This window comes from Burkholderia puraquae, assembly GCF_002099195.1.
Classification (GTDB): domain Bacteria; phylum Pseudomonadota; class Gammaproteobacteria; order Burkholderiales; family Burkholderiaceae; genus Burkholderia; species Burkholderia puraquae.
This window is the reverse complement of sequence record NZ_NBYX01000016.1, coordinates 114,263-166,413: the sequence shown is the minus strand read 5'-3', so window position 1 is coordinate 166,413 and position 52,151 is coordinate 114,263. Positions and strand designations below refer to the sequence as shown.

Below are 52,151 nucleotides of genomic sequence, written 5' to 3'. Positions count from 1 at the left end.
GGCCGTAGCTCACCACATTGAACCACTTGCCCGACATGTTCACCGGCGAGCCGTGCGTCAGGTGGCCGCCGTGCGCGAGGCTCATGCCCATGATCGTGTCGCCCGGCTTGAGCATCGCGAAGAACACGCCCTGGTTCGCCTGCGAACCCGAGTTCGGCTGCACGTTCGCGGCTTCCGCGCCGAACAGCTGCTTCACGCGGTCGATCGCCAGCTGCTCGACGACGTCCACGTATTCGCAGCCGCCGTAGTAGCGCTTGCCCGGATAGCCTTCCGCGTACTTGTTCGTGAGTTGCGAGCCCTGCGCGGCCATCACGGCCGGGCTCGTGTAGTTTTCCGACGCGATCAGCTCGATGTGATCTTCCTGGCGACGGTTTTCCTGCTCGATCGCTGCAAAGACTTCAGGATCGACGTTCGCGATGGTGCTTTGGGCTCTGTCAAACATACGGTTTCCGTTAAGTGTGTACAGGTTGACCGGAGCGGCCGAGTACGGTGCGCTGCTGGCGGGACCAGCTCGACGTGGCGGAAGAATCCGTATGACGCGAGGCAGGACAGCCACCGGCGATGCACGCGACGGCGCACAACGGCTGCCCAGGCGAACGGCAAAAACGGCGCCCCGCGCTTCACGGTGGGATGCTCCACCTTGAACCCGAAGGGTTCTATCGCCAGTCACGCGGGGGTGATGAGCGCGTTAGTGTATTGGATGCGTCATGAATAGGCAACCGCACGGCGGTGCGCCGGAAGCAATTGGGGCCAGACTCTACGCGCCCGTGCGGGAACGCTTTGCCGCCTTGCCGCGGTGCGGCAATCTCAGTAGGCTTGCGGGATACCACCCGCTATTTTGTCATCCACCAGGAGCAGCAATGATCGTGTTCGTCACAGGCGCGTCCGCCGGCTTCGGCGCCGCCATCGCCCGTGCCTTCGTCAAGGGAGGCCACCGCGTCGTCGCGACCGCGCGCCGCAAGGATCGTCTCGATGCGCTCGCCGCCGAACTCGGCGATTCCCTTCTGCCGCTAGAGCTCGACGTACGCGATCGCGCGGCCGTCGAAGCCATCCCGGCCGCCCTTCCCGCCGAATTCGCAGCACTCGACGTACTCGTCAACAACGCCGGCCTCGCGCTCGGCGTCGAGCCGGCCCAAAAGGCCAGCCTCGACGAATGGCACACGATGATCGACACGAACTGCACGGGCCTCGTCACGGTCACGCATGCGCTGTTGCCCGGCATGATCGCGCGTGGTCGCGGTCACATCTTCAATATCGGCTCGGTCGCGGGTTCATACCCTTATGCTGGCGGTAACGTCTACGGCGCGACCAAGGCTTTCGTCAGACAATTCAGCCTGAACCTGCGCGCCGACCTGCTCGGCACGCCGCTGCGCGTCACCGACATCGAGCCGGGCCTGTGCGGCGGCACCGAATTCTCGAACGTCCGCTATCGCGGCGACGATGCAAAAGCGGCGAACGTCTACAACAATGTCCAGCCGCTCATGCCCGAGGACATCGCCGACACGATCTACTGGATCGCGACGCGCCCGGCGCATGTCAATGTCAACACGATCGAGCTGATGCCGATCGCGCAAGCACCTGGCGGCCCGACCGTCCACCGCGGCTGAGGCCACGCGGGCCCGGCCCCCGGGCCGGTCCGCCGTGTGCTACCGCATACTACATTCCGTTACGAATCGGTTACGAATCAGGCCCCTGCCTTCCGGTAAAATGCGCGCCATGACCCAGCCTACCCGCTCCCCGGAAGCGCCGTCCGGCTTTACCTGGCCGGTGCGCGTGTACTACGAGGATACCGACGCAGGCGGCATCGTCTTCTATGCCAACTACCTGAAGTTCTTCGAACGCGCCCGCACCGAGTGGCTGCGCGCATGTGGCATCGACCAGCGTCAGCTCGCCGACGATACCGGCGCGATCTTCATCGTCCGCAGCACGTCGCTCGACTACCGCGCGCCGGCGCGACTCGACGACACACTGGCGATCACGAGCCGGCCCGGACGCATCGGCCGCGCCTCGGTGGAATTCACGCAGGAAGCCTGGTGCGGAGACACGCTGCTCGTGGCCGGACACATCCGTCTCGGCTGCGTCGACCGTACCGGGATCCGGCCCGCGGCCATCCCGCCAGCCGTGCTCGACGCGCTGCAGCGCGGGCCCGTCATCGACGACAGGCAGACTGCACTGTCAACGAAGCTCGCATGAGCGCCGTTAGACAAAGCCTATGAACTTGCCTTTCTGATTCGATACTAAGCAAGGTTCGGCGTCAGGCATGGCCGGCGCGCCGCGCCGCACGCATACCGGACGCCCTTGCCGGGCACCCCCGAAGGGACGTTACTCAAACCTCTATGAACACTTCTCAAGACCTGTCGATCATTTCCCTCGTCCTCAACGCGAGCGTGCTGGCCCAGGCCGTGATGGGGCTGCTGCTGCTGCTGTCGCTGATGTCGTGGACCTTCATCTTCCGCAAGTGGTTCGCGATCCGCCGCGCACGCGCGCAGACCGAACGCTTCGAGAAGGATTTCTGGTCGGGCGGCGACCTGCAGGCGCTGTACCAGAGCGCGGCCAACAACCGCCACACGATCGGCGCGCTCGAGCGGATCTTCGAATCGGGCATGCGCGAGTTCCTGAAGGCGAAGGAAAAGCGCATCAGCGATCCGGGCCTCGTGCTCGACGGTGCACGCCGCGCGATGCGCGCGTCGTTCCAGCGTGAAATGGACGTGCTCGAAGCGAACCTCGCGTTTCTCGCATCGGTCGGCTCGGTCAGCCCGTACATCGGCCTGTTCGGCACGGTCTGGGGGATCATGAACTCGTTCCGCGGTCTCGCGAACGTACAGCAGGCCACGCTCGCGAACGTCGCACCGGGTATCGCCGAGGCGCTCGTCGCCACCGCGATCGGCCTGTTCGCCGCGATTCCGGCCGTGGTCGCGTACAACCGCTACGCGCACGACATCGACCGCCTCGCGATCCGCTTCGAGACCTTCATCGAAGAGTTCTCGAACATCCTGCAGCGTCAGGCCCAGTAAAGGAGCGCGCCATGGCAGGAAGCCCCATCCGTTCCAGCATGCGCGGCGGCCGCTCGCGCCGCGCAATGGCCGACATCAATGTCGTGCCGTACATCGACGTGATGCTGGTGCTGCTCGTGATCTTCATGGTCACCGCACCGCTCGTCGCCCCGTCGATCATCAACCTGCCGACCGTCGGCAACGCCGCACCGCAGGAGCAGACGCCGCCCGTCGTCGTCAACATCAAGGCCGATCGCACGATGAGCGTCAAGTACAAGGGCGACTCGGGCGCGACCCAGGAAGACACGATGACGAAGGCCGAGCTCGACAGCTTCATCACGGCCCGGCAGGCCGATCATCCCGACCAGCCGGTCGTGATCGCGGCCGACAAGACCGTACAGTACGATGCAGTCATGACCGTGATGTCCGATCTGAAGGCGCGCGGCGTCAAGCGCGTCGGCCTCCTCGTCAAATCGCAATGAACCGGCAGCAATCCACGCGCAGCTCCGCCTACCCGCCTCAGCCTCCCCGCGAGCGCGGCACCTGGCGCGCATTCGCGCTCGCCGCGCTGATGCACGTGCTGCTCGCGCTGTTTCTCTATCATGGCGTGCAGTGGCAGAACAGCACGCCGGCCGGCGCCGAAGCCGAGCTGTGGACCGAAGTGCCCGACGTCGCCGCGCCGCGGCCCGTCGTCACACCCACGCCGCCTGCAAAGGTCGCGCCGCCCGCGCCCCCCGTGCGCGACGAGCAGGCCGACATCGCACTGCAGCAGAAGAAGCGGCAGCAGGAAGCGGCCGCGCGTGAAGCGCTGCTCGAGCAGCAGCGCCGCGCGCAGCAACTGAAGGCCCAGCAGGAAGAGGAAGCCCGGCGCGCGCAGCTCGCGGCGCAGCAGGCAGCCGCGCTCGCCGCGCAGAAGGCCGCGGAACGCGACAAGCAGAAGCAGGCCGACAAGCTCAAGCAACAGCAGCTCGCCGAGCAGCAGAAGCTCGAACAGCAGAAACTCCAGCAGCAGAAACAGGCGCAGCTCGAAGCGCAGCAGGCGGCGAAGGCGAAGGCCGACGCGGCCGCGAAGGCAAAGGCGGAAGCCCAGGCCAAGGCGAAGGCCGAAGCCACGGCACGCGCAAAGGCCAATGCGGCGGCGAACGCGAAACTCGACCGCGAGCGCAGCGCGCGTCTCGCGCAGATGCAGGGCCTGTCCGGCGCCGGTGAAGGCGGCGGCGAGGGCCTCGCGAAAAGTGGCACCGGCACGGGCTCCGGCGGCAATGCCGCGACGCCCGGCTATGCCGACAAGGTGCGCCGCCGCGTCAAACCGAACATCGTTTGGGGCGGCGAGCGAGCAGGCCTGACCACCGTCGTCAAGATTCGGTGCACGCCGTCCGGTGACGTATTGAGCGCATCGGTTTCCCGCTCCAGCGGGAATTCGGGGTGGGATCAAGCCGTGGTCAATGCGATCCACGCATCGGTCCCGTTGCCGCCCGATTCTAACGGTCGTACCCCGTCGGACATTACGATTACCTTCAAGGCGGCGGAGTGAAAGGAAATGCGCTTACACTCCGGGCGTCGCTGTCGGACGGGAACGAATCGGGTATTTTTACTGTCTCTGCCGTTGCGCAGCGATCCAAGCCATACGGGAAGCAAGAAGCATGAGTTTGATGACAAAGCTAGGTTTCAGGGCACTCGTGGCCTCGTGTCTGATTACGGCGGGCAGCGCCGCTAACGCCCAGGTCAACGTGCTGATCACCGGTGTCGGGTCGACCCAGTTCCCCATCGCCACGGCGAATTTCGCGAACGAGGCGAACCTGCCGCAGCAGGTCACGTCGATCGTCCGCGCCGACCTCGCCCGCAGCGGCAAATTCACCAACATCGACGCAGGCAGCACGCCCGTGCCGGAGTCCGCATCGGTCGATCTCGGCGCGTGGAAGGCCAAGGGCGCGAATGCGTTCGTCGCCGGCAGCGTGAATCGCGAGGCGAACGGCCAGTACAAGGTCAACTTCATCCTGTACGACACCGTGAAGCAGCAAAGCCTCGGCGGCCTGTCGCTGACGGCCACCGACACCACGCTGCGCACGGCCGGCCACAAGATCGCCGACTACATCTACCAGAAGCTGCTCGGCGTGCGCGGCGTGTTCGCCACGCGCCTGTCGTACGTGATCAAGACCGGTAACCGCTACCAACTGCAGATTTCGGATTCGGATGGCCAGAACGCGCGCATCGCGCTGTCGAGCACCGAGCCGATCATCTCGCCGTCCTGGTCGCCGAGCGGCACGAAGGTCGCGTACGTCTCGTTCGAGCGCAAGAAGCCGATCGTCTACATCCACGACCTGCCGACCGGCCGCCGCTACATCGTCTCCGACCAGAAGGGCAACAACAGCGCACCGGCATGGTCGCCGGACAGCAATACGCTGGCCGTCGCGCTGTCGCTGACGGGCAATACGCAAATCTATACGGTCAACTCGACGGGCGGCGGCCTGCGCCGCCTCACGCAGAGCAGCTCGATCGACACCGAGCCGTTCTACTCGCCGGACGGTCGCTGGATCTACTTCACGAGCGATCGCGGCGGTGCGCCGCAGATCTACCGGATGCCCGCACAGGGAGAAAGCGCCGGTGCCGCGCAGCGCGTGACCTTCACCGGCAGCTACAACACGAGTCCGCGTATCAGCCCGGACGGCAAGCTGCTCGCTTACATCTCCCGCACGGGTGGGGGCTTCAAGCTGTACGTTCAGGATCTGCAGTCCGGCGCGGCGAACGCCATCACGAATACGAATCGCGACGAATCGCCGAGCTTCGCGGCAAACGGCCAGTACCTTCTGTACGCTACCCAGTCGGGTGGTCGCAACGTGCTGGCTGCAGTGCCCTCCGACGGCAGCGCGCCGCCACAGATCCTGTCCGTCCAGGGCGGCTCCGTACGTGAGCCGTCGTGGGGGCCCTTCATGCAATGACCACAAGGAGAGTAACCATGATGTCGAACAAAGCTCGTCTGGCCCTGGCCGTGATGATGATCAGTGCGCTCGCCGCATGTAAGTCGGGCGTGAAGCTCGACGACAAGGCGAACAACGCGGGTGCAGTGAGCACGCAACCGAGCGCCGACAACGTCGCGCAAGTGAACGTCGATCCGCTGAACGACCCGAACAGCCCGCTCGCGAAGCGCAGCATCTACTTCGACTTCGACAGCTATTCGGTGAAGGACGAGTACCAGCCGCTGCTGCAACAGCACACGCAGTACCTGAAGAGCCACCCGCAGCGCCACGTGCTGATCCAGGGCAACACCGACGAACGCGGCACGAGCGAGTACAACCTCGCGCTGGGCCAGAAGCGCGCGGAAGCCGTCCGTCGTGCGATGGCACTGCTCGGCGTGAACGATTCGCAAATGGAAGCCGTGAGCCTCGGCAAGGAAAAGCCGCAGGCAGCGGGTCACGACGAAGCATCGTGGGCGCAGAACCGTCGCGCCGACCTCGTCTACCAACAGTAAGTAACGGAAGAATCGCCGTATGACGCACCGTGTAACCTGGCTGCGCGCAGCCGCAACCTTCTGCGTCGTCGGCGCGGCGTGGTCGGCCGCGCCGGCGCACGCCGGCGTGTTCGACGACAACGAAGCGCGCCGCGCCGTGCTCGACCTGCGCAGCAAGACCGACAACCTGGCCAGCCAGTTGTCGGCCGCCCAGCGTACGATCCTCGATCAATCCGGCCGTCTCGACCAGCTGAACCAGCAGGTCGCGACGCTGCGCGGCGAGAACGAGGACCTGACGAACCGGCTGACGACGCTTGAACGGCAGCAGAAGGAGTACTACCAGGATCTCGACACGCGGCTCAAGAAGTTCGAGCCGCAGCAGGCGACGATCGACGGTGTGGAAGGCACCGTGCAGCCGGGTGAAACGGATGCGCTCAGCGCGGCGCAGCAGCAGTTCCGCAACGGCAACTTCAAGGCGGCGGCGGCTTCGTTCCGCGCGTTCATCGCGAAGTATCCGCAGAGCCCCTACCAGCCGACCGCACAGTACTGGTACGGCAATGCGCAATACGCGCTGCGCGACTACCGCGGTTCGACTGCAACGTGGCAAGGGATCGTCAGCAAGTTCCCGCAGCACCCGCGCGCGGCCGACGCACTCGTGGCAATCGGCACGAACCAGCTCGAGCAAGGCCAGAAGGCGGCCGCGAAGAAGACGTTCGAGCAGGTCGTGTCGCAATACGCCGGGTCGAACGCTGCGCAGACGGCGCAGGGCAAGCTTGAGACGATCAAATAATTATCGCGGCGGGTTGTTGACAGCCTGACAATCCGTCGCTATAATCTTTTGCTCTTTGGGTCGCTGCACAAGTTGTTGAAGCAACGAACCAACAGGTTTCAAGAACGTGGGGTGGTAACTCAGTTGGTTAGAGTATCTGACTTTTAATCAGAGAGTCGAGGGTTCGAGTCCCTCCCACCCTACCAACTATCTTTGATAGTGCAAATTAAAGCCTCCCAAGCGGAGGCTTTTTTGCGTCTGTCGCATCCGTGTCGAGCGCGGCATCCCGATGATGCCCGCCACATACTCATCCGCGCCCTCCCCTTGGCTTCGGCAGAAGCGTCTCTCCCGTCAATCCCGCGTAAAGAAACGCGATCGTGAAAGCGATCGAGACGATCGACTCGAGCCAGGTGTTCGTGAACGTATCGACTTCTGCACTGGCTCGCGGCTTGGCCGGGTCATAGCGAACCGGAACCGTATCACCGGCCTCCACCGTCACGAAGCTCCCCGGAAACGAGATGCGCTCGCCGCTTTTCGTCACGAACTCGATCAGCGGGTGATGCTCGCCGTGGGTCAACCGGATAACCGTTCCCTGCACGGCAACGGACGACCCGATGAAAGCGAGACGTTCGTCGATCAATGTCACGCTCCACACCGCCAGGATCACGCCGATCGCCAGCGCCACGTAATTGAACCTCCCGGTCTTGTCGGCCATCCTGTTTTCCCGGTATCGATACGCTCACGACTCCCGCACCGGACGGGGCTGGCAATGCCCTGCCCGTGCGTCAACGCACACTCACGTCGCGCAGCACCGCACCATATCCCGCGTACAGATTGCCGTCAGGCAGCAACTGCCGCTGCGCGAGCTGCCGATGCACGACCGGCAGTTGATGGAACGGCATCCGCGTGAACAGGTGATGTTCGATATGAAAATGAATCGCGTGCGGGCCGAACAGAAACGTCTGCCATGAACGCCGGACGATCGTGCGCGCGTTGCGGCTCTGGTCGGCACATGCCGGTAGTCCCGCGTGCTCGAAGATCGCGCGCACCTGCCCGGCGAGCGGCAGCAGCGTGACGGATGGCACGATCCACAACGTGACGTACAGCAGCGGATGTCCGGCCAATGCGAGCGCACCGAACAGCGCACCATTGCCGGCCAGCATCGACGCGACTTCCCACGCGGCATACGCACGCGACTTCGCGACCTTCGGCAACGCATGTGCAAACTCGCCGCGTGCGAGCTTCACGACACTCGTCACGTAGCCAATCCCGCACGCGTACGCGAGCAGACGGCCGATCAGCCGCCCGCGCGTCACCGGATAGTCGTGCACGCCGAACAGCAGCGCGACGGGATCGTCCGACTGCATCGGTGCGCGATGGTGCTTCAGATGGCCGGCACGATACGTACGCAGCGACAGCCACAGCGGGCCGGCCGCGAACAGTTGGCCCAGCGCGTCGTTGACGCGCCGGTTCCGTGCCAGCAACCCGTGCGCGCCTTCGTGCATCATGACCGCGAGCGCAAGCTGGCTACGCGCGATCACGATCGCAGCCAACGCGTACACGAGCGGATGTGCAAACGCGATCGCAATCGCGAACGCAGCGGCAATCATCAGCCAGTCACCCGCCAGCGCCGCGCCGACGCGCGACGCGCTCACGCGAAATAGCGCGGGATCGGGCACGAACCGCGCAAGCTCGGCATTCGGCCCGGCATGGTGAACATGGGTATCCATCACGCGAGCCTCCTGCGCAGCGAACGCCGCTCGACCCACAGCGCACTGGCCATCGCAAGCGCCGCGCCGCCCAGCACATCGGCCACCGTATGCTGCTTGAGCGTCAGCGTCGACGTGCAGATCAGCAGGCCGATCGCCATTGTCACGTTCCGCCGCCGGTCCGCCAGCATCCGGCACGCAAGGCACGTCACCGCGACATGCAGGCTCGGAAAGCCGTTGGCCGCGAGATCGAGCTGCCACATGCGCGCGAGACGGTGGCGCACGAACGCGTTGCCGATCTCCGCGAGGTCGGGCCGCGGCACGGCTTCCGGAAACAGCAGGAAGCACACGACACCGAGCACGAACGCGATCAGCACGGCCTCCTTGAACGCGGCGAACGCGGGCGGTCGCGCATACGCGGCAAGCGCAATCACGAACGGAAAGAAGCCGACATAGACGAACCACGACCACGCGATGAACGGAATCCGCGCATCGATCGCCGTGGCAAACACGTAACGCGGCGTGACGCCGCGCTCCAGCAGAAAGAAGATCGCGAGGCCGGCTGCCATGCCGAACGTCGCGGCCAGCATCTGCCGGATATCGGGCCGGCGCTCGTCACGAAACGACAGCGAATTCATCGTGGCGCCCGTGCGTCGCATCGCGTATCCGCATCGGCCACCTGCACACTCGGACGCAGCGCGAGGACGCGCGACGTCCATGCGTCCAAGCGCGCACGCGCCTGCTCGCGGCCGGCAAGCGTTCCTGCCTGCGTGCCGGGATTGCGCATCAATTCGGCTGCGGCCTGCCCGACTTCCCGCCGGAACGCGGCCGCATCGCCGCGCCATGTGACGACGCGATGCACGAGCTGCAGCCGTGCGGCGCGCGCGGCGTTGCTCGCCTGCTCGGGCTGATCGGACTGCACGAGCAGGATCGGGCGGCGATACACGCGTGCGATCGACAGCGCGGCCATGCCGGGCGCCGACACGATCAGCGGCGCGTGGGCGGCGCGCGTCACCCAGTCGGCGTCGACACCGGTCCAGCCGTCGTGCCCGGCATAGCCCTCGCCCACGCGGTGTGTGACGAGCCCCGCATCGCGCATGCCGGCCGACAACGCATCGGCGAGCGCGATATCGCGGAAGTGCGGATTCAGATAGACGGCGGCGGCAGCCGGTTCCGAATCCGGCCATTCGGCCACGACTGGCACTGGCGTCGGCAACCGGCAATGCGTGCGCGATCGCGGGACGTCGGCGGCGGCGTCGTATGCGAAGTCGTGTTCGATGCAGCACCGCGCCGAATCGATCTGCCAGTCGACGATCCGCGCGAAAGCACGCGCCAGCACGCGCGGCAACCGCGCATCGAAATTCGCGGTCAACGCACGGCGCAGGCTGCCACCATACACATGGACGACGCGGCGGCGCCAGCCCGGCATCGCGCCCATGAACAGCAGCGCCGGATGAAACGAGTCGTTGATCACGAGATCGGCATCGCGGACGATCGTATGCAGCCGCGCGATGTCACACAGCATGCGCGTCGGCCTGAACACGTAATGCGCGACATTGCGATCGGTCGCATCGCGCAGCATGTTCTGCCGTTCGTCGAACTGTACCGCGTAGTGACGGGACAGCACCGCCGCGTCGATGCCGAACGCAGCGAGGAATGCCTGCCCCGCATCGGACGTCGTCAGCACATCGACGTGTGCGCCGGCCGCACGCAGCGCATGCACGAGCAGTTGTGCGCGCATCAGGTGGCCGCGCGCGTCGGCCGTCGCCAGGTAGACGATCCGCGGCATCATGCGCGCGGACGAAGCGACTGGAGCCAGCCGGCCGCGAACATCGCCAGCGCACCCGTCACGCCGAAACCGGCTTCGATCGCGCGAATCTCGTCCAGCAATGCGGCGAGATGCGCAGTCTCGGACGGTCCAACCAGACGGCGCAGCGTGTCCGAGCAGAGCCGGACATGCCGCGTCTCGTCGGCGAGCACGCGAGAGAGCAGCGGGTACAACGGGTGCGCGCCACCGATCGTCTCGCAGTGGCGCGCGAGCACGCGCATCGCCATCTGTTCCGCACACAGGCCCGTTGCATAGGCCGGCACGAGCACGCCTTGCGCGAAATGCGGCGCATGGCGCTGCGCGAGCCGGCGCCATCGCATGATCTTGCGCCGGCTCAGCCAGTCGGGCTCGTGCGGTGCGGTCGACGGTGCGACGCCGCGCACGCGCAGCGCATCGGCAAACGCGGCCGCGTGGCGGCGCTCGTCCGCGAGATGCTGCTCGATCCGCGGCGCAAGCCAGTCCGGCGGCTGTCCGGTCCAGTCCTCGTGCAACGCGCACTCGGTCGCTTCCTCGCCGATCAGGTACATGCGCAACACCCAGCGTTCGCCATGCGTGCTGCGATGAAGCTGCCGGATCGCCGCCCGCTTGATGCGATCGACGAGGTACGCGCGCACCCGCGCCGCACCGCGCGGCACGGGCGCCTCGAGACAGTCGAAGCGCGCGTCGTGCGCCGCTTGCGGCGACGCCGGCAGTTCACCCGCCGCGGTCATGCCGGCACACCCCGTACGGATGCGGATTTCGTCGCGGATGCCGCAGCGGCGGCCGGATCGCGACGCCACCCGAGAATCAGGCCGATGAAGCTTTCCTGCATGAACGCATGCGCGGACGCGGTCGCACCCGCGAATGCCTCCTCACGGCCGTTCACACGCAGATAGCCGTTGCCGTCACGTGCACCGAATTCGATCCGGTCGTTCTTCCTGAAGCCACGAGCACGCATGTCCTTCACGAGCGCACTGCCGTCGAGGCCGAACAGGAACAGCTCGCGCTGCGCGACCCACACCGGAATGTGGTTGCTCAACGCATCGAACCGAATCGCCCACGTGCCGGACGCGAGTGCGCGATCAACGTCGGCATCGTGCGGCGCGTTCGACGCAAAGCTCGCGCGCGCGACCGACTTCGTCAGGCCGCCGACGCCGAGCGCGATCGTGATGTCGTCCGCGGACGGTTGCTTCGGATCGGTCGCACTCACCTTCACGAAATGCCGCGCGAGCCGCGATGCAAGCGACGGATGCGCGAACAGCGCCAGCGTTTCGTCCGGCGTGAGCACGTCGCGCTCGCCATCGCCCTCCTTCACGCGTACGCGATACGGATCGATCCGGACATCGGTGAACGTGCCGTGCACGGGTGCATGGACGTACACGTCGCGGTCCCATTTCGCGCCGTCTCGACGCAGCAGCACGTGCACGCTCAACGGCACGCGCCGGCCCTCGCCGTCGACGCCCGTGCCCTGCAGCAGTACGTCGCCGAGCACGTCCTTCGTGCGGCGCGTCGCATCGCTCGAGAAGACGATCGCGTGCGCATCGGCATCGATGCTCGCGTGGACGTCGGGCGCATCGAGCGCGATGCGGTTGCAGTCCGTCTCGGCCGCGCTCGCAAACGGGCAGCCGCTTTGCGACGCGAAGTGGTAGATCCCGCGTCCCGCGTGATCGACCGGAGCGGCATGGGCGCCGGCGCTGGCGGCAAACAGGGCGAGGCAGGCAACACGGGTGGCGATCGAGGGCATGGTCGTGGTCGGAATGGATGCCGGATGTCGGCGTGTCGTGGCCGCGCGCGATGCGCGGCGCCGGTTCAATGACGGTGGTAGGACAGCGCTTCGAGGTCGCGCTGGGCCGATGCGCGCCCGGCGAGACCGAAACCGCGCGCAAGCGCGCCGAGCGTATCGACGCCGGACGCCGCGATCGTGACGCCAACGGCCGTGAGATAGCGGACGACACCCAGCGGCGGCAACTGCTGGCGATTGAGCGCGCGCAGGCTGTAGCCGAGCCGCATCGCCATCACGCAGAACGGGCCGAGCGGACCGCTGCGGCCGAGCCACCGCCATCCGCGCGGCAGGTACGCGTTCACGAGATACGGCGTCAGCCCGACGCTGTCCTCGCCGCGCATCCAGCGCAGCTTCAGCGATTCGCGATGCGTGTCCGGCAGCCGGTGTTCGGTGTGGGCAGCCGGCGCGAACTCGACGGCCACGCCGGCTGCCTGCATCCGCAGCCCCATCACCTGGCAATGCGCGCGATAGACGCCGTCGAGCGGCTCGTAGCGGAATTGCGCGAACACGTCGTGCCGGAACGCAACGTTGTTCGCATAGAAGTTACGCGTCGCGCCGTCGCGCAGCGGGCTCGGGAAATACATGAAATCGATCGACGTCAGCGCGATGCCGAGCACGTTCGGCGCATAGCTGGTGCGTCCCGCCACCGCGACGGGCGCATCACCGGCTTCGCGCGCGAACGGTGCGAGCAGGTGCTCGAGCCAGTCGTCGGCCGGCCGGCAATCGGCATCGCCGAACACGACGATATCGCAGCGGGCCGCGTCGACGCGATCGAACCCATCGTTCTTCGCATCGTAGTAGCCGGTGCTCGCGCCGATCTCGACGAAGTCGATCGGTCGGCCGGCCAGCGCGGCGATCTGCGCACATGCATCGGCCGGCAGCCCGTCGTGCGTGATGATCCATTGCGCGAGTGCCGCGGGCGGCACGGTTTGCTTCGACAGCGCCGATACGAGGCGCTTCAGGCTGTCGACGGCCTGCGCGAGGCCGGCGCCGCCGCGCAGGTTGTTCGTCTCCAGCACGAGCGCAGCCTTCGCCGCCACGGCACGGGCGGCCGCGCGCGTGCGCGGTGCGGTTTCTGTGATGTCTGGCATCCTGAATGTCTCCATCGTCATGCGCGATGGCATGGATGAAACGAATGGGCGGCAAGCCCGGCGCGCAACGGCGAATGCGGGTTGCTCGCGACCGTCGTCGCAAAACGGACGGCCCGGAAGGCGCCCGCTTCGCGTGCCGTCACTCCTGGACGGACGGCGCCGAATCGGTGTCGGTATAGCGCGGCTTCGCGTTCTGCAGGTCACGCGTGTTCTTCTGCACGGCCACCGAGCCGAACAGCGCGAGCACGAACGACATCGCGTAGAAGCCCTTTTCGCTCAGTTGCAGCGTCGCGTTGAAGAGGCCAACGACCAGCAGCGCGATCGACAGCAGCAGCGCGATCCAGCTGAGGCCGTAATAGATGCCGGTGACGGGAATGCCTTCCGCACGGTCGCGGACGCTTTTCTGCAGCGAGATCGCCGCATACAGGCCGAACACCAGCACGGTGAAGTAGTAGCCCTTCTCGTTGAGCTGCATGCCGGCGTTCCAGAGCCCGATCAGGAATGCCGCGAAACCGGCGAGCAGCGCGGCCCACGATGCGGCCACGAACGCGAACGACGGCTGCTGGATGGTGGTCTGGTTCATTGCTTTGCCCTCTCTTTCTTGTTGTTCGAAATCGTTTTCGTTGAACTGCGTTTCGCGCATGGTAGCAGCTTTGGCGCACGCCACGACAGCCGCGCTTGCAGTCTTACATGCCGCGCTGCTCGCGCCGCCAGCGCCCCGGCGTCGTGCCGAGCACCGCGCGAAACGCCTTGCCGAAGGCTGCCTCGGACTGGTAACCGACTGCCTGCCCGATCTCCGCCTGCCCGCGCTGCGTGTCCTGCAGCAGCGCGCACGCATGCATCATCCGGATCTGCGCGACGAACGCGCCGACACTCATCCCGGCCCGCTCGCGGAAATGCCGCGCGTACGTCGCGCGCGACATCGCGGATGCATCGCCGAGCGACTCGACCGTCCACGGTTTCTCCGGCGCCTGCAGCACGGCCTGGACCGACGGGCCGAGCCGCGCGTCGGCCGCAAGCGCGAGCCAGCCGGACGGCACGCGCGCACCGCGACCGTATGCGCGCAATGCATACGCGAGCAGCGCCTGGCCGAGTGCGTTCACGATCGCGCCGGCGCCCGGCTGCCCATTCGACGCCTCGGTGCGCAGCACGCTCGTCAGCAGTTGCAGCGGCGCGAACCCCGACGCCTCGCGCAACCCGACATGCAGCACATGCGGCAGCGAGCGCATCAGCAGTTCACCCGCACCGCGCGCATAGACGAACCGTCCGCACAGCAGGTCCACGCTCGCGCTGCCCGGTTCGGCCGGATTGAGATTCGACTTGACCGGCAGCACCGTGCCGCCGCCGGTGCCCAGATCGCGCAGCGCCGCAGCCGGCCGCGACCGGCCGGCCCCTGCGTCGAGCAGGTCGTGCGCGCCACCCGCGGGCAGCAGCACGAAATCGCCGTCGGCGAGCTGCAGCGTGCGGCCGTCCACGGTACGCATCCGGCACGTTCCGGCCAGCACCAGATGAAACGCCGCCTCGCCGGGCGGCAGCGGGTCGTGCGGCATCGCGAACGGCCCGTCGAGCAGGCAGCGCACGTCGAGCTCGACATGGCTGCGGCCCAGCGACAGCAGTTGACTCAGGGCATCCATGAGACGATTGCGCTAAAAATTGACACTCTAGCGTATCGAAACCCTCAGCGCGAACGATCAGAATAGCCCTGCATCGCCCGAGATCGCGGCGCCCGCCGCCCTCCTCACCTCTTCTCGAAAGGACGCATCATGCTGAACTGGAACGAATACCGGAAGGAACTCTCGACGCGCATCGGCGACATCGCCAAGCTGTCGCCCGATACGCTCGCCGGCTACAAGGCGTTGTCCGGCGCCGGTGCCAAGACGGGCCATCTCGACGCGAAGACGCGCGAACTGATCGCGCTCGCGGTCGCCGTCACGACGCGCTGCGACGGCTGTATCGCCGTGCATACCGCCGAAGCGGCCAAGCATGGCGCAACCAAGGAGGAAGTGGCGGAAGCGCTCGGCGTCGCGATTGCGCTGAACGCCGGTGCGGCGCTGGTCTATTCGGCGCGGGTGATGGACGCGCTCGGCGACTGAGCCTGACGGCCGCGGCGCCGCCGTCGTGTGGCGGCGCCCGGCTGCATGGCTGCATGGCTGCCTGGTTGCTCGTTGCGCATCCGGGCAAGCGATGTATGAAGATTGGCCTGCGTACCTGCCTGAATGCCCGGCCGGCCACGCACCGGCACGGACGCGCGGCGAAGTCGGCTACCATGCGCGAACGATCCATCGTGAAGGAGCGCTTCATGTGCCGCTGGCTCGCCTATACGGGTAGTCCGATTCATCTCGAGACCGTACTGTTCCGCGCGAAGCATTCGCTGATCGACCAGAGCCTGCATTCGGAGCTGGGGGCGACGACCACCAACGGCGACGGCTTCGGCATCGGCTGGTACGGGCACCCCGACGAACTCCCGTTCCGCTACCGCTCGGTGCATCCCGCATGGAACGACCGCAACCTGCGCGAAGCCGCGCGCGCGATCCGCTCGCGGATGTTCATCGCGCACATCCGCGCGGCCACCGACACGCCCGTACAGGAAACCAACTGCCACCCGTTCCGCCACGGCCGCTGGCTGTTCGCGCACAACGGACTGATCCGCGACTTCCACAAGTTGCGCCGCGACCTGACGTTGAAGGTCGATCCCGCGCTGTTCCCGACGCTCGAAGGCTCGACCGACTCCGAACTGATGTTCCGCCTCGCGCTGACCTACGGCCTCGAGCAAATGCCGCTGCCGGCGCTCGAGCGGATGGTCGGCGTGGTCGAAGAGAGCGCCACGCAGCATCGCGTGGCCGACCCGCTCAACATGACGATCTGCGCGACCGACGGCGAACGGATCATCGCGGTGCGCTACTCGAGCGAACGGCAGTCACGCTCGCTGTTCCACAGCACGTCGTTCAAGCACCTGCACGAGCTGTATCCGCACAACCCGCGCATCGCCGAAGCCGGCGACGACGCGTTCATGGTCGTGTCCGAGCCGCTCGTCGACCTGCGGGGCGCGTGGGAGGAAGTGCCGGAAAGCACGGCGATCATCGCGCAGGGCGCCGATGTGCAGCAGCGGCCGTTCAGCCCGCGGCACAAGTAGCGGCAGGCACCATACACACCCTCAGGCGCGGCGCGAAAACCCCATCCGGATCGAATCGAGTTCGGCCGGCAGCCGGCGCGAACGGGCGCGCGGCCGCGGCAGTGCGGCAAACCCGAGCCGTTCGTAAAGCGCGCGGGCCCGCCCGTTACGCGTCAGCACGTCGAGCACGACGTCACGGCTGCCGTCGGCGGGCAATGCGCCGGTGTCCAGCGCGTCGCGGAACAACGCGCTGAAGATCCCCGTGCCGCGCTGCCGCTCGTCGGTCGCGCAATGCGCGACGAGGATCTGCGAGCGCTTCGGCGCCGGAATTTCCGTTTCGAGGATCAGCCCGCACAACAACTGGCCAATCGTGCGGCGCACGCCGAAGAAGCGCGAGAGTGCCCACACGACATGCACGTCGTCGAACCTCGTCTGCTGCCCGTCGTGAATCGCCATCACGGCGAGCACGGCGCCATCGTCGGCGACCGCGACACGATGCCGGCGCCACGAGAAGCGCCCATGACGCGACCGGAACGCCTGCTGCAGGAAGGCGATGCAGCGCGCGTCGCTTTCACCGAGAAAGAACCCGAATTCGGCCACGCCGGACGCAAACACGAGCGGCGCGCACGCCGCCGCGTCACCCGCATCGGCCGCACGAAACCGCACGCGCTCGCCGGCGCGCGGAGCCGCTTGCGCGAACGCGCCGGCCAGCGTCATGCGCTGCGCCCCGCGAGACGCGACAACACAGCCACCGTCCGGCTGATCTGCTCCGGCTCGTGCGTCGAGCAGATGAAGAAGCGCAGGCGCGCCGCCTTTTCCTCGACGGCCGGATAGAAGATCGGCTGCACGTTGATCCCTTCGTCGAACATCGCATTGGCCCACTGCGCAGCCTTCAGCGAGCTCCCCGTGATCACCGGCACGACCGCGAACCCGGCGCTCGTGCCCGTATTCAGCCCGGCGGCGCGTGCCTCGGTCAGGAACTGCCGCCCGCGCGCCTGCAGTTGCGCGACGCGCGCCGGCTCGGCCTGCAAGCGCTCGAGCGCGGCCAGCGACGCTTCGGCGAGCGTCGGCGCCAGCCCGACGCTGTACAGGAAGCCCGGCGCCAGGTGGCGCAGCATGTCGACCAGCGGCTGGCAGCCGGCGATGAAGCCGCCGCAGCCAGCCAGCGTCTTGCTCATCGTGCCCATCCACATGTCGACCTGGTCGGGCGCGACGCCGCAATGCTCGCGGATGCCCTTGCCGGTCGCGCCAAGCACGCCGAGCGAATGGGCCTCGTCGACCAGCAGGAATGCCCCGTGGCGTGTCTTCACGTCGACGAAGCGCTGCAGGTCGGGGAAATCACCGTCCATGCTGTACAGCCCTTCGATCGCGATCAGCACGTGCCGGTATTCGCGGCGCACGCGCGACAGCAGTTCGTCGAGCGCCTGCCAGTCGTTGTGCGCGAAGCTCAGCCGCTTCGCGCCACTCAGTTGCGCGCCCTGCACGATGCTGTTGTGCGCGAGCGAATCGTGGACGACCAGGTCGCCGGGGCCGAACAGCGCGCCGATCACGGTCACGTTCGTCGCGTGCCCGCTCACGAACGCGACGCAGTCGTCGGTCTCGTAGAACGCGGCCAGCGCGCGCTCGAGGTCGCGCTGCACCGGACGCTCGCCTGCAACCATCCGGCTCGCGGAGGCCGACGTGCCGTAGCGGTCGATCGCGGCCTTCGCGCGCGCGGACACGCCCGGATCGCCGGCCAGGCCAAGGTAGTTGTAGTTCGCGAAGTTCAGGTACTCGCGGCCGCCGATCTGCGTCGTCGCACCGGCCACGCCGTCGTGCACGCGGAAAAACGGCGAGTCGACGCGCAGCTTCTCGCCCATCTCGCGCATGATGCGGACCTGCTGATACTGCGGCATCGATTCGAAGCGGCTGCGCGCCGATGCGGTCTGCGCGGCCGGCGTGCCGGGCACACCCGGTGCCGCGGCTGCATCGGTCGCGCGCTCCAGTTGCCGTTTCAGCGCTTTCGCCGCCAGTTGCTGGCGAAGATGCTCTCCCAGTGCCATTGCTTCCTTCGCTTTATCTCGAAAAGACGCTATGTTACGCCGCGCATCGTGAAAAAGCGTGGTGTCACGCGTCAGGAAACTCGGCCCACTGCCACGCATCGGGCTCGGCCAGCAGCGCATCCACCAACCGGAAATTCATCTCGTGGCTCGGCCGCAGCGCGCTCACGCGCGCCAGCAGCGGTGCGCCGGCCAGCGCGAGATCGCCGACCAGGTCGAGCACGCGATGCCGGACGAACTCCTCCGGCAGCCGCATCCCGCCCAGCACGCGATTGCCGACGATGGACGCCGTGCACGACGGCCGCGCGCCACGCAGGATCGGCACCCCGCGCAGATAACCGGCAACGATCGCGGGGACCGCCCACTTCACGCGGCCATACGAGCGCGATGGCGCGATTTCAGTCGCGAAGGCGGCCGGCGTCAGCGCACCGTCCCAGTGCATGTCGCCGAAGCCGCGCAAGTCGTTGCGCACGCTCAGTTCGTAACGCGGCGCCGGTTCGATCCGCATTTCGCGCCGCTGGTCGCCCTCGCCGTCCGTGACGACGATGGGCCGCAGCACGCGGATGAAGCGTTTCGGCGCAGCGAGCGCGACGCGGCCGCACGCGCGGATGGCGTCCACCCACGGCGCCGCGCTGCCATCGAGAATCGGCACTTCCTCTGCATCGATCTCGACGATCGCGTGATCGATCTCGCACGCGAGCAGCGAAGCGAGCAGGTGCTCGACCGTGCGAACGCCGACGCCGTCGGCATTGCGCAGCATCGTGCACAGCGGCTGCGCGCGGCGCAGCGCGGGATCGACCGGCAGCGTCGCGAGCGTGCGCCCCTGCGCGACGCGACGGAACGCGATGCCCGTCACGCCGTCTTCCGGACGCGCGGGCAGGATCCGCACACCCACCCGGCGCCCCGTGTGCAGCCCGTGACCGTCGATCGCCAGCGGACCTGCCAGCGTGCCTTGACGCGTCGCCCAGCCGGACGGCGCGCTCATCGCGCGACCTCCAGCGTCGGCGACGCGTGGCCCGCGACGGGCGCCGCCCGCGCATCGAGCATCGCGCGCGCTTCGCCGTCGATCGCATGCTTCGCGGCAAGCGCCGCGACAGCTTCGTGCGCGGCATCCGTCGCGGAACCGGCGTCGGCATCGGCATCGGTCGACGCGCCGATCGAATCGACGATGCGTCCGGCCAGCGTCGTCACCGACGCGCCCTCGGCAATCGCCATCACCGACAGCTTGACCTCGAACGCTTCCTCGACCGCGAGGCCGAGCTCCATCCCCATCAGCGAATCCATGCCCATGTCGAGCACGGATTTATCGAGCGCGATGCGATCCGGCGTCATGTGCAGGATCCGTGCGATCTGCGCCTGCAGTGTCCGGGCAACCAGCGCGATCGCTTCGTCGCGCGGCAACGCCAGCACTTCTTCCCGCAGCTGCGTGCCGCCGTCGCGCGCATCGCCGCCCTTCGCATGCGATTGCAGCAGCGAATACCGGCGTGCCTTCGCGGCAGGCATCCCGCGCGCCACGGCGTGCCAGTCGAGCCGGACCACGGCTTCGCCCGCCGCGCCCGCCACCAGCGCGCGCTCGAGCGCGACCATCGCCTCGTCGGACGTGATCGATGCACCGCCGATCCGCGACTGCAACGCCTCGCGCGTATCGGCGTGGCGCGCGAGGAAGCCGACGTCCTCGAGCGGCCCCCAGGCCATGAACGTGCCCGGCAATCCCGCCGCGCGACGATGCTCGACGAGCGCCTCGAGGAACGTGTTGGCCGCGACGTAATTCGACTGCCCCGGATTGCCGAGATAGGTCGTCGCCGACGAATAGACCACAAACAGATCGAGCGGCAATGCGCGCGTCGCGCGATGCAGGTTCCACGCGCCGGCCACCTTCGGTGCGAGCACCGCGGCCATGCGCGCATCGTCGAGATTGCGCACGAGGCCGTCGTCGATCGACATCGCGGAATGCAGCACGCCCTTGAGCGGGCTGCCGCGCCGGACGATCGCGTCGATCATTGCATCGACCGCCGCTGCGTCGGACACATCGCACGACACCACATCGACCGTGACGCCGAGCGTCGCGCGCCAGCGCTCGACTTCCTCGCGCGCCGCACCGGCAAGCTCGCCGGAACGGCTCGCCAGCGTCAGCTGGCGGGCGCCGCGCTCGACCATCCAGCGCGCGCTCGCGAAACCGAGCCCGCCCGTGCCGCCGACCACCAGGTACGCGCCATGCGGATCGAGCGCGAGCGAGCTCGCGCGCGTGACGCCGCGCGTCGGAGCCGGCGTGCCGGACGGATAGGTCACGAGCACCTTGCCGATCTGGCGCGCCTGCTGCATGTAGCGGAACGCATCTTCCGCCCGTTCGGCCGGAAACGCGCGATACGGCAGCGGATGCAGCACGCCTGCGTCGAACAGCGCCATCACGTCGCCGAACAGGCGTGCGGTCAGCTCCGGCAGCGCCCCCATCAGCTGGTCGGCGTCGATACCGAAATAACTGATGTTGTTGCGGAACGGCCGCAGCCCGATATGGCTGTTTTCGTAGAAATCGCGCTTGCCGAGCTCGAGGAAACGCCCGAACGGCCGCAACGTATCGATGCTGCGCACCATCGCCTCGCCGGCGAGCGAATTCAGCACGATGTCGATGCCCTGGCCGCCCGTCAGCGCACGAATCTCATCTGCGAACGCGAGGCTGCGCGAATCGAGCACGTGGTCGGCGCCGAGCAGGCGCACGAACTCGCGCTTCTCGTCGCTGCCGGCCGTCGCGAACACTTCCGCGCCGAAGTGGCGCGCGAGCTGGATCGCGGCGATCCCGACGCCGCCCGCGCCGCCGTGCACGAGCACGCGCTCGCCACGACGCAGACGCGCGAGTTCGACGAGTGCGTAATACGCGGTGAAGAACGTGGTCGGCACGGTCGCCGCTTCCTCGAACGACAGGCGCTCGGGTTTCAGCGCGATCGCTTGCGCGCGCGTCCGGACGCGCGTCGCGAACGAAGCCGGCGCGAAGCCGAGCATCGCATCGCCCGGCGCGAATTCGGTTACGGCGCTGCCCACCCGCACGACGCGGCCGGACAATTCCATGCCGATGGTCGCGCCCGCGAAGCCGGTCTCGACCGCTTCATCGGACAAGAGCCCCATCGCATACATCACGTCGCGGAAATTGAGGCCGGTGGCAACGGGCTCGATCTCCACCTCGTCGTCACCCAGCGGGCTTTCCGGCAACGCGAACCATTCGAGATTGCGCAACGAGCCCGGCGCGTCGAACGCGAGCACGGCCGCACGCGCGATTGCGCCATCGTTGCGGGCCGCGGCCTGCGCGGCCGTCAGCATGCGCGGCACCTGCCGCCCGTGTGCACCCAGGACGACTTCTTCCTCGACCGCTGCGCCGGTCAGCTCGCGAATCAGCGCGTCGGGGATCCGGTCCGCCGCTCGATCGACGTCGATCAGGCGGCACGCGAGCTCGGGATGCTCGTTCGCCAGCACGCGACCGAGGCCCCACAGCGTTGCCTGTTCCGGATGCGCATTCGCGGCCCCGGCGAATGGCGCACCGCCACGCGTGACGACGGTCAGCCGCGTGGCCGCGTTTGGCTGCGCACCAAGCGCGCGAACGAGCGCCGCCAGGGCGATCACGCCGTTACGCTGCGCGGCCATCAGGCCGTCCCCCGTCGCCGCTTCGGCGAGCGGCGTTTCCGGCGCGCAGAACACGACATGCGCCGGCTGCCCGGCCGGCAACGACGCGATCGCATCGGCCGCGTGCGTGACGTCGACGATATCGGCCGGATAACCCGCGCGCGCCAGCGCATCGGCCAGCCGCCCGCCGAAACTGCCGGCGGCATCCGGTGCATGCATCACGAGCCATTGCTCGCTGCGTGCCAGCGTATCGAGATCGCTCGGATCGTCGCCGCGTTGCGCGGCAACGGCACCCGCGGCGTTGCGCGCAATGACGAACGTCGGCGTGCCGTCCAGATCGAGCGATTGCTCGACGTGCCGAACGACATCGACGTAGCCCGCACGTTCGAGCGCCGCATCGAGGTCCGCCGGCGCCAGCGGCACGGGCGCGTCGGCTTCCGTCGACGCTGCCTGCGCGCCGAACACGATGTTGGAGAAACGGCCGCGGCGCGACTCGGCCAGCAGCAGCAATCCACCCGGCGCCAGCCATGACCGCATCGCCTGCAGCGCGTCGGCCACATCGTGACGGCCGCTCAACGCGCGGTTCGCGACGATCAGGTCGTAAGGGCCGGCTTCGTCGGCCGCCAGCGACAGCCGCTCGCCCGACTGCAGCGCAACCGTGCGCACCGCCGCTTCCGCATCCGCGTCGAACCCGGCCAGCTGGCCGGCCGTCGCTGCGATCGTGTGATCGCAACGCGCGGCCGCGAGATGCATGCCGAGCGTCTGCAGCACGTCGCCGTCCATCGCGCCCAGTTCGAGCACACGCAACCGGCGCGCCGGCTGCCATCCGTCGACTGCCTGCTCGACGCTGGCAGTCAGCAGCGCGTGCACGTGCTGCCACGTCGGCGATGCGGCAAGGAGTTGTTCGACCAGGCTGTGCCCGGTCGGCGACAGCAAGCGCGCGCCGTCCTTCGTGCCGCCCAGTACGTCGGGCAACGCCGCGCCGCAATGCGCGAGCAGCGTCAGTTCGGCAACGTGCCCCGGCGATTCGGCCAGCAGCCCGCGCCACAGCTCGTCGAGCGGCGGCAACGCCGCGCACGCCGCGTCGTCGCGCACGAGCAGCACGCCATCGCGATGAGCGAGGCCGTCCTCGACCAGCATGTCGGCAAGACGCGCGGCCAGCGCCTCGCGCCCGGCCGCCGGCTGCCACGTGCCTTCGAATGCGCCAAGCGCATCGAACGCGCGGAGCGCGTAGAGGCTTGCCAGCACATCGAGCAGCGGCAGGATTTCGGTCAGATGCTGCGTCCGGCGCCCGTCGTGCCCGGCCGCGTCGAGCCGCGCGACGGACTGCGCGAGCAGCGCGTCGGGAGCCGGCAAACCGGCTGCGTCGACATCACCCGGCAGCGGCACTTCTTCAAGGCGGTAGACGAAGCGCGCGGGCAGGTTCTGCCGACGGCCGACGAGATCGACACGCCGGAACCGGCATGCGCCGAGCCGCGCGACGATCGCGCCGTGCGCGTCGAGAAATTCGAAATGCGCGACGATCGAATGCGGGCTGTGCCGGTCGATTCGCACGAGCACCCGCTCGACCGTGTCGCCGCGCAGATAGTCGACCCGGCCGATCTGCACCGGCACGTAGGCCGGATGCTCGCCTTCGCGCGCATGCGCCGCCAGCAAGGCGAACAGCGGATGAAACCCGCTGTCCATCAGCGCCGGATGCAGCAGATAGGCGGACAATGCCCGCGCATCGCCGCATACGGCCGGCGCGGCGACATCGGCCAGCGCCGCGCCGTCGCCTGCGCCGACCCGCACGCTGCGGACCCAGCGGAACGCCGGCCCGTAGGCAAGGCCGATAGCTGCCGTGTTTGCGTACAGCGTGTCGCCGTCGGCTGCAGGCAGCGCGAGCAGGCGATCGAGCGCGTCGGACGGCACGACGCTCGCATCGCCGAGCGCGTTGCCGCTTTCCAGCATCCGCCCCGTCACGTTCAGCGTCCATGCGCCGTCGGACATCCGGTCGCGCGTCTCGATCGTGAAGGTCGCGGTGCGCGGCTCGATCACGAGCCGGAACAGTTTCGCCTGCTGCGGCTGGAATACCACCGGCGTGCGGATCTCGACGTTTTCGAGTGCCGCATCCGGCGTATCGAAGAAGGCGCGTGCCGCAGCGAGCGCCATTTCCACGTAACCCGCACCCGGGAATGCCACGCCGCCATCGACGACGTGATCGGCCAGCATCGGCAGTTTCGCCGGATCGAGCTGGTTTTCCCACGCGAATGCGTGCTCATGCAGGCGATAGCCGAGCAGCGGATGCTCGCGTCGACGGTTGACGAGGCCGTAGCCTTCGACGGTCGGCGTCAGCCAGAAGCGCTCGCGCTGCCACGGATAGGACGGCAATGCAGCGTGCGATTCGCCCGGCGCGAAGCGGTCGGGATCGACGCTCGCACCTTGCGCGATCGCCGCGAGAATCGCATGCCGCAGCGTCGCCGCGCTGCCGTGATCGCGCTTGAGCGTCGGCAGCGCCACGCCGGTCGCGCCGGCGGCCGCGAGTGCCTGCTTCACGTACGTGCGCAGGATCGAATGCGGCGAGACCTCGACGAACAGCCGGACACCCTGCTCGATCAGATGCGCGATGCCGTCGCCGAAGCGCACCGGCTCGCGAATATTGCGCCACCAGTAGCGGGCATCGAGCTCGGTGCCGGCCAGCGCGCCGCCGGTCACGGTCGACACGAACGTGCCGTTGCCCGGCTGCGGCCGCAGGCTCGCCAGTTCGGCCAGCACGACCGGCTCGATGCGATCCATGTGGCTGCTGTGGAATGCGTAGTCGAGATCGAGCATCTGGAAGAACTTGCCGCTGCCGCGCAGCGCGGCCTCCAGTGCCTGCAAGCCTTGCAGTTCACCCGCGAGCGTCACCGCATCGGGGCTGTTGATGCCGGCGATCTCGACACGCCGCGCCAGCCCGTGGCGCGCGATCAGCTCGCGCGCCGCCGCGTCGCCGATGCCGACGGCCGCCATCCGGCCGCTGCCGCGGGTCATCGCCTGCGCGCGGCTGCGGATCTTGATCACGCAAACCGCGTCGGCGAGCGACAGCGCGCCCGTCACCCACGCCGCGGCAATCTCGCCGACGCTATGGCCGATCGCCGCGTCGTACCGCATCCCGCGCGCGTCGATCACGCGAATCATGCCGACCTGGATCGCGAACAGCAGCGGCTGCGCGTTCTCCGTCGCGGCGAGCCATTCGGCGCCCGCGCCGGCCAGCCATTCCGCGCTCGGGCCGCCGCGCATCACGTCGACGAGCGACGGGCTGCCGTCGGCGCACCACAGCGCGTCGACTTCGTCGAGCGCCGCGCGGAATACGGCATTCTCCGCATAGAGTTCGTTGCCCATCCCGACCCACTGGCAGCCGTTGCCAGAGAAGACGAGCGCGGTGCGTACCGCGTCGGCCGGGGCCTGGCCGGTCGCCACGGACGCCGGCAGCCCTTCCGGTACCGGCTGGGCCAGCGCCGCGAGCGCCGCACGGCCTTCGGCCGCGTCGGCCGGCGCGACGATCGCGCGATGCTCGAGCCATTGGCGACGACGTGCGGCCGCGGCAGCCAGCGCCTGCCAGTCGCCACCGTTCTCGAGCACCGTCAGATAGCGGCCCGCGAGCGCGCCGAGTGCGTTCGCGCTGCGTGCGGTCAGGACGAGCGGAGACAACTGCGCGTGAGTCGGCTCGGGCGCGGCCGTCGACGCCTCGTTTGCAGCCGGCGCCTCGGTCAGTACGACGTGTGCGTTCGTTCCGCCGAAGCCGAACGAGTTGACGCCGACCGTCAGCGGCGCGTCGCCCGCATCGAGCGGCATGTAGCGATCGACGACGCGCAGACGCCCGCCGTCGAAATCGATCCCGGGATTGGGCGTGACGAAGTGCAGCGAGCGCGGTACCGCGCGATGCTTCAGGCACAGCACGGCCTTCAGCAGCCCGGCCATGCCGGATGCCGTCTCGAGATGGCCGATGTTGGTCTTGACCGAACCGATGAGCAGCGGACGATCCGCCGGGCGCTCGCCCGACACGACGTCGATCAGTGCACGCGCCTCGATCGGATCGCCGACCGCCGTGCCGGTGCCATGCGCCTCGAGATACGCGAGCGACTGCGGATCGATGCCCGCGCGCGCGTACACGCTGCGCAGCAGCGACGCCTGTGCGGCCGCGCCCGGCACGCTGATGCCGCCCGGCGAATGGCCGACCGAGTTCACGCCGGAGCCGGCGATCACCGCATGGATCGTGTCGCCGTCGGCGAGCGCGCGATCGAGCGGCTTGAGCAGCACGAACGCGCCGCCTTCCGAGCGGACATAGCCGTCGCCGGTCGCATCGAACGCGCGGCAACGGCCACGCGGCGACAGCATCGACGCCTTGGAGAAGCTGACGAAACCGAACGGGTGCAGCAGCAGGTTGACGCCGCCTGCGAGCGCCACGTCGGCTTCGCCGGACTGCAGTGCCTTGACGGCCTGGTGGAGCGCGACGAGCGACGACGAGCAGGCCGTGTCGACCGACATGCTCGGGCCGCGCAGGTCGAACAGATAGGACACGCGGTTCGACGCGATGCTCAGGGTGTTGCCGGTCGCCGAATACGGATCGATCACGTTCAGATCGTCCATGTTGCGGTTGCCGTAGTCCATGCTGGCGGCACCGACGAAGACGCCGCAATTGCTGCCGCGCATGTCGGCCGGGCGCACGCCCGCGTCCTCGAACGCTTCCCACGCGAGTTCGAGCAGCAGGCGCTGCTGGGGATCCATCTGGGCCGCTTCGCGCGGGGAAATGCCGAAGAACGCCGCGTCGAAGCCGGCGACGTTGTCGACGACGCCAGCCGAGAACGTGTAGCTCTTGCCCGGTTCGCGTTTGGACGGGTGCTGGTAGAAGTCGGTGCCGAAGCGATCGGCGGGGATTTCGGTCACTGCGTCGCGTTCGTCGCGCAGCAGTTGCCAGAAGTCGCCAGGGTTGTTTGCGCCCCCGGGAAACCGACAAGCGATCCCAATTATTGCAATCTTACTGTTCATCTTTTATGTCGCTTTCTCGGATGCGCACGGCTCTTCCGCACGATTTCCGTCATCTTGTACCACATGCAAAAGTACCGAACCGAGTTCCTCGGCTACCAGATTCCGGCATTCGGGAGTATCTGCGCCGTAATTCCGCCAAATGAAGTAGTCGCTGTGTTGCGGAATAACGCCCAGCTTCTGGAAAACATGAGGCAATGCGGGTACGTGGTCGCCGTAAAAACAAACAACCGTTTCACGATCGCTGGCACGCAAATGATCGAGCAAGCGCCCGATCATTGCGTCTGCATTTTCAATGTGTCGCAGATACGCTGTCAGGTCGCGCCAGGATGCGTCTTCGCCGAGAGTATGCCGAGAAGACGATTCACCGGGCAAAACCTGCTCAAGATGCAACGGGCCGTGGTTTTCCATCGTCATCGCGAACACAAAGCGAGGCCTGTCGCCCTGTGCATTCAATGTCGAAATGACCGCCTCCGCGACGGCGGCGTCTGCAACGTACGGCCCCGCGCGGGCAGCATCCTTAAAGTGCCCGATGTCGAGAAACCGTTCGAATCCGAGCAGCGGAAATACGCGATTCCGGCCAAAAAAATCCGCGTAGTACGGGTGAATCGCCAACGTCGCATAACCTGCTCGAGCGAACCAGCGCGCAAGCGAGATACACGCTCGGCGTACGAACGCGTAAGGATAGAATTGTGCATAACCCAGCGCCGCCGAAGGGATTCCGGCCAACACGGCAAACTCCGTGCGCATTGTGTTGGCGCCCCAAGCCGGCACTGTCAACTCGCCGTAGTGTACTGCTTCGCGCCGCGCGCGGTCGAGTTGCACAAAGCCGGACGAATCGACGGCGTCGCAGACACGACGAATATCGAAGAACGATTCGCTTTGAATGACGATCACGTCAGTACGACGCTGCGGCCTACCCGCCCCGAACGGACTTGCAACCATTGCCCGCTGGAGGATTGCGAAGGTCGCGGAGCGCAATCCATTCATCAGATATGCAACAAACACGGCAAAGAAGCCATGCCGAGCCTGATCGACGCAGGGATCGAGGGAAAGGGGTAGCCCGGCGGCCAGCATGCGGACGGCGATGAACAATACAACCAACAGCAGCAACAGAAGCCACGTAGAACTCCGCGCGACCGCTGGCTCGGCAGCAAAACCACCGATCACGAGCATGACACCAACCACGATTGCCACAACCTTGCCGATACTCAAGAACGGCAGATAGAGGCGCGGATGCGAAAACAACTGACTGAACAGACTCAGATCGGTAAATACGAATGGCTCGCGCAGTGACTCATATTTTGCATTGCTGACCGCGACAACCAAACCAACGAGCGCCAACGCGACAAACGCCGCGAAGTTCGGACGCGACGTAACAGCCAACACGAGGACAGCAATCCATGTTACAGAAAGGATATGAAGCGCTGACGATCTCGCAGTTCGACGGAGCGGTGCTTGCGGCTTCACCATGATATCCAGGACGAACGAAAGCACGATGACGACCGCAATCGCAGGCCCAAACCTGCCGCTCAATTTGAATCTACCTTGCGAGGCACATAAGACAGACGATCGAGAATTGCATCCGCAATCGTGGCGGGCAACAGCGGCAAGAGGCGCATGCCAAGAACCAGCGGACCTGGAAATGCAATCTCCGCACGTCTCGCATCAAGTTTTCGGCAAATGTACGCCGCAGCCCGGTCTGCACTCCACATGAATCGCCGATCCCCGGGAAACACATCGCTCATCGCCGTTTCAACGAAACCCGGAAGTATGATCGAGACACCGATTCCCTCACGGGCGAGCAACGGGCGAATGGAATCGCCGTATGCCTTGATTGCTGCCTTGCTTGCACAATATGCGGGCGAAATTGCCATCCCACGTAACGCAGCAATTGAACTCGTCATCGCAATATGACCACGCTTGCGCTCACGCATACGCTCGACGACAGGTAGCACAGTGTGTATTGCGCCGTAGAAATTCGTGTCGACAACTGCAGAGATGCGGTCGAGCCCTTCCCAATCATTGGCATCACTTAGCGTACTTGCCGCACCGGCGTTGGCAATCAGCAGATCGATAGGATGTGAGTCGTCGAATTGCTGAAGCCAGCACTTCGTAGCGTTGGCGTCCCGGACGTCAACAGCCGCCGTGACAACCTTTGCACCGCGTGCACGACAGTCAGCGGCACTCAGTTCAAGGCGCGCTTCGTCCCGTCCACTTAAGCCAAGCACGACGCCAGGTTGGGCGTACGCAAGAGCGAGCGCACGGCCGAGACCGGAACTGGCACCGGTAACAGAGATATGCTTGTGCACCATGCCATCACGCATTTACCGGTGCCTCCAACCGCACGACGGCACCGGCCACCGCCATCTCAATTCCAGTGCGAGTATAAAAGTCGCCGTTGATCTGAGTGTGGTGCACGATGTAATCGAGGAAACACTGGTAAAGATTCATGTCAGGTCGTTCAGCATGGCGCCAGAAGTCGTCGAGCGCACCCTGCCAAGTCAGACCAGGCATATCATAGATCGCCCTACCGAGTGCAACGAGTGGCCGACAGTGGTGCAATGCAGACAGCCCGACTGTACTGTTGACCACTACCACCCCGCACGCATTTTCCAGTAGCGTGGGGAGATGACCTGCATCGATGAAACGGAGCCGATCGGCGATTCCAAATTCTGACGCAAGCTTCTGCGCGTAGCTTCGATATTCGATCAACCCCGTGTCAAGGGGATGATTCTTGACGACAAGCCAGTGATTCGCACTTGCACTGCGAGCAAACGAGCGCAGCACGGTCTCAATGGCATTCCGAACACCATCAAACGGTGAATGAACCACCATTTGCGCGTCCGAATTCAATTGCAAAGGCAAGACGTAGTACGGCCTCTTCGTTTCGATCAGTTCGCGCGTGAGAGCATCTGCCTCACGCTTGTGCTTGCGCTGCAAGCACGCGCGAGCGGCGAGACCGGCATACTCAAAAAATCCATTCGTCGGACGATGACTACGGTAGCCTGGGAAACGCTTCGCGTATAGCGTATTAGCCACCCGATATCGGATATCATGAAAAGCACGCTCATAGAGGTTATAACCCGTTGACCGACCTTCCGGACATGAAGGCGTAACATTTCTGCGCTCTAGATACCAAGCGGGGTCACGCGAGAGATTCGAACGGCCGTTAACGCCGTAATGCTCCAAAGTCAGCCAATGCGGCCGCACGTACCCTTCTTCGAAAACGTTAACGCGCACGCCGGCTGCTTGGGATATTGGGTGCGCGTGTCGATGAACATCGCGACAATCACCAAACATGAGGATATCCGTAAACTGGCCGGTACCGAGAACTCCTTGATACCAGTTCGAAAGATCACTCAACGCGCCGGCATAGTTCCACGCATTGCCGCTTTCCGCATATGCCAGATCGCCACCGCAGAAGTTAACGCGTTGCACCGCATGCCCTCTTCCTCGCAACACGGCCGAGAGCCGCGCAAAGAACGGCGAGGCCGTGCCCTGTAGAACCAGGAAGGAACGTTGCATATCAGAGCAAAAAAGTCGACGCAGCGGTAACTCTCGCGCCGGCCGCCCTGAACAAGGCACCCCCTCCGAAACGAGTCCATCCGTCTAAGTTGGTCAAAGTTGAAACACTTCTACAGCCTGACAGGATACCTCACCGTCAAAGTGGAGGCAAAATGGATAAAACGTGACGGCAGGTGATGTTGCGAGAACCGCAACATTGATGGCAGAGGTCATGCAATTTAGATATACTCGGCGGCCCTCGGCTGGATTGTCCACTGACGGCTGCTCGAAGCAGCTTGGCGCGTGATCGAGTTGGGAATCCGCCCCTTGCTCAACGCGTGACGATGCAGTACATCCATTGCCGCTTTAGTCCCACGTAAACTGTTCGTGTTGCGGTTCTTTCCGCCGCTTGCGCCGAACTTCATTTCGATGATCGTGGCCTCGGAAAGACTTATAAGGTAGTTACACGTTGGAAACGGGACCTAACAGCAATGCGGCCAGGCCGCAATTGGGGAAGAAACAAGGCGTGGTCGACCGACTACGGGCCAACAAGCTCTTTGCCTTGACTGTTGCGCTCCCCACGCTCCTCGCCGTAGTGTACTTCGGCGTCGTTGCATCGGACGTCTACGTATCGGAGTCGCGCTTCGTCGTTCGCAGCGCTCAACGCCAAAACCAGACCAGCGTCGTTGGCGCCCTCCTTCAAGGGACCGGTTTCGCGCGCGCCCAAGACGACACCTACCCCGTAATCGATTACATTCAGTCACGTGATGCGCTGCGCGAACTGAATCACAATAATTACATCGCAGACGCGTACGGGAACCATGGTGATTTCATTAGTCACTTCTCTCGCAGTCTTGATGATAGCTTCGAAGCACTCTGGAAATACTATGGCAAACATATCGTGACTGCAGACCTCGATACGACGTCTGCGATCACGACTTTAAAGATCCGCGCCTACACTGCCAAAGACGCAGTCAGAATCAACGAGGATCTTCTCGAAATGAGCGAGCGCTTGATCAACCGCATGAACGAGCGCGCCGCGGTGGACACTGTACGTTTCGCCCAACAGCAAGTCAACGAGGCCACGAATAAGGCGAAGGACGCCGCCGCCGCGTTGGCATCATTCCGAAATGCGCATACCGTGTTCGACCCGGAACGACAGTCCGCACTACAGCTGCAGCAGATTTCAGCACTCCAGACTCAAATGTTTGGCGAACAAACAAAACTGAGTCAACTGCAGTCCTTGTCACCACAAAATCCGCAAATTCCCGCACTCAAGACGAGCATTGAGTCAATTCAAAAGCAGATTCAAGATGCGACCGGCGGCGTAACGGGCGGCAAAGCCTCACTCTCAAACAAAGCGGCCAATTACGCTCGACTCGAACTCGATGCCCAGTTCGCAGATAAGCAACTAGCATCAACGATGGCGGCACTGGAAAACGCTCGCGCAGACGCACAGCGCAAGCAACTCTATCTCGAAAGACTTGTTCAGCCCAATACGCCGGACATCGCAATTGAGCCAAAACGGATAAGGTCAATATTTGAAGTCTTTGCACTGGGAATGATTGCCTGGGGAATCTTGACGCTGCTCCTTGCCGGTGTACGCGAGCATCACGATTGATGCGGGATCGGAATGACTCAACACAATACTCCACTATTTAAATCGCTTGCTATTCAGCGGCGAGTTATAGGCGCATTGTTGATGCGTGAGATTATCACGCGCTATGGGCGCCACAATCTTGGATTTCTGTGGATATTTTTTGAGCCCATGATGTTTACCCTTGGTGTCATGAGCCTTTGGAGTATTCTCAAAGTTACACACGGAGCCTCAGTTTCAATTGCCGCCTTCGCGGTAACCGGCTATTCGTCCGTCCTGATGTGGCGCAATTGCGCAGCTCGTTGCGCACTTGCAATTCAACCCAATCAAGCATTGCTATATCACCGGAATGTCCGTGTTTTGGACTTATTCTTGGCTCGTCTACTGCTTGAGATAGCCGGCGCAACTATGTCGTTCGCGTTCCTGACGATCTTGTTTGTCATCATCGGCGTCATGAATCCACCGCAAGACATTGCTATGGTCCTCTTTGGCTGGATTCATCTAGCCATATTTGGAGCCGGACTTGGTTTGATTATCGGCGGACTTACAGAACGGAGCGAAACAGTTGAACGCGTGTGGCACACCATTGCCTATCTTCTGTTCCCTCTTTCTGGCGCTGTTTTTATGGTTGACTGGCTTCCAGAAAAGTATCAGAAAATCGTTCTTCTGCTCCCCATGGTCAACGGAACCGAGGTTCTTCGCGGAGGATATTTCGGATCGCTCGTCAAACCACACTACGATGTCGCCTATATGATTCTCTCCGATATGGTGCTACTTTTTGCCGGGCTATCATTTGTCCGGGAAACTAGTAGGCGAGTGGAGCCAGAATGATCGATATCAAAGACGTTTGCAAAGATTACCACACCCGGCAGGGGCGCCGACGCATACTGGATAAAGTGAATCTGCAGATAGGTCGTGGCGACAAGGTTGGGATTCTCGGCCGCAATGGCGCGGGAAAATCTACCATCATTCGCATGATCAGCGGTGCCGAGTTGCCAACAACAGGCTCAATTCGTCGGACCATGAGTGTTTCCTGGCCGCTAGCGTTTGGCGGTGCGTTTCAAGGCAGTCTAACTGGGATGGACAATCTTCGGTTTATTTGTCGGATATATGGGTCTGATTCACGCCTCGCAGAACCATTCGTACAAGAGTTCTCCGAACTTGGACATTATTTGCGCGAGCCTGTAAAAAGCTATTCTGCAGGGATGCGCGCACGACTTGCCTTTGCGATTTCAATGGCAATTGAGTTCGATTGTTTTTTAATCGACGAAATCATTGCTGTTGGCGACAGTCGCTTCCACGAAAAATGTCATCGAGAACTGTTTGATCGACGGCGTGATAGATCATTGGTTATCGTAAGTCACGATGCCGGATATATCCGTGAACACTGCAGCCGCGCCGCGGTGCTTGTCGCCGGAAAATTGCATCAATTCAACGAAGTGCAGGAAGCCTTGGAGTTCTATCACGCAAGCACCAATTAATCATTGCGCGTAGTGGCGTGACCTCCTTGCAGCGACCTTGAATTATCCAAATTAATAGCCGGGGTTCCTGAACCTACTGATCAAGAGCCCCAAAGCAAATCGAGTGACGACAGTATGATTCAGCATAAGTGCGGTGTATGAACTGGGCAGCCTTCGAACGGCGAGTGCACGCCTGCCTTTACCCAAGTTGGCTCGAAGCCTGGCAGATCAGGCGCGTTCGGCGCACCCTTTTTCAACGCCCGGCGCATGCTCCTAACGCCCGCCGTCGGTTGTTTGTCGATATATCCGTCATCCATTCCCATGATGCGGGTACCGGCATCCAGCGCGTAGTGCGCGCTGTGGCAACTCAATTGCTGGAATCCCCTCCGCCCGGCTGGACCGTTCAGGCAGTAAGTGCAACGCGCAAACTTGCTTACCACACTGTCACTTGGCCTTCGAACGACGTCAAGGCATCGAACACGCCGATACTGTTTCGTCAAGGCGATTTGTTCCTAGGGTTGGATTTTGCGCTCGACACGGTCCGGATCCATCGCCGTCAACTCGCCGACCTCAAACGCAGGGGCGGATCATTGTGGTTCGTCATGTACGACCTCCTTCCTGTACAAAAGCCAGAGTGGTTCTCCGACAAGAATGTCATTCGCTTTCGCAGGTGGCTGAGCGTCATTGCATCGCTAGCGGACGGGTTCTATTGCATCTCGCCCCCGGTCGAAGAAGCGCTGCGCAAGGAACTCACACAACGCTTCCGGATCGCGGACAATTACCGTACGCATACCGTACCGATGGGCTGGGACCTCGCAACCCGTCGCCCAAGTATGGGTATACCAGAAGGATTCGACGCTTTACTAAAGCATATCGAACAGCGCCCCACTGCGCTCATGGTCGGAACACTCGAGCCACGCAAAGGGCATAGCGACATTCTCGCGGCATTCAATCACCTTTGGCTGGAGCATGACGACTACAATCTCGTGTTTGTTGGTCGCAGGGGATGGAAGACTGAAGCTCTCCAGAACGAATTGCGCAGTCATCCCCTAAACGGCAAACTGCTATTCTGGCTAGAAGACCTTAGCGATGAGGCATTGTCACGACTTTACAGCGCCTGTGACGGCGTACTGATGGCCTCACATGCAGAGGGATTTGGTCTGCCCCTTATCGAAGCGCTTGGGTATGGCAAGCCGGTTCTCGCGCGGGACTTACCCATCTTCCGACTGCACGAAGATAAAGGGGTCGACTACTTCGAGTCTGGCGTGCCACCTGCAATGCTAGGGAAGCGAATCGCAAGATGGCTCGACGCGACTGACACTCATATCCCCCTGCAACCATTCGCGGTTCCATCTTGGTCTGACACGACACAGGCCATCCTCGCGTCTTTGATCGACGAACCACATAAATGAGCATTACTACATACGCTCAGAATTTTGAGGACATCCTCCTGTGGCGCAGCCTCGGGCATATTCCATCCGGGCATTACATCGACGTTGGTGCACATCATCCCTCACAGGACTCCGTTAGCCAGTTGTTCTACGAACACGGGTGGCGTGGTGTACATGTCGAACCCACTTTGGAATGCGCAAATCTATTGCGAATCGCGCGCCCTGACGAGACCGTTGTGCAAGCGCTCGTTGCCGAACACTCTGGCATGTCTGCTTTCCACGAGATACTCGGCACCGGGCTGTCAACTGCGCGCAAAGACATTGCGGATGAACATCACGAGAAGCACGGCTATTCGGTGCGCACCAGCCTCGTGCCAAGCGTAACACTTGACACCCTTCTCGATCTCGCACCCAACGACGATATCCATTGGTTAAAGATCGATGTCGAGGGGTTTGAACTTGAAGTCTTGTCTGGATGGAAGAAATCGCAACGCCGTCCGTGGATAATTGTCATCGAGGCAACTTATCCGAACACCCAAGTCGATACATCCGAAGCATGGCAAGAAATCGTATTGAAAAAGGGTTACATGCTCGTCTACAAAGACGGACTCAACCATTTCTACGTGAGCAATGCACATCCCGAGTTAAAGCACTATTTTTCGTTTCCGCCGAATATATTCGATGATTTTCAGATCAGCAATAACGCGCACTGGCTGACACGCTCCATTAAGCAAACACATGATCAACAGCTAGCGCGAACTGTCGAAGAAAAGGAAATCATTGAGAGGCAACTTCAAGAGACCGCGACGGCAATCGGTCAACTGCAGGCGGGAATATTGGCGCGGGAGCGCGACTTCGACGACCGGATCGCCGACTATCGTGCGGATGCTCAACGCCAGGCGGACGCGCATCGCGATTTGATGCTGGAAATCGAACGTAGCCATAAAATCGAACTCGCAGAGGCGAGCGAACAAAAGCATGCGGCTGAGCAACAACTGGTCGCCGCGCAATTTGACGCCTTGCGTATGCGGAGTATCGCAGAAGCTCGCGAGCACGCCCTCACTACGGCAATCAAGCACATATCCGGCGAGTCGCAAAAAATAAAGACTGCACTCGTCGAAGTCACGCATGAGCATGACCGTAGACACGAGGAGACGATTCGAACAATCGTCGAGCAGAAGTCCGCGTTCGAGCAGAAGCTTGACGCAGCAACAGATCTGATTAGCTCAATGCAGATCGACGCAGAACACCAGAGAAATCTATTCACGGAACTGGTGCGCGTCATGCGGCACAATGCCCAACTTTCCGAACACTCTCACGCGACGAAATTGCTCGAGAGTGAAAGCACGCACGCCGAACAACTTCAAGCAGCTATCCGCGAATTTGAATTACGTGAAACAAGGCTGCGCGAACACCAGGCCGCAGAACTCGAACGAATAAACACTGAACACCGCGCACTCGAAGACACGATTCAGGCACAGCACTTATCACGTGAAAACGAGTACCAACATAAGCTGACCGAACATATCTCGTCGCTCAGGCACGAACAAGAACAGCAAAAGAATAGTTTCGAAGCTCAGATCGCGGCTCTTCGAGATGACAACGATGCGGTTTTGACAATTCATCAAAAAATACACGAAGAATTGGAGCGCTATCGGCAGTATGCGTGCGATCTCGCGCTCGAGATGGACGCTCTGCACGACAGTTGGTACGGACGCCTCATCTGGCGCGTGCATCCCCTCACACGCGTCCGATCGATGGTACAAGCCATTTCGCGGCTCGTCATGTCTCGCCCCGCCAATTTGACAACTCAAACCACTCCCGACCAAGGGATTGGTGCATGGTCGAACAATTTCCACTCACTTGACGCTGCAGCTGGCTCAGCTATCCGTGAAAGGGAAGCCACCCGACTCAGTCCTCAATACATTCGATCCAAAATGAAGCTCAGCGAACTGCTCGCATTGCCTGATGAAGAATTCGTACGCGCCGCGTTCATCACCGCTCTCCGCCGCGAACCGGACAGTAGCGGGTTTCATTTTTACCTGAATCGCCTCGGCTCCGGGTACACTAAAATTCATATCCTTGCTGATATTGTTCGCTCTAAAGAAGCAAAGGCGCATCTCAACCACGCCGAACTAGCCACTCTGCCTGATGAGGCTTTTGTCGACACGATTTATCGACGTGTTTTGGGACGCCCTGCAGATCCGGATGGAAAACAGTACTTCATCGAAGTTTTGAAACGGTCCGGCAATCGCGAGCATGTGGCCAATGAAATCAAGACCTCTCCCGAAGCTACGAATATTGATGCTTCGAGTGTCGAATTCGAGCGCGAATTGGTAGCTCGCCTCAAAAATGAGAAGCGTGATCGACGGTGGTGGAATCGCGGTGCACGATTGGAAAAAAAGATCGATAAATTGGAGCGCCATTTTGACAAATTTCTCAATCTTGAGCAACGAATCAACGGCCTCGCCGATCATATCGAACGGCTATCGACTGGACTAGCAACCATGCAGCTGCGCACGCAGCCTATGGATACCATGAACGAAACTCTCGTCGAGAGTCATTCACCCATACAAATGCCAGTATTCGATAAAGAGCAGAAAAACTCTTGTCGACCTACGGCTCACGCGCTAGACGCTGAAGTTGGGCAAAATCTGCCCATTCGCGCTCAATTGATTTTTCAAAAATTAAAAAAACAGAGGGCTTGATTCGATGCGAATCGTCATTGACATGCAGGGATTGCAAACTCGGTCGTCGGGACACCGGGGTGTCGGCCGCTACACCGAGAATTTGGTCAGAAATATGATCATCGAAGCGGCGCCACAGCATGAAATTTATCTTGCACTAAACGGAACATTCACCGATTCCATCGACTCGATTCGAGCAAAATTTGTCGACATTCTGCCGCGTGATAGAATCGTCGTCTGGCAGAATTTCTTCAACGCTGCGGCCAGATCAGGCCATAGTGAAGCATTGAAATATGCCGGGTACGTAATTCGCGAAGTATTTTTGAATTCGTTTCGACCAGACATTATTTTTTCGACCAACCTTCAGGAAGGACTCGATGAGTCTGCACCCACTAGCGTGCATGAATTGGTCTATCCGACGCTTTATTGCAGCACACTTCACGATCTTGTACCTTTCTATTATGAAGATCGCTACCTATCGGATCCCGGAATCCGAAAATGGTACACAGAAAAAATAGAGTACGCCAAGGCAAGCGATCTGATAATCGCCGACTCGCATGCGACGCGATCGGACATCCTCGAGAAGCTGGATGTTCCTGAGTCAAAAGTCTTTACAATTGAACTCGGCTACGATTCCGCTGTTTTTAATACCACCGCCCTTACCGACGAGGAAAGGGAGTTCATCCTAGAAAAATACGAATTAAAAAATCCATTCATCTTTTATGTTGGTGGAAATGATTCGCACAAGAACGTAGAGCGTCTTATTTCCGCTTTCTCGCAACTTCCTGAAGATTTGCGAAATTCATTTGATCTTGTAATTGGGGGAAAGGACTTCCCAAAGGATCAAATGTTCATCAATCGCATCGAACAGCTCGGAATTTACGAAAACACCATCCTCACTGGATTTATCGAGGATGATGATTTGCCGAAACTCTACAAGCTCTGCAAGATCTTTGTATTTCCGTCGACCCATGAAGGCTTCGGACTGCCTGCACTCGAAGCAATGGCATGTGGCGCGGCCGTGATCGGTTCTGGTACCTCTAGCATTCAAGAGATTATCAATTTCAAGCCGGCAATGTTTGATCCATACGAGATCGACGACATTCAACTCAAATTAAAAAATGCCTTGTCAGACGTTGATCTCTATCGCAAAATTTTGAAAAATGGGCCTAAACAGGCTAGCCGCTACTCGTGGACACGTTCAGCGCGAGAGCTATGGACTGTGTTTGAAAACGCGAATCAAATCTCCCGGACAAAGGGATACCGATTTGATGACCCAGTTCAACACGTAATAGATGCATTGGCGAAGCATACCGCCGAGCTGGATGATCACGCCCTGGCGGATATTGCTCATTCGATTTCCGAGACTTTCCCCGTTCCGCGAACGCGCAAGATCTACCTGGACATCAGCTCCGTTGCTACGCACGATTACAAGTCGGGGATTCAGCGCGTCGTCCGGGCTATCGCGGCAGAATTGGTCAACAACCATCCTAGAGATTTCGAAGTCGAACTTGCGTATACGTCGACCAGCGACATGCGCTTTTACGCCGCAAACGAGTATTCACGCCGAGTATTCAACGCGAAGGTCTCGCCCCATGATGAAGAAATTGAATTCATGGCCGGAGATATTCTAATCTATCTCGACCTGCATCCTGGCGTCGCAATTGCGCATCGTGAACACAATCGATATTTGCGCAACAAAGGGATCTCCGTATATCACGTCGTTTACGACCTACTGCCAATCCTCAAACCAGAATCGTTTTGGCCGGAGCTCTGTCGAGAATTCCGTTTGTGGACCGATGCCGTTAGTGTTTCAAATGGCGCTTTATGCATCTCGAAATCGGTCGCTGACGAGTTGAAAGAGTATCTTGATATTTTTGGGGAGCGGCGATCTTCGAAATTCAAAATCGGATATTTCCATCTCGGCGCCGACATCGAGAATTCCGCTCCGACCAAAGGACTTGAGGAAGGCGCCGAGTCCGTGCTTCGTTCGCTCGACGCACGAAAAACTTTTCTTATGGTCGGAACCATTGAACCGCGCAAAGGTGGACGGCAGGCTCTCGCGGCCTTCGATAAGCTCTGGAAGCAAGCGAAAGATGTCAATTTAGTTTTTGTTGGCCGAGAAGGTTGGGGGATGCGTGATTTCGCAGAGCAACTTCTTTCGCACAAAGAAAATGGCAAGCGCCTATTTTGGCTCCAGGGGATAAGTGACGAATATCTCAAGAAAATCTACAGCTCCAGTGATTGTCTGATAGCTGCATCCACCGGCGAGGGATTTGGTCTACCACTGATCGAGGCAGCGCAACACAAGTTGCCAATTATTGCGCGCGATATCCCTGTCTTCAAAGAAGTTGCTGGTGAGCACGCCTTCTATTTCGAAGACGATACTGAGCCGGATACGATGGCCAACGCGATCGATACATGGCTCAAACTGCAGAAGTCCGACCGTCACCCGCGCGCCGATCAAATGCCATGGCTTACGTGGCGTGAGAGTGCAGATCAATTCATGAACATCGTTCAGAATGATGATTGGGAATATTCGATCGATGGCCACGGATATCTTTACGAAGGGTTAAAGCAGTCTCACGCTAGCGAGCGCCTAGAATGGGCCGGATTTTCCGATGCTGAGTCCGATTTTCGATGGAGCAGCACCGCGTCGCCTCGCATACGATTTCTTTGGGGCGGGCAACATGAAGGCACTCTCCTCATCAAGTGCACTCCCCTTGGTACGCAACGTGTCACTATCTACTTGAACGCGAGAAAGATCTATTCCGGTATTCTTTCTGGTGCAAATACCGAAATCTTTTGCTCGATGAGGGATCTTGATTTCGGTGAAAACGAAATTCGCTTCGAATTGCCGGATGCACAAAGTCCTGGAGGCGCCGATGTGCGCCTGCTGGCTATCGCCATTCGCTCTTTCGAAATAGGACCGACCCTACCTCAATTGAAGGATAACTCCGTCTACAATCATTCTAGCAATGAGCTTATTTGGGACGGATTTTCAGGTGCCGAGAAGGAATTCCGCTGGACAGAGGAACGCCACGCACGCCTCATCTTCAACTGGAAAGGAACAGATCGCAAAAAGAGACTCAAGATTCGATGTAAAACACTTGACGTTCAGCGGATTACTGTTTTATTGAACGAGCGAGAAATCTATGCTGGCGAGTTATCCGGCGACGATCTGGTAGTCTCAACTGATGTTGCTGAAATCAAGGGTGGATTTAATACGTTGAGCCTATTGCTTCCGGATGCTAGACGGCCGAACGATGCGGATCCTAGGACGCTTGCAATCGCGCTCAAAGATATCGTATTTGTTGACGAGTCTCGCGAATTTCACTATGGAATGGAATCGTGACGACCTTGAGCGCCACCCCCCGTCCGCGGCAGCGAAATTTTTTCGGAATTTACAGATAAGGCCTGCATCGGACTGCCCTCCAAAACGTACGCTCACGAACGCTTTGGAGGGCTATGTGACTCCGAATTCATTTGATAAATCAGGATAGTTCAAGCAAGCTTGATAAACGCATGATTATAAATCGACCGCGGGGATTTTCAGGGCGCGTTATTTTCGACCATCTACCCAAAACGGCTGGACAGGCGATTAATGCATGGCTCGTATCTACACTCGGCTCCGGCTGTGCCGCGACGAGCTTCAACTCTGCCCATCGAGAGCTGATCAGGCAATTTGGTGGCGAATACTCACTAATATCTGCCCATATGTCGTTTCAAGGCGAGGGATTCGATCCTCGTTACGAATATGTGACTTTCTTGCGCGAGCCGCTTGATCGAGCGATTAGCTGGATTTTCTTCGTGCACCAAAATCATGATGCAAGTGACCTCGCGGCTCTATGGCACCAGACTAAGGAATTTATTGATTCAGAAGGCGAATCAAGTGTTTCATTGCTAGGGCAAATCGTAAATCCTTATATTGAGCATTTTTGCTCGATAGATCCGACTCCGACGTTCACTGATGCAGAACGGCTTGCCAAAGCGCTCGCCGTTTTGGAAAAGTACGATCTTTGGGGAATTTACGAATCTATGCCCGACTTTCTCAGTGATTTCGCAGCACTACTTGGCGCACCTGCTCCTCGAGAAATCGCGAAAGTTAACGTTACACTTACGCGCCCCAGTTCTACTCGTGCCTCAGCGCAACTCAGGCGACGACTCGAAGAACTCAATGCGCTCGACCTTGAATTCTACGAAATCGTTCGCGATCGCTACGCTCAAGAACGTCGACGGTGGCAACGGCCCGCTGTTCAGGTACCAGCCTGGACGCCAATTGAGCGTCTCGTCGCCACAAACTTCAATGACAGTCGTTTTTCACTCATCTCGGCCAAGGTCGACGGCGAACGCAATTGCAAATATGGCAGCATTCTCTCGTTTCTAGTTGAATTTTCAATCTCGACGGATGTTCCAGACCTCGAGATAGGTATTCATATATTTGACAGCGTGCGCCGCTGGGCATTCGGAACGAATACCACCATGCTGGGAAACAAGATTGTTGCAATCACCCCAGGCATCTATCGGTTCCGTTGCGCATGTGTCGCCGACCTTCCAGAAGGTGTATACACTGCTGGCTTTGCATTTGCTGAGCGAATTGCTGGCGAGATGCGCAATCTTGCATGGTATGACGAGCTTGTCACGTTCCACGTGACTCACGAACGCGTGACCCCTTCGGTTGGCTATGCGGAACTCACGACGGCAATGGACTGTTACCGAATTTCGGAAGGTATTGCGATGCCGGTCACCGATGGTACAGGCACCTTGCAATCGACTTCGGCTGGACAAGAAGTGAATGCCAGCAAAACATATTCTCTACTCGTTACTTTAAGCAACAATTCAAATCAGGATTGGATAAGCCTTCATTCCAACCCGATTAGCCTTTCTTACCGCTGGTTAGACGAGAGCGGAGAATTCGTAGTGTTCGACGGTCAACGGACACCGCTGCCAGGCGGACAACTTCTCCGTGGAAAAAGTGTTACGGTAGCGATGGTAGTTGAAGCGCCTAAACTGCCTGGTCGCTATGAACTAGAGGCCCAGCCAGTCCAGGAGATGGTGTGCTGGTTCGACGAATGTGGATTTACTCCACTTAGGCTTTCTACGAATGTACATGGGATCGACGGTCGATCGCATTCATTCGAAATTACCGACTAGAACTGCCGAAATCAACCAGTCTTCGAGACTGCTGTCTAGTGCACGGACGAGGCAGTCTTAGAATCGGTTGACCGTTGTTACCCGCGTTAGCGCCGGAAGCGCCACATCCGGCGCCTCGCATTTAGTATCAGCAAGTGGCCGCTCACGGTGGTAGATGCGCACCGGATATTCAACCACCTTTGTCGCCTGCTTATAGGTGACCAGATAAGCATGTATGACGAGCGAGCTTAGGCAAGGGGCGAAGAACGGACTGTAAGCGATGCGGCAACGACGCGTCGCCGCTCGCTAGCCTTGTGGGTCGGCAAGCCGTGTGCGGGGCCGTTCATTCGGTCCAACAACCGCGTCGGATTTGCCACTTCCAACGTCCCGCGCTCGCAGTGAGACTGCTGCAACCAATCCGGCGTTCATCGCGCCCTAGCGGTCCCAAGATTCCGCTGCAGATCAACTACAAAGGGCAGCTTTATTGGGCGCTCTCCAGCATCCAACGCAACGTGTCACTGAGCGGAATGGTTGGAAGCTCGCCAATCGCGCTAGTCAATCGTTCATTCGAACCGATCAGCTTACGCACCTCGCTGGCTCGGACGAATGCGAGATTCACCCGGATCTCCGGGCTATGACCCGTCAGCACTTCCATCATGCCTAGGATGTCCCGTAATGCATATCCGGTCCCAGAACATACGTTGAAAATCTGACCCGCAAATTCTCCGCTTAGCAGTTTTCCATAGGCCGCTACAACGTTCCGGACGTCAGAAAAGTCCCTGATAACATCGAGATTGCCGAGCTCCAGCGTCGCCTTGCGTTCCTTGAAATGCGCGACGATCTTCGGAAGCAGAAAATTCGCAGGCTGACCGACACCGGTGTAGTTAAACGGACGGACGATGGTAATGGGCAATTTGTCCATCCACAGCCTGGCAACATATTCCATTGCCAGTTTGCTGACGGCATAGTCGTTTGCCGGATTGGGAACCGTCGATTCGTCGATGATCTCCCGATCCGAATTGCCGTATACGTTAGCACTGCTTGGCAGGAGCACGGCCTGAGGACGACAGCCCGTAGCATGAATTGCATCGAGGAGATTACGCGTACCCACCACATTGGTGTCGTAGATCGCCCGTACGTCGCCATGAGCAACAAAAGCGATCGCAGCCATGTGTATGACGGCCTGAGGCTGCTCGCGTGTCAACACATCCGCAAGGCTGTCGCGGTCGAGCAAGTCGCAAACGTGAATCGGCACGGTGTCTTCTGAGGCGGGGGCATGCGACAGTCCGCAGACTTCGTGCCCCGCGGCCAGCAACTCCTTAACGAGATGCTGGCCGGTGAACCCTCGAATTCCCGTAATCAGGATCTTCGACATGGCACTCAGAACGAAAAGCCCGCTTTGTTCCGGCGTACATCCGCCTCAACCATCATCTGGCAAAGTTCTTCGAGCGAGGTCTTGGGCTCCCAGCCCAGTTCCTTACCTGCCTTTGCCGGATCGCCAATCAGCAAATCCACTTCTGCCGGGCGATAGAACTTGGGGTTGATCTTCACGATCACCTTACCACTCTTCGTGTCGTAGCCCACTTCCTGTTCAGCACTTCCCTTCCAGTCGATATCAACATCAACGGCGCGCGCAGCCATCGTCACGAAATCACGAACCGTTTCTGTCCGATTGGTCGCAAGCACATACGTATCGGGAGTATCAGCCTGAAGCATGCGCCACATGCCCTCGACATACTCTTTCGCAAATCCCCAGTCGCGCTTTGCGTCAAGGTTACCGAGTTCAAGTACGTCGAGCTTGCCCAGGTGAATCTTGGCCATGCTATCGGTAATCTTGCGCGTCACAAATTCCCGGCCACGGAGCGGCGATTCGTGATTAAACAGAATCCCGCTGCATCCGAAGATGTCATAGCTCTCGCGGTAATTGACCGTCATCCAGTGTGCATAGAGCTTGGCGACACCATACGGGCTGCGCGGATAAAACGGTGTGCTTTCGACTTGCGGAATGGCTTGCACCTTGCCGAACATTTCGGATGTGCTTGCTTGGTAGAAACGCACCTCCGGATTGACAATCCGAATGGCTTCGAGCAAGTTCAGCGGACCGAGGCCCGTAATTTGCGCGGTCGTAGTGGGTTGATCGAACGAAACACCCACGAAGCTCTGTGCGGCGAGATTGTAGACTTCGGTTGCTTCGGAGCTCTTCAGCAGTTGAATACTCGCACCAAGATCCGTCAGATCGTATTCGACCAGCTTCAGATTCGGATGATCAGCAATCCCCAGCTCTTCAATGCGCCAGAAGTTGACAGAACTCGTGCGACGGTACGTTCCATATACCACATAGCCTTTCTCCAGCAGAAGCTGCGCCAGATAAGCACCGTCTTGCCCAGTGATGCCAGTGATGATTGCTTTTTTCATTTCCAAATCCACTATAAATAAATGATTCGGCGGAATGACGCCAACGAGCCCGAATTCCTCAAACCGAAAGCACTACCACCCGGTGTCCGATCACCCGAGCGAAACGCTACCGGCCTCTTTACGCTACTGCACAGCGCGTCACTGTACTCTCTTCTATCGCCCTCGTCGGATTCACACTCCCGACCTAGGCAATACCCCGCGCACTCAATTTTCCGAAACCCCACTTCGATCACCTGGGTTGCGTTTCAAGCGATCGGCATCCCTTCACACCCAACCCAGAGCAGGAGCATTTTCTTTATCGAAGGAAGTGATGTGTACAGCGAACTCCTGCGCTCCGACCAACGTGGATCGTTACTCTGCGATGTATTTCCGATGCTCCACCATCGCCAGATCAGATGATCTCGACAGCAATAGTCACCCGATCGGACCGATCCCGCATATAGCGAACTCTACTCCACATGGCGAAGACAAATATTGGCGCACCACGCCACGCATGCGTCTCCAATTCAGCCGTCATTTTTGAATGATGGATCCCAGTTGCGCAATCCAAGCGTCATCTAAACGTCTGCACCCCAGTGACCACCGGGTACACGACGGAGAACACCAGATTGAGAACCTTCTGCACTTCGGTGACCGGTGCGTTCGACACGTACAGCAGGTCCTTATTCTCCATGACGAAGCTCTGTAACGCGAAGAAGGAATTGGGGTCACGCAGATTGATCCGATAAATAACCGGCACCTTGCCTTCTGCCGTCGTACGCACTGGCGTTTTCGGCCAAGACAATGCATCCGCGCTCTCTAGCCGAAAAACAAAGACCCCTTGAGCGTCCGAACGCGAATCCTCCAGTCCACCGGAACGCGCGAGCGCCTGAGCCAGCGTGATGCCCTGCGTCTCGAAATCGACCTCCTGATTCTTGCCAGTAGCACCAAGCGACATAAAGCTATAGGGCTGGAACAACGCGGTAACTACGTCGCCAGCGCGCAGCGGAATGTTCTGACGCGGATCCCGGATCACCGTATCAAGCGGCATCGATACCACCTCGCTGCCGCGCGTAACCTGAATAGTTACTTTGCCGACAGGTTCCTTAACACCACCGGCAGTCGCTAGCGCGTCAAGAAGACGTTCGCCGCGCGCAGTCAGCTGCATCCGGGTGCTACTCGCCACGCTTCCGACAACCGTGACATACGATGTCTCGTTCCGGGAAAGCCTGACGAGCACTTGAGGATCGTGAGCCATGTTCTTGAGCCGGCCCGCGATATATTGCTGGAGTTGGGTGGTCGTCCGACCGGCTGCTTTCACGGCACCGATGAACGGAATGTTGACCTCACCGTTGCCATCGATCGTCTGATCGGGCAATACAGTCACACGCGCGTTGGCAACACTGCCCTTGGAATCGCCCTGTGCAGCGCCAAAAAGCGTCGCCGGTGGCGCCTCCCAGATCGATACCTCAATCATGTCGCCGATGCCCAACTGCTGTTGAAAGGCAGTCTTGCCGCCGAACACGGCGGAAAAATTCTCCTTGCCTCGCTCCGCATACAGCCGACGGGCAACGTCATCCGTCACATCGACAATCTGGATACCCAGCGCGTTGTCCTGCGCCGCGGCCGCCCGATCAATTTGTGCGCGGCTTGGACCGGACGCCGGAATACTGGAACAACCTACTAGCAAGGTCGCACAACCAACGAGCACAACCTGAAAAGCAGTGCGAGATAAACGCGGCATTTTTAAAGCTGACAATTTAGGTTTGGCGCGAATTATCGCACAATGTTAAATAGGCTTAAAAGAATCTGAGCGCTGCATACCAAATCTCGTCAGTCGACGTGGATCATTGGTGCCCGGCCAAACCTCAAAACCGCAGGTACGAAAACGTTTCCAGATCACACATTTCAACAACACATCCCTTAAGTCCCGGTAGATTGACGCAAATTTTTCAGCTAACATTTGCCCTCGTCCGCGTCAAATAATGCGTCGAGGCCTGCTCACTACCTGAGTCGACGCGCCGCCCGCATGATCCGCGGCGAAGTCAGACGGCACTCCAACCGGGGGGCACCTGACGTGGTCAGCGGCTACCGGAAACGTGAATTGCCGTCACTTTAGGGGATACCACGCTCGTCAACAAGGGGAACCACAAAATTTGATGCTGCCGTAGATCATTGACAGCCAGGAACGGCGATCGGCAGGCCGGGCAAGGCGCGAGTACTCCCGCCACTTCGAGGCCGAGTCCGAAGCATCAATTCCGGCACTACCACTCCATTTGTTGTACTAGTGATAAACATTTTCCTCGACGTATCCCGACTCCTGTCGCGCCTTTCTGATGGCCTGCTGCCAACCGGCGTCGATCGCGTCGGGCTCGCATACATCCAGCGATATGGAACTCACGCCCGTGCTGTCTTGAGCGAACGCGGAATCTCGGTCGTGCTGACGGAAAGAAATTCCCGACAGGCATTCGAGTTGCTGTCGCAATCGATCCGCGATCGCTGCGCAATTCGCAAGATTGTGGCTCGTGCTTGCGTGGATTCTTTGAGCAATCGTTACTTCGAACGAGGTGTTCTGCTCCACACAAGTCACAACGGCATGGAGCACCCGCGCTATTACCGCTCGATGAAGTGTCGAAACATTCGCACGGTTTTCATGGTGCATGATCTGATTCCGCTGACTCATCCTGAGTACTGCCGCCCTGGTGTCGATGGTGCGCATCGTCAACGTATCTACACAGCACTGCGGCATGCCGACGGCCTGATCACCAATTCGCAAGCGACGCTCGATTCACTCGGCATGGAAGCGAATCGTGCCGGATTACCGCTTCCTCCGAACGTAGTCGCACGCCTCGCGCCCGCGATTACGTCGCGAACGAGTGTGTCCGCTCCGCTGGATGCACCATATTTCGTGATGCTGGGCACCATTGAGCCGCGCAAGAATCACTGGTTCATGCTCCATATCTGGCGCCGGCTGGTGGAGCGGTTCGGCGCCTCTGCACCCAAGCTCGTCATTGTCGGTCGGCGTGGCTGGGAATGCGAGAATGTAGTCGATATGCTGGAGCGTTGCGCCAGTCTGGGCGACGCGGTCATCGAAGAATCCGACTGCAGCGACGAACGTTTGCGCGCCTGGCTTCAACACGCGCGCGCGCTACTATTTCCTTCCTTTGTTGAAGGGTATGGCATGCCACTCGCCGAAGCGCTAGCGCTGGGCGTACCAGTGCTAGCGAGCGATCTCGGGGTATTCCGTGAAGTCGCTGGCGATATTCCCGACTACCTCGACCCGCTCGACGGGCTCGGCTGGTTCGATCAAATCCACGCGTACACACAGGAGCAATGCCCGGCGCGTGACGAGCAATTGCGACGTATCAAGCGCTTCAGCGAACCAACGTGGGACGAACACTTCGGCCACGTCGACCGCTTTCTGGAAACATTGCGCTAGATGAGCGGCCCGACGATCACCTCTCCTCGCGCCATTGACGGCTCCCGACCTGATGGGCTGACAGCGGGCCGCAACAGCGCCGATGCGTTGCCCCGCCTGCTTCGGGCCGATCGATGGTCAGGTCCGATAATGCGGCAAATTGCACGTCGACTGTCGAGGAAGAATATCGATGCTGTCTGGCCGAGTTCCATCCTGCCGCGAAAGCGCGGCGAGGGGCCGATCCTGTCCTGGTTTTGCGTGCCACTCGCAACCCTTACTGCACGCGCCTGGATTGAATCTATTGACGCAGCACTTGAAGTGTCCGGCACCGACGCACTACCGGACGTTTCGGCGCAGATGCAAAGATTCATCCTCGCCTGCGCCCTCGATCCAGTCCACCGCATTCCTCGCTGCATTCCAGAACTGGGGCGAGCCACAGACAAGCAACGCGTGTTGCTAATTGACGAGCGCGCATCGGGCGGGCGCTTTGACGCCCCTCCCAAAGTACGACGCGCTAGCTTTCAACAAATGCTGGCAACAGCCGTCCGCGCGCACCCGGATGCTGAGTTCTGGCTTGCCCGGAGTTCGGCACCCGGCTGCGGGCCATGGTTATCGCGCACTTGCGAGCTACCCGCCGGCATACGACATTTTGATTCTTCTTATGCGCTCGGCGCATCACTACCTCACGTCGAGCATGTCTATACGGTCGCCGCGCCAGAAGGCTTACATGCCATGCTGTGCGACACGCCCGTCCATGTCTTCGGCACGCCGTACTATGCGGGCTGGGGAATGACCCACGATCACTGCACGCAGCCGGAACGCCGCTCACGCGCATCACTCGCGGCACTATTCCATGTCGTGTTCGTTCGCTTCGCTCGGCACATCGACCCGGCAACTCACGAGCTCGGCACACTCGATGCGCTGTTGGACTCCATCGCGCTTCAACGCGCGGTAACCACACGCTACGAAGACCTCCGACACGTTGTCGCGATTCGATTTCAATGGTGGAAGCGCCCGTTTGCAACGCCGTACCTGACTGCAGGCGGCGGCGATTTGCGTTGGGTCGGGAGCCCCAGCGAGCTATTGGCCGACGAGCACGCAGCACTCTGGGGGGCTCGCACTGCAGAAGGTCTGCCGGACGGAGTTCCGATGGTCCGTATCGAAGACGGCTTTCTCCATTCGACGGGCCTCGGATCGGACATGATTGCACCTCAGAGCCAGGTGATCGATCGGCGCGGCCTTTACTTTGACCCCGCCAGACCGAGCGATCTGACAGCACTGTTGAACGACGCGGATTTCCCGCCGTTCGAGTTGGCGCGCGCCGCCGCGCTACGTGCGGAAATCGTGAGTCTTGGACTGACCAAGTACAACCTCGGGCGCTGCGCGCCGACCTGGCGCGCACCAGCAAACAAATGCATCATCCTCGTCCCGGGCCAGGTCGCAGACGACGCGTCGATTCGCCTCGGCACTCGAGGAATCACCACCTCTGAAGCACTGCTACACGAAGTACGTGCACGTCGACCAGACGCTTTCATCGTGTATAAGCCGCATCCCGACGTCCTGTCAGGAAACCGCGTAGGTCTTGTTAACGCCACTCGCCTTGCGGACGCGGTCGACGTTGACTCAGATCTGATATCACTCATCGAAGTGGCTGACGAAGTCCATACGCTGTCATCACTGGCAGGTTTCGATGCGCTATTGCGAGGAAAATCCGTGTTCACTTACGGATTGCCGTTTTACGCCGGGTGGGGCCTAACGCATGACGCCCTTGAGCAACCATGGCGCAAACGCACCCTCTCGCTTGATATGCTGACCGCCGGTGCTCTTTTACGCTACCCGTTGTACTGGGATTGGACGCTTCGGCTCTACACCACACCCGAGGCAGTTGTCCGCCGCTTGGCAAAACCTGCGGGACGACCGCTTGGCAAGATTCAAGGCAACCCAATACGTCCGCTGTTCAAGATCGTTCGCTGGACCCGCAATGCGCTTCGCCACGCGGTCTGGCAAATCGAAACCAAACAGGGGCCGAAACGCAAAGAGTTTTAATTATTGAAAGTTGTTAAACAAAAACGTGACCAAAATAGCTAAAAATGGCACGTCCAACGGAAACAACGAGCCACCGAGGGCTCCATCACTAATGGCAACCATGACTATTTATCCGGTAATCCTGTGCGGCGGCAGCGGCACCCGCCTTTGGCCGATGTCGCGAGGCGGCTATCCGAAGCAATACCTGAAACTGACGGGCGACCAGACGCTCGTCCAGCAGACAGCCGTCCGACTTCAGCACATCCCGGGCGCCGCCGCCCCCATCGTCGTCACCAACAACGAACAGCGTTTCCTGGTCGCGGAACAACTCCGCCAGGTAAAAATCACCCCGTCGTCGATCGTGCTCGAGCCGGTAGGCCGCAACACCGCGCCCGCGATCGCGATCTCTGCGCTGCTCGCCCTGCACGAATCGCCTGACGCACTGCTGCTGGTGCTGCCGTCCGACCACGTCATCCTCAACGAGCCCGCATTCATCGCTGCGGCCACTGAGGCAGCCGCCATCGCAGCAGACCAGCATCTCGTCACGTTCGGCATCACGCCGACGGAAGCGCACACCGGTTTCGGCTATATCCGTCGCGGCCCGGCCGTCGCGGACGGCAAGCAGGTCTACAAAGTCGACGCATTCGTCGAAAAACCCGACGCGCCGACAGCCGAACGCTTCCTCAGCGATGGCAACTACTACTGGAACAGCGGCATGTTCATGCTGAAGGCGTCCACGTACATGGAGGAGTTGCATCGCCATGCACCGGAAATCGCCCGCCAGGCAGAACTCTCGTTCGAATCCGCCAAGCGGGACAACGACTTCGTCCGCCTCGACGCTGAAGTGTTTGCAGCCTGCCCGAACGTTTCGATCGACTACGCAGTCATGGAGAAGACCGAGCGCGCAGCCGTCGTCGCGGCGGCCGACCTCGGCTGGAACGACATCGGGTCGTGGAGCGCGCTTGCGGACATCGCGAAAGCCGACGATCAAGGCAACGCGCTCATCGGCGACATATTCACCGACGCGGTGAAGAACTCGTACATCCGTGCGGAACATCGGATGGTTGCGGCAATCGGCCTCGACGACATCGTGATCGTGGAAACCGCCGACGCCGTGCTGGTCGCGCATCGAGACAAGGCCCAGGACGTCAAGAAAATCGTCGAGTGGCTGA

The 52,151-nt window shown here is 61.3% G+C and carries 39 protein-coding genes, 1 tRNA gene, 1 pseudogene and 1 riboswitch (1 of these 42 cut by a window edge); of the genes and pseudogenes, 21 read left to right on the top strand and 20 right to left on the bottom strand.

The window, feature by feature from the left end; all coding sequences use genetic code 11:
- A pseudogene (gene glyA, locus B7G54_RS26920) lies at positions 1-442 on the bottom strand (serine hydroxymethyltransferase); the annotation flags it as partial.
- A 137-nt stretch (positions 443-579) separates the two neighbouring features.
- Positions 580-680, bottom strand: a riboswitch (ZMP/ZTP riboswitch).
- 180 nt (positions 681-860) lie between these two features.
- Here glyA and B7G54_RS26910 point away from each other — a divergent pair.
- From B7G54_RS26910 to B7G54_RS26870, 9 genes are all read left to right on the top strand, one after another.
- Positions 861-1,607: an SDR family NAD(P)-dependent oxidoreductase gene (locus tag B7G54_RS26910; RefSeq protein WP_085041830.1), complete on the top strand. Its 747-nt coding sequence runs from the start codon at positions 861-863 to the stop codon at positions 1,605-1,607.
- Between the two features lie 100 nt (positions 1,608-1,707).
- Complete coding sequence (gene ybgC, locus B7G54_RS26905; RefSeq protein ID WP_085041829.1) at positions 1,708-2,193, top strand: tol-pal system-associated acyl-CoA thioesterase; 486 nt, start codon at positions 1,708-1,710, stop codon at positions 2,191-2,193.
- A gap of 143 nt (positions 2,194-2,336) precedes the next feature.
- Positions 2,337-3,014, top strand: a complete 678-nt coding sequence (gene tolQ, locus B7G54_RS26900; RefSeq protein ID WP_021157170.1) for a protein TolQ — start codon at positions 2,337-2,339, stop codon at positions 3,012-3,014.
- An 11-nt stretch (positions 3,015-3,025) separates the two neighbouring features.
- Entirely contained in the window at positions 3,026-3,475 is a 450-nt protein-coding gene (gene tolR / locus B7G54_RS26895; RefSeq protein ID WP_050011742.1) for a protein TolR, read from the top strand.
- Complete coding sequence (gene tolA, locus B7G54_RS26890; RefSeq protein WP_085041828.1) at positions 3,472-4,527, top strand: cell envelope integrity protein TolA; 1,056 nt, start codon at positions 3,472-3,474, stop codon at positions 4,525-4,527. Before tolR ends, tolA begins: the two co-directional genes overlap by 4 nt.
- 109 nt (positions 4,528-4,636) lie before the next feature.
- The gene (tolB, locus tag B7G54_RS26885; protein ID WP_043189432.1) at positions 4,637-5,932 is read left to right on the top strand and encodes a Tol-Pal system beta propeller repeat protein TolB; all 1,296 of its coding nucleotides are present in this window, start codon (positions 4,637-4,639) and stop codon (positions 5,930-5,932) included.
- Between the two features lie 17 nt (positions 5,933-5,949).
- Entirely contained in the window at positions 5,950-6,462 is a 513-nt protein-coding gene (gene pal / locus B7G54_RS26880; protein ID WP_085041827.1) for a peptidoglycan-associated lipoprotein Pal, read from the top strand.
- 19 nt (positions 6,463-6,481) lie between these two features.
- Entirely contained in the window at positions 6,482-7,231 is a 750-nt protein-coding gene (ybgF, locus tag B7G54_RS26875) for a tol-pal system protein YbgF (protein ID WP_085041826.1), read from the top strand.
- A gap of 108 nt (positions 7,232-7,339) precedes the next feature.
- Positions 7,340-7,416, top strand: a tRNA-Lys gene (locus tag B7G54_RS26870).
- Between the two features lie 101 nt (positions 7,417-7,517).
- Here B7G54_RS26870 and B7G54_RS26865 read toward each other — a convergent pair.
- The 9 genes from B7G54_RS26865 to B7G54_RS26825 form a co-directional block, all read right to left on the bottom strand.
- On the bottom strand, positions 7,518-7,925 hold the full coding sequence (locus B7G54_RS26865) for a DUF3592 domain-containing protein (RefSeq protein WP_085041825.1): 408 nt from the start codon (positions 7,923-7,925) through the stop codon (positions 7,518-7,520).
- 70 nt (positions 7,926-7,995) lie between these two features.
- Complete coding sequence (locus B7G54_RS26860; protein WP_085041824.1) at positions 7,996-8,940, bottom strand: fatty acid desaturase family protein; 945 nt, start codon at positions 8,938-8,940, stop codon at positions 7,996-7,998.
- On the bottom strand, positions 8,940-9,578 hold the full coding sequence (locus B7G54_RS26855; RefSeq protein WP_244289438.1) for a phosphatase PAP2 family protein: 639 nt from the start codon (positions 9,576-9,578) through the stop codon (positions 8,940-8,942). Before B7G54_RS26855 ends, B7G54_RS26860 begins: the two co-directional genes overlap by 1 nt.
- On the bottom strand, positions 9,554-10,711 hold the full coding sequence (locus tag B7G54_RS26850) for a glycosyltransferase family protein (protein WP_085041823.1): 1,158 nt from the start codon (positions 10,709-10,711) through the stop codon (positions 9,554-9,556). The genes B7G54_RS26855 and B7G54_RS26850 overlap by 25 nt, the downstream gene beginning before the upstream one ends.
- Positions 10,708-11,457: a ferritin family protein gene (locus B7G54_RS26845; RefSeq protein ID WP_085041822.1), complete on the bottom strand. Its 750-nt coding sequence runs from the start codon at positions 11,455-11,457 to the stop codon at positions 10,708-10,710. The genes B7G54_RS26850 and B7G54_RS26845 overlap by 4 nt, the downstream gene beginning before the upstream one ends.
- A complete protein-coding gene (locus tag B7G54_RS26840) occupies positions 11,454-12,470 on the bottom strand; it encodes a hypothetical protein (RefSeq protein ID WP_085041821.1) in 1,017 nt (338 codons plus the stop codon). The genes B7G54_RS26845 and B7G54_RS26840 overlap by 4 nt, the downstream gene beginning before the upstream one ends.
- 65 nt (positions 12,471-12,535) lie before the next feature.
- Positions 12,536-13,600: a glycosyltransferase family 2 protein gene (locus B7G54_RS26835; RefSeq protein ID WP_085041837.1), complete on the bottom strand. Its 1,065-nt coding sequence runs from the start codon at positions 13,598-13,600 to the stop codon at positions 12,536-12,538.
- A gap of 139 nt (positions 13,601-13,739) precedes the next feature.
- Positions 13,740-14,183, bottom strand: a complete 444-nt coding sequence (gene yiaA, locus B7G54_RS26830) for an inner membrane protein YiaA (protein WP_085041836.1) — start codon at positions 14,181-14,183, stop codon at positions 13,740-13,742.
- Between the two features lie 103 nt (positions 14,184-14,286).
- Positions 14,287-15,234: a cupin domain-containing protein gene (locus B7G54_RS26825; RefSeq protein ID WP_085041820.1), complete on the bottom strand. Its 948-nt coding sequence runs from the start codon at positions 15,232-15,234 to the stop codon at positions 14,287-14,289.
- 129 nt (positions 15,235-15,363) lie between these two features.
- Here B7G54_RS26825 and B7G54_RS26820 point away from each other — a divergent pair, with 129 nt between their 5' ends.
- Positions 15,364-15,693: a carboxymuconolactone decarboxylase family protein gene (locus tag B7G54_RS26820; RefSeq protein ID WP_006484989.1), complete on the top strand. Its 330-nt coding sequence runs from the start codon at positions 15,364-15,366 to the stop codon at positions 15,691-15,693.
- Between the two features lie 206 nt (positions 15,694-15,899).
- Complete coding sequence (locus B7G54_RS26815) at positions 15,900-16,733, top strand: class II glutamine amidotransferase (RefSeq protein WP_085041835.1); 834 nt, start codon at positions 15,900-15,902, stop codon at positions 16,731-16,733.
- A 21-nt stretch (positions 16,734-16,754) separates the two neighbouring features.
- Here B7G54_RS26815 and B7G54_RS26810 read toward each other — a convergent pair whose 3' ends face one another.
- From B7G54_RS26810 to B7G54_RS26780, 7 genes are all read right to left on the bottom strand, one after another.
- On the bottom strand, positions 16,755-17,429 hold the full coding sequence (locus tag B7G54_RS26810; RefSeq protein WP_085041819.1) for a GNAT family N-acetyltransferase: 675 nt from the start codon (positions 17,427-17,429) through the stop codon (positions 16,755-16,757).
- Positions 17,426-18,754, bottom strand: a complete 1,329-nt coding sequence (locus B7G54_RS26805; RefSeq protein ID WP_085041818.1) for an aminotransferase class I/II-fold pyridoxal phosphate-dependent enzyme — start codon at positions 18,752-18,754, stop codon at positions 17,426-17,428. The genes B7G54_RS26810 and B7G54_RS26805 overlap by 4 nt, the downstream gene beginning before the upstream one ends.
- Before the next feature lie 64 nt (positions 18,755-18,818).
- Entirely contained in the window at positions 18,819-19,736 is a 918-nt protein-coding gene (locus B7G54_RS26800; protein WP_085041817.1) for a UDP-3-O-acyl N-acetylglycosamine deacetylase, read from the bottom strand.
- On the bottom strand, positions 19,733-27,370 hold the full coding sequence (locus B7G54_RS26795; protein WP_085041816.1) for a type I polyketide synthase: 7,638 nt from the start codon (positions 27,368-27,370) through the stop codon (positions 19,733-19,735). The genes B7G54_RS26800 and B7G54_RS26795 overlap by 4 nt, the downstream gene beginning before the upstream one ends.
- A gap of 3 nt (positions 27,371-27,373) precedes the next feature.
- Entirely contained in the window at positions 27,374-28,840 is a 1,467-nt protein-coding gene (locus B7G54_RS26790; protein WP_085041834.1) for an LTA synthase family protein, read from the bottom strand.
- A 59-nt stretch (positions 28,841-28,899) separates the two neighbouring features.
- Complete coding sequence (locus B7G54_RS26785) at positions 28,900-29,694, bottom strand: SDR family NAD(P)-dependent oxidoreductase (RefSeq protein WP_085041815.1); 795 nt, start codon at positions 29,692-29,694, stop codon at positions 28,900-28,902.
- Entirely contained in the window at positions 29,687-30,895 is a 1,209-nt protein-coding gene (locus B7G54_RS26780; protein WP_085041814.1) for a capsule biosynthesis protein, read from the bottom strand. Before B7G54_RS26780 ends, B7G54_RS26785 begins: the two co-directional genes overlap by 8 nt.
- A 487-nt stretch (positions 30,896-31,382) precedes the next feature.
- Here B7G54_RS26780 and B7G54_RS26775 point away from each other — a divergent pair, with 487 nt between their 5' ends.
- The 7 genes from B7G54_RS26775 (at position 31,383) to B7G54_RS26745 (ending at position 43,163) form a co-directional block, all read left to right on the top strand.
- Positions 31,383-32,495, top strand: coding sequence for a KpsE/RkpR family capsule polysaccharide export protein (locus tag B7G54_RS26775; RefSeq protein ID WP_415749533.1), 1,113 nt, complete (start codon positions 31,383-31,385; stop codon positions 32,493-32,495).
- Positions 32,496-32,507: 12 nt separating this feature from the next.
- Positions 32,508-33,302, top strand: coding sequence for an ABC transporter permease (locus tag B7G54_RS26770; protein ID WP_077055930.1), 795 nt, complete (start codon positions 32,508-32,510; stop codon positions 33,300-33,302).
- Positions 33,299-33,952 carry an ABC transporter ATP-binding protein gene (locus B7G54_RS26765; RefSeq protein WP_077055931.1) on the top strand — a complete coding sequence of 218 codons (654 nt, stop codon included), beginning with the start codon at positions 33,299-33,301 and terminating at the stop codon, positions 33,950-33,952. The genes B7G54_RS26770 and B7G54_RS26765 overlap by 4 nt, the downstream gene beginning before the upstream one ends.
- Positions 33,953-34,089: 137 nt before the next feature.
- On the top strand, positions 34,090-35,343 hold the full coding sequence (locus B7G54_RS26760; RefSeq protein WP_085041812.1) for a glycosyltransferase family 4 protein: 1,254 nt from the start codon (positions 34,090-34,092) through the stop codon (positions 35,341-35,343).
- Positions 35,340-38,030 (top strand): FkbM family methyltransferase, encoded by a 2,691-nt coding sequence (locus B7G54_RS26755; protein WP_085041811.1) that lies wholly within the window; start codon positions 35,340-35,342, stop codon positions 38,028-38,030. The genes B7G54_RS26760 and B7G54_RS26755 overlap by 4 nt, the downstream gene beginning before the upstream one ends.
- Positions 38,031-38,034: 4 nt before the next feature.
- Complete coding sequence (locus B7G54_RS26750) at positions 38,035-41,364, top strand: glycosyltransferase family 4 protein (protein WP_085041810.1); 3,330 nt, start codon at positions 38,035-38,037, stop codon at positions 41,362-41,364.
- Between the two features lie 170 nt (positions 41,365-41,534).
- Positions 41,535-43,163 (top strand): Wzt carbohydrate-binding domain-containing protein, encoded by a 1,629-nt coding sequence (locus tag B7G54_RS26745; protein WP_085041809.1) that lies wholly within the window; start codon positions 41,535-41,537, stop codon positions 43,161-43,163.
- 460 nt (positions 43,164-43,623) lie between these two features.
- Here B7G54_RS26745 and B7G54_RS26740 read toward each other — a convergent pair whose 3' ends face one another.
- The 3 genes from B7G54_RS26740 to B7G54_RS26730 all read right to left on the bottom strand — a co-directional run bounded on the left by B7G54_RS26740 (position 43,624) and on the right by B7G54_RS26730 (position 47,280).
- The gene (locus B7G54_RS26740) at positions 43,624-44,517 is read right to left on the bottom strand and encodes an NAD-dependent epimerase/dehydratase family protein (protein ID WP_085041808.1); all 894 of its coding nucleotides are present in this window, start codon (positions 44,515-44,517) and stop codon (positions 43,624-43,626) included.
- 5 nt (positions 44,518-44,522) lie between these two features.
- A complete protein-coding gene (gene gmd, locus B7G54_RS26735; protein ID WP_085041807.1) occupies positions 44,523-45,557 on the bottom strand; it encodes a GDP-mannose 4,6-dehydratase in 1,035 nt (344 codons plus the stop codon).
- Positions 45,558-46,110: 553 nt separating this feature from the next.
- Positions 46,111-47,280, bottom strand: a complete 1,170-nt coding sequence (locus tag B7G54_RS26730; RefSeq protein WP_085041806.1) for a polysaccharide biosynthesis/export family protein — start codon at positions 47,278-47,280, stop codon at positions 46,111-46,113.
- A gap of 543 nt (positions 47,281-47,823) precedes the next feature.
- On the opposite strand from B7G54_RS26730, the gene B7G54_RS26725 reads away from it, so the two are divergent.
- The 3 genes from B7G54_RS26725 to B7G54_RS26715 all read left to right on the top strand — a co-directional run.
- Positions 47,824-48,975 (top strand): glycosyltransferase family 4 protein, encoded by a 1,152-nt coding sequence (locus tag B7G54_RS26725; protein WP_085041805.1) that lies wholly within the window; start codon positions 47,824-47,826, stop codon positions 48,973-48,975.
- A complete protein-coding gene (locus tag B7G54_RS26720) occupies positions 48,976-51,000 on the top strand; it encodes a capsular polysaccharide export protein, LipB/KpsS family (protein ID WP_085041804.1) in 2,025 nt (674 codons plus the stop codon).
- Positions 51,001-51,100: 100 nt separating this feature from the next.
- Positions 51,101-52,151 carry the 5' portion of a mannose-1-phosphate guanylyltransferase/mannose-6-phosphate isomerase gene (locus B7G54_RS26715; protein ID WP_085041803.1) on the top strand. Its footprint extends 377 nt past the window's final position, so the window shows 1,051 of its 1,428 coding nt (coding positions 1-1,051); the start codon lies at positions 51,101-51,103; its stop codon lies off the right edge, out of view.

What these genes read in the sequence shown, in the direction of transcription:
- B7G54_RS26910 (WP_085041830.1), top strand. Translation starts at nt 861, where the DNA reads ATGATCGTGTTCGTCACAGGCGCGTCCGCCGGCTTCGGCGCCGCCATC.
- ybgC (WP_085041829.1), top strand. Translation starts at nt 1,708, where the DNA reads ATGCGCGCCATGACCCAGCCTACCCGCTCCCCGGAAGCGCCGTCCGGC.
- tolQ (WP_021157170.1), top strand. Translation starts at nt 2,337, where the DNA reads ATGAACACTTCTCAAGACCTGTCGATCATTTCCCTCGTCCTCAACGCG.
- tolR (WP_050011742.1), top strand. Translation starts at nt 3,026, where the DNA reads ATGGCAGGAAGCCCCATCCGTTCCAGCATGCGCGGCGGCCGCTCGCGC.
- tolA (WP_085041828.1), top strand. Translation starts at nt 3,472, where the DNA reads ATGAACCGGCAGCAATCCACGCGCAGCTCCGCCTACCCGCCTCAGCCT.
- tolB (WP_043189432.1), top strand. Translation starts at nt 4,637, where the DNA reads ATGAGTTTGATGACAAAGCTAGGTTTCAGGGCACTCGTGGCCTCGTGT.
- pal (WP_085041827.1), top strand. Translation starts at nt 5,950, where the DNA reads ATGATGTCGAACAAAGCTCGTCTGGCCCTGGCCGTGATGATGATCAGT.
- ybgF (WP_085041826.1), top strand. Translation starts at nt 6,482, where the DNA reads ATGACGCACCGTGTAACCTGGCTGCGCGCAGCCGCAACCTTCTGCGTC.
- B7G54_RS26865 (WP_085041825.1), bottom strand. Translation starts at nt 7,925, where the DNA reads ATGGCCGACAAGACCGGGAGGTTCAATTACGTGGCGCTGGCGATCGGC.
- B7G54_RS26860 (WP_085041824.1), bottom strand. Translation starts at nt 8,940, where the DNA reads ATGGATACCCATGTTCACCATGCCGGGCCGAATGCCGAGCTTGCGCGG.
- B7G54_RS26855 (WP_244289438.1), bottom strand. Translation starts at nt 9,578, where the DNA reads ATGCGACGCACGGGCGCCACGATGAATTCGCTGTCGTTTCGTGACGAG.
- B7G54_RS26850 (WP_085041823.1), bottom strand. Translation starts at nt 10,711, where the DNA reads ATGATGCCGCGGATCGTCTACCTGGCGACGGCCGACGCGCGCGGCCAC.
- B7G54_RS26845 (WP_085041822.1), bottom strand. Translation starts at nt 11,457, where the DNA reads ATGACCGCGGCGGGTGAACTGCCGGCGTCGCCGCAAGCGGCGCACGAC.
- B7G54_RS26840 (WP_085041821.1), bottom strand. Translation starts at nt 12,470, where the DNA reads ATGCCCTCGATCGCCACCCGTGTTGCCTGCCTCGCCCTGTTTGCCGCC.
- B7G54_RS26835 (WP_085041837.1), bottom strand. Translation starts at nt 13,600, where the DNA reads ATGCCAGACATCACAGAAACCGCACCGCGCACGCGCGCGGCCGCCCGT.
- yiaA (WP_085041836.1), bottom strand. Translation starts at nt 14,183, where the DNA reads ATGAACCAGACCACCATCCAGCAGCCGTCGTTCGCGTTCGTGGCCGCA.
- B7G54_RS26825 (WP_085041820.1), bottom strand. Translation starts at nt 15,234, where the DNA reads ATGGATGCCCTGAGTCAACTGCTGTCGCTGGGCCGCAGCCATGTCGAG.
- B7G54_RS26820 (WP_006484989.1), top strand. Translation starts at nt 15,364, where the DNA reads ATGCTGAACTGGAACGAATACCGGAAGGAACTCTCGACGCGCATCGGC.
- B7G54_RS26815 (WP_085041835.1), top strand. Translation starts at nt 15,900, where the DNA reads ATGTGCCGCTGGCTCGCCTATACGGGTAGTCCGATTCATCTCGAGACC.
- B7G54_RS26810 (WP_085041819.1), bottom strand. Translation starts at nt 17,429, where the DNA reads ATGACGCTGGCCGGCGCGTTCGCGCAAGCGGCTCCGCGCGCCGGCGAG.
- B7G54_RS26805 (WP_085041818.1), bottom strand. Translation starts at nt 18,754, where the DNA reads ATGGCACTGGGAGAGCATCTTCGCCAGCAACTGGCGGCGAAAGCGCTG.
- B7G54_RS26800 (WP_085041817.1), bottom strand. Translation starts at nt 19,736, where the DNA reads ATGAGCGCGCCGTCCGGCTGGGCGACGCGTCAAGGCACGCTGGCAGGT.
- B7G54_RS26795 (WP_085041816.1), bottom strand. Translation starts at nt 27,370, where the DNA reads ATGAACAGTAAGATTGCAATAATTGGGATCGCTTGTCGGTTTCCCGGG.
- B7G54_RS26790 (WP_085041834.1), bottom strand. Translation starts at nt 28,840, where the DNA reads ATGGTGAAGCCGCAAGCACCGCTCCGTCGAACTGCGAGATCGTCAGCG.
- B7G54_RS26785 (WP_085041815.1), bottom strand. Translation starts at nt 29,694, where the DNA reads ATGCGTGATGGCATGGTGCACAAGCATATCTCTGTTACCGGTGCCAGT.
- B7G54_RS26780 (WP_085041814.1), bottom strand. Translation starts at nt 30,895, where the DNA reads ATGCAACGTTCCTTCCTGGTTCTACAGGGCACGGCCTCGCCGTTCTTT.
- B7G54_RS26770 (WP_077055930.1), top strand. Translation starts at nt 32,508, where the DNA reads ATGACTCAACACAATACTCCACTATTTAAATCGCTTGCTATTCAGCGG.
- B7G54_RS26765 (WP_077055931.1), top strand. Translation starts at nt 33,299, where the DNA reads ATGATCGATATCAAAGACGTTTGCAAAGATTACCACACCCGGCAGGGG.
- B7G54_RS26760 (WP_085041812.1), top strand. Translation starts at nt 34,090, where the DNA reads ATGAACTGGGCAGCCTTCGAACGGCGAGTGCACGCCTGCCTTTACCCA.
- B7G54_RS26755 (WP_085041811.1), top strand. Translation starts at nt 35,340, where the DNA reads ATGAGCATTACTACATACGCTCAGAATTTTGAGGACATCCTCCTGTGG.
- B7G54_RS26750 (WP_085041810.1), top strand. Translation starts at nt 38,035, where the DNA reads ATGCGAATCGTCATTGACATGCAGGGATTGCAAACTCGGTCGTCGGGA.
- B7G54_RS26745 (WP_085041809.1), top strand. Translation starts at nt 41,535, where the DNA reads ATGATTATAAATCGACCGCGGGGATTTTCAGGGCGCGTTATTTTCGAC.
- B7G54_RS26740 (WP_085041808.1), bottom strand. Translation starts at nt 44,517, where the DNA reads ATGTCGAAGATCCTGATTACGGGAATTCGAGGGTTCACCGGCCAGCAT.
- gmd (WP_085041807.1), bottom strand. Translation starts at nt 45,557, where the DNA reads ATGAAAAAAGCAATCATCACTGGCATCACTGGGCAAGACGGTGCTTAT.
- B7G54_RS26730 (WP_085041806.1), bottom strand. Translation starts at nt 47,280, where the DNA reads ATGCCGCGTTTATCTCGCACTGCTTTTCAGGTTGTGCTCGTTGGTTGT.
- B7G54_RS26720 (WP_085041804.1), top strand. Translation starts at nt 48,976, where the DNA reads ATGAGCGGCCCGACGATCACCTCTCCTCGCGCCATTGACGGCTCCCGA.